The sequence below is a fragment of the Ralstonia sp. UNC404CL21Col genome (assembly GCF_000620465.1).
Classification (GTDB): Bacteria; Pseudomonadota; Gammaproteobacteria; order Burkholderiales; family Burkholderiaceae; genus Ralstonia; species Ralstonia flatus.
In genome coordinates this window covers 229076-286746 of sequence record NZ_JIBE01000003.1, presented here as the reverse complement: position 1 = coordinate 286746, position 57671 = coordinate 229076, and the positions used below count along the sequence as shown (strand labels likewise).

50 protein-coding genes, 1 tRNA gene and 1 other RNA gene (1 of these 52 cut by a window edge) are annotated in these 57671 nt (G+C 63.8%); 40 read left to right on the top strand and 12 right to left on the bottom strand.

Features of this window, described 5'->3' with window-relative positions; translation table 11 throughout:
• The first annotated feature begins 362 nt into the window (after window positions 1-362).
• The gene (locus tag N511_RS24655) at window positions 363-1040 is read left to right on the top strand and encodes a hypothetical protein (RefSeq protein WP_197032022.1); all 678 of its coding nucleotides are present in this window, start codon (window positions 363-365) and stop codon (window positions 1038-1040) included.
• An 86-nt stretch (window positions 1041-1126) separates the two neighbouring features.
• On the opposite strand, the gene N511_RS0101345 is transcribed toward N511_RS24655, so the two are convergent.
• From N511_RS0101345 to trxA, 3 genes are all read right to left on the bottom strand, one after another.
• Complete coding sequence (locus N511_RS0101345) at window positions 1127-2500, bottom strand: sigma-54 dependent transcriptional regulator (RefSeq protein WP_027677656.1); 1374 nt, start codon at window positions 2498-2500, stop codon at window positions 1127-1129.
• A gap of 267 nt (window positions 2501-2767) precedes the next feature.
• Window positions 2768-4030 (bottom strand): transcription termination factor Rho, encoded by a 1263-nt coding sequence (gene rho / locus N511_RS0101340; protein WP_027677655.1) that lies wholly within the window; start codon window positions 4028-4030, stop codon window positions 2768-2770.
• Between the two features lie 188 nt (window positions 4031-4218).
• Window positions 4219-4545: a thioredoxin TrxA gene (gene trxA, locus N511_RS0101335; RefSeq protein WP_004626253.1), complete on the bottom strand. Its 327-nt coding sequence runs from the start codon at window positions 4543-4545 to the stop codon at window positions 4219-4221.
• Window positions 4546-4761: 216 nt separating this feature from the next.
• On the opposite strand from trxA, the gene N511_RS0101330 reads away from it, so the two are divergent.
• Both N511_RS0101330 and N511_RS0101325 read left to right on the top strand, forming a co-directional pair.
• Window positions 4762-7605 (top strand): PD-(D/E)XK nuclease family protein, encoded by a 2844-nt coding sequence (locus tag N511_RS0101330; RefSeq protein ID WP_027677654.1) that lies wholly within the window; start codon window positions 4762-4764, stop codon window positions 7603-7605.
• A complete protein-coding gene (locus tag N511_RS0101325) occupies window positions 7602-11123 on the top strand; it encodes a UvrD-helicase domain-containing protein (protein WP_027677653.1) in 3522 nt (1173 codons plus the stop codon). The genes N511_RS0101330 and N511_RS0101325 overlap by 4 nt, the downstream gene beginning before the upstream one ends.
• Window positions 11124-11176: 53 nt before the next feature.
• On the opposite strand, the gene ffs is transcribed toward N511_RS0101325, so the two are convergent.
• Window positions 11177-11275, bottom strand: an RNA gene (gene ffs, locus N511_RS24650) — signal recognition particle sRNA small type.
• Window positions 11276-11401: 126 nt separating this feature from the next.
• On the opposite strand from ffs, the gene N511_RS0101320 reads away from it, so the two are divergent.
• From N511_RS0101320 to recR, 4 genes are all read left to right on the top strand, one after another.
• Window positions 11402-13606, top strand: a complete 2205-nt coding sequence (locus tag N511_RS0101320; protein WP_027677652.1) for a DNA polymerase III subunit gamma/tau — start codon at window positions 11402-11404, stop codon at window positions 13604-13606.
• Window positions 13607-13691: 85 nt separating this feature from the next.
• A complete protein-coding gene (locus N511_RS0101315) occupies window positions 13692-14039 on the top strand; it encodes a YbaB/EbfC family nucleoid-associated protein (protein WP_027677651.1) in 348 nt (115 codons plus the stop codon).
• A gap of 23 nt (window positions 14040-14062) precedes the next feature.
• Window positions 14063-14362 (top strand): antibiotic biosynthesis monooxygenase family protein, encoded by a 300-nt coding sequence (locus tag N511_RS0101310; protein ID WP_027677650.1) that lies wholly within the window; start codon window positions 14063-14065, stop codon window positions 14360-14362.
• Window positions 14362-14982 (top strand): recombination mediator RecR, encoded by a 621-nt coding sequence (gene recR, locus N511_RS0101305; RefSeq protein WP_012435307.1) that lies wholly within the window; start codon window positions 14362-14364, stop codon window positions 14980-14982. The genes N511_RS0101310 and recR overlap by 1 nt, the downstream gene beginning before the upstream one ends.
• A 17-nt stretch (window positions 14983-14999) precedes the next feature.
• Here the strand turns inward: recR and N511_RS23640 are convergent, their stop codons facing one another.
• Entirely contained in the window at window positions 15000-16289 is a 1290-nt protein-coding gene (locus N511_RS23640) for a carbohydrate porin (RefSeq protein WP_231479560.1), read from the bottom strand.
• Window positions 16290-16521: 232 nt separating this feature from the next.
• On the opposite strand from N511_RS23640, the gene N511_RS0101295 reads away from it, so the two are divergent.
• The 7 genes from N511_RS0101295 (at window position 16522) to N511_RS0101265 (ending at window position 23421) form a co-directional block, all read left to right on the top strand.
• Window positions 16522-17436, top strand: a complete 915-nt coding sequence (locus N511_RS0101295; RefSeq protein ID WP_027677648.1) for a LysR substrate-binding domain-containing protein — start codon at window positions 16522-16524, stop codon at window positions 17434-17436.
• A 22-nt stretch (window positions 17437-17458) separates the two neighbouring features.
• On the top strand, window positions 17459-18667 hold the full coding sequence (locus N511_RS0101290; protein WP_027677647.1) for a CaiB/BaiF CoA transferase family protein: 1209 nt from the start codon (window positions 17459-17461) through the stop codon (window positions 18665-18667).
• 89 nt (window positions 18668-18756) lie between these two features.
• Entirely contained in the window at window positions 18757-19806 is a 1050-nt protein-coding gene (locus tag N511_RS0101285; RefSeq protein ID WP_027677646.1) for an ABC transporter substrate-binding protein, read from the top strand.
• 64 nt (window positions 19807-19870) lie between these two features.
• Window positions 19871-20683: an ABC transporter ATP-binding protein gene (locus tag N511_RS0101280; protein WP_027677645.1), complete on the top strand. Its 813-nt coding sequence runs from the start codon at window positions 19871-19873 to the stop codon at window positions 20681-20683.
• 23 nt (window positions 20684-20706) lie between these two features.
• Entirely contained in the window at window positions 20707-21498 is a 792-nt protein-coding gene (locus tag N511_RS0101275; protein WP_027677644.1) for an ABC transporter permease, read from the top strand.
• Between the two features lie 88 nt (window positions 21499-21586).
• Complete coding sequence (locus N511_RS0101270; RefSeq protein ID WP_027677643.1) at window positions 21587-22216, top strand: TetR/AcrR family transcriptional regulator; 630 nt, start codon at window positions 21587-21589, stop codon at window positions 22214-22216.
• 98 nt (window positions 22217-22314) lie between these two features.
• The gene (locus N511_RS0101265) at window positions 22315-23421 is read left to right on the top strand and encodes an alkene reductase (protein WP_027677642.1); all 1107 of its coding nucleotides are present in this window, start codon (window positions 22315-22317) and stop codon (window positions 23419-23421) included.
• A gap of 75 nt (window positions 23422-23496) precedes the next feature.
• On the opposite strand, the gene N511_RS0101260 is transcribed toward N511_RS0101265, so the two are convergent.
• A complete protein-coding gene (locus N511_RS0101260; protein ID WP_027677641.1) occupies window positions 23497-24471 on the bottom strand; it encodes an NADPH:quinone oxidoreductase family protein in 975 nt (324 codons plus the stop codon).
• A gap of 211 nt (window positions 24472-24682) precedes the next feature.
• Here N511_RS0101260 and surE point away from each other — a divergent pair, with 211 nt between their 5' ends.
• Genes surE through rpoS form a run of 4 tightly spaced genes read left to right on the top strand, consistent with a single transcriptional unit; the run spans window position 24683 to window position 28372 of the window.
• Complete coding sequence (surE, locus tag N511_RS0101255) at window positions 24683-25438, top strand: 5'/3'-nucleotidase SurE (protein ID WP_027677640.1); 756 nt, start codon at window positions 24683-24685, stop codon at window positions 25436-25438.
• Between the two features lie 15 nt (window positions 25439-25453).
• Complete coding sequence (locus tag N511_RS0101250; RefSeq protein ID WP_027677639.1) at window positions 25454-26398, top strand: protein-L-isoaspartate(D-aspartate) O-methyltransferase; 945 nt, start codon at window positions 25454-25456, stop codon at window positions 26396-26398.
• Between the two features lies 1 nt (window position 26399).
• On the top strand, window positions 26400-27227 hold the full coding sequence (locus N511_RS0101245) for a peptidoglycan DD-metalloendopeptidase family protein (RefSeq protein ID WP_051530807.1): 828 nt from the start codon (window positions 26400-26402) through the stop codon (window positions 27225-27227).
• A gap of 8 nt (window positions 27228-27235) precedes the next feature.
• The gene (gene rpoS / locus N511_RS0101240) at window positions 27236-28372 is read left to right on the top strand and encodes an RNA polymerase sigma factor RpoS (protein ID WP_027677637.1); all 1137 of its coding nucleotides are present in this window, start codon (window positions 27236-27238) and stop codon (window positions 28370-28372) included.
• A 37-nt stretch (window positions 28373-28409) separates the two neighbouring features.
• Here the strand turns inward: rpoS and N511_RS0101235 are convergent, their stop codons facing one another.
• Window positions 28410-29273: an endonuclease/exonuclease/phosphatase family protein gene (locus N511_RS0101235; protein WP_027677636.1), complete on the bottom strand. Its 864-nt coding sequence runs from the start codon at window positions 29271-29273 to the stop codon at window positions 28410-28412.
• 160 nt (window positions 29274-29433) lie between these two features.
• Here N511_RS0101235 and rlmD point away from each other — a divergent pair, with 160 nt between their 5' ends.
• Window positions 29434-30786, top strand: a complete 1353-nt coding sequence (gene rlmD / locus N511_RS0101230) for a 23S rRNA (uracil(1939)-C(5))-methyltransferase RlmD (protein ID WP_027677635.1) — start codon at window positions 29434-29436, stop codon at window positions 30784-30786.
• 96 nt (window positions 30787-30882) lie between these two features.
• Here rlmD and N511_RS0101225 read toward each other — a convergent pair whose 3' ends face one another.
• Window positions 30883-31584 carry a Bax inhibitor-1/YccA family protein gene (locus N511_RS0101225; RefSeq protein WP_027677634.1) on the bottom strand — a complete coding sequence of 234 codons (702 nt, stop codon included), beginning with the start codon at window positions 31582-31584 and terminating at the stop codon, window positions 30883-30885.
• Between the two features lie 367 nt (window positions 31585-31951).
• Between N511_RS0101225 and ndk the strand changes: the two genes are divergently transcribed.
• The 17 genes from ndk (at window position 31952) to N511_RS0101140 (ending at window position 49522) form a co-directional block, all read left to right on the top strand.
• The gene (gene ndk / locus N511_RS0101220; RefSeq protein ID WP_004626298.1) at window positions 31952-32377 is read left to right on the top strand and encodes a nucleoside-diphosphate kinase; all 426 of its coding nucleotides are present in this window, start codon (window positions 31952-31954) and stop codon (window positions 32375-32377) included.
• Window positions 32378-32419: 42 nt separating this feature from the next.
• Window positions 32420-33571 (top strand): 23S rRNA (adenine(2503)-C(2))-methyltransferase RlmN, encoded by a 1152-nt coding sequence (gene rlmN / locus N511_RS0101215; RefSeq protein ID WP_027677633.1) that lies wholly within the window; start codon window positions 32420-32422, stop codon window positions 33569-33571.
• Window positions 33568-34365 (top strand): type IV pilus biogenesis/stability protein PilW, encoded by a 798-nt coding sequence (pilW, locus tag N511_RS0101210; protein WP_027677632.1) that lies wholly within the window; start codon window positions 33568-33570, stop codon window positions 34363-34365. Before rlmN ends, pilW begins: the two co-directional genes overlap by 4 nt.
• The gene (locus tag N511_RS0101205) at window positions 34358-35449 is read left to right on the top strand and encodes a RodZ domain-containing protein (protein WP_027677631.1); all 1092 of its coding nucleotides are present in this window, start codon (window positions 34358-34360) and stop codon (window positions 35447-35449) included. Before pilW ends, N511_RS0101205 begins: the two co-directional genes overlap by 8 nt.
• Before the next feature lie 49 nt (window positions 35450-35498).
• Window positions 35499-36785, top strand: coding sequence for a flavodoxin-dependent (E)-4-hydroxy-3-methylbut-2-enyl-diphosphate synthase (gene ispG / locus N511_RS0101200; protein ID WP_027677630.1), 1287 nt, complete (start codon window positions 35499-35501; stop codon window positions 36783-36785).
• Window positions 36786-36883: 98 nt separating this feature from the next.
• Window positions 36884-38206, top strand: a complete 1323-nt coding sequence (gene hisS, locus N511_RS0101195; protein ID WP_027677629.1) for a histidine--tRNA ligase — start codon at window positions 36884-36886, stop codon at window positions 38204-38206.
• Between the two features lie 65 nt (window positions 38207-38271).
• Window positions 38272-38907 carry a YfgM family protein gene (locus N511_RS0101190; RefSeq protein WP_027677628.1) on the top strand — a complete coding sequence of 212 codons (636 nt, stop codon included), beginning with the start codon at window positions 38272-38274 and terminating at the stop codon, window positions 38905-38907.
• A 48-nt stretch (window positions 38908-38955) separates the two neighbouring features.
• Window positions 38956-40134, top strand: a complete 1179-nt coding sequence (gene bamB, locus N511_RS0101185) for an outer membrane protein assembly factor BamB (protein ID WP_027677627.1) — start codon at window positions 38956-38958, stop codon at window positions 40132-40134.
• A 195-nt stretch (window positions 40135-40329) separates the two neighbouring features.
• Window positions 40330-41673, top strand: a complete 1344-nt coding sequence (gene der / locus N511_RS0101180; protein WP_027677626.1) for a ribosome biogenesis GTPase Der — start codon at window positions 40330-40332, stop codon at window positions 41671-41673.
• 299 nt (window positions 41674-41972) lie between these two features.
• Window positions 41973-42212 carry an RNA chaperone Hfq gene (hfq, locus tag N511_RS0101175; RefSeq protein WP_027677625.1) on the top strand — a complete coding sequence of 80 codons (240 nt, stop codon included), beginning with the start codon at window positions 41973-41975 and terminating at the stop codon, window positions 42210-42212.
• Between the two features lie 73 nt (window positions 42213-42285).
• Window positions 42286-43539 carry a GTPase HflX gene (gene hflX, locus N511_RS0101170; protein WP_027677624.1) on the top strand — a complete coding sequence of 418 codons (1254 nt, stop codon included), beginning with the start codon at window positions 42286-42288 and terminating at the stop codon, window positions 43537-43539.
• 55 nt (window positions 43540-43594) lie between these two features.
• Complete coding sequence (hflK, locus tag N511_RS0101165) at window positions 43595-44971, top strand: FtsH protease activity modulator HflK (protein ID WP_027677623.1); 1377 nt, start codon at window positions 43595-43597, stop codon at window positions 44969-44971.
• Window positions 44972-44983: 12 nt separating this feature from the next.
• Entirely contained in the window at window positions 44984-45898 is a 915-nt protein-coding gene (gene hflC, locus N511_RS0101160) for a protease modulator HflC (protein ID WP_027677622.1), read from the top strand.
• A gap of 76 nt (window positions 45899-45974) precedes the next feature.
• The gene (locus N511_RS0101155; protein ID WP_027677621.1) at window positions 45975-46175 is read left to right on the top strand and encodes a DUF2065 domain-containing protein; all 201 of its coding nucleotides are present in this window, start codon (window positions 45975-45977) and stop codon (window positions 46173-46175) included.
• Window positions 46176-46233: 58 nt separating this feature from the next.
• A complete protein-coding gene (locus tag N511_RS0101150; RefSeq protein WP_027677620.1) occupies window positions 46234-47397 on the top strand; it encodes an ATP phosphoribosyltransferase regulatory subunit in 1164 nt (387 codons plus the stop codon).
• A gap of 95 nt (window positions 47398-47492) precedes the next feature.
• On the top strand, window positions 47493-48833 hold the full coding sequence (locus N511_RS0101145) for an adenylosuccinate synthase (RefSeq protein WP_027677619.1): 1341 nt from the start codon (window positions 47493-47495) through the stop codon (window positions 48831-48833).
• A gap of 116 nt (window positions 48834-48949) precedes the next feature.
• A complete protein-coding gene (locus N511_RS0101140) occupies window positions 48950-49522 on the top strand; it encodes a phosphoribosyltransferase (protein WP_027677618.1) in 573 nt (190 codons plus the stop codon).
• A 370-nt stretch (window positions 49523-49892) separates the two neighbouring features.
• Here N511_RS0101140 and N511_RS0101135 read toward each other — a convergent pair.
• Window positions 49893-49977: transfer RNA gene (locus N511_RS0101135), tRNA-Leu, on the bottom strand.
• Window positions 49978-50047: 70 nt separating this feature from the next.
• Here N511_RS0101135 and rnr point away from each other — a divergent pair.
• Genes rnr through N511_RS0101120 form a run of 3 tightly spaced genes read left to right on the top strand, consistent with a single transcriptional unit; the run spans window position 50048 to window position 54200 of the window.
• A complete protein-coding gene (gene rnr / locus N511_RS0101130) occupies window positions 50048-52642 on the top strand; it encodes a ribonuclease R (RefSeq protein ID WP_027677617.1) in 2595 nt (864 codons plus the stop codon).
• 56 nt (window positions 52643-52698) lie between these two features.
• Window positions 52699-53451, top strand: coding sequence for a 23S rRNA (guanosine(2251)-2'-O)-methyltransferase RlmB (gene rlmB, locus N511_RS0101125; protein ID WP_012761781.1), 753 nt, complete (start codon window positions 52699-52701; stop codon window positions 53449-53451).
• Window positions 53451-54200 carry an SIR2 family NAD-dependent protein deacylase gene (locus tag N511_RS0101120; protein WP_027677616.1) on the top strand — a complete coding sequence of 250 codons (750 nt, stop codon included), beginning with the start codon at window positions 53451-53453 and terminating at the stop codon, window positions 54198-54200. The genes rlmB and N511_RS0101120 overlap by 1 nt, the downstream gene beginning before the upstream one ends.
• Before the next feature lie 15 nt (window positions 54201-54215).
• On the opposite strand, the gene tal is transcribed toward N511_RS0101120, so the two are convergent.
• Complete coding sequence (tal, locus tag N511_RS0101115; RefSeq protein WP_027677615.1) at window positions 54216-55175, bottom strand: transaldolase; 960 nt, start codon at window positions 55173-55175, stop codon at window positions 54216-54218.
• Window positions 55176-55324: 149 nt separating this feature from the next.
• Between tal and rpiA the strand changes: the two genes are divergently transcribed.
• Window positions 55325-56011, top strand: coding sequence for a ribose-5-phosphate isomerase RpiA (gene rpiA, locus N511_RS0101110; RefSeq protein ID WP_027677614.1), 687 nt, complete (start codon window positions 55325-55327; stop codon window positions 56009-56011).
• Window positions 56012-56156: 145 nt separating this feature from the next.
• Here the strand turns inward: rpiA and N511_RS0101105 are convergent, their stop codons facing one another.
• Window positions 56157-56432, bottom strand: coding sequence for an oxidative damage protection protein (locus tag N511_RS0101105; RefSeq protein ID WP_004626344.1), 276 nt, complete (start codon window positions 56430-56432; stop codon window positions 56157-56159).
• 107 nt (window positions 56433-56539) lie between these two features.
• A protein-coding gene (argA, locus tag N511_RS0101100) for an amino-acid N-acetyltransferase (protein WP_027677613.1) crosses the window boundary here: on the bottom strand, window positions 56540-57671 show its 3' portion. Its footprint extends 266 nt past the window's final position; only the last 1132 of its 1398 coding nucleotides appear in the window; its start codon lies off the right edge, out of view; its stop codon occupies window positions 56540-56542.

Genomic DNA, 57671 nt, shown 5'->3' with positions numbered 1-57671 from the left:
TTACCGATCTTGCGAACATCCTTGTCGCCCAGGCGAGATACAGGCCGGAGCAGACCCCCGTTCCGAATCATTTTAGTGGCGGAAGTCAAAAATGACAGCCGCCACGGCCATGCCTCGGGACCTTCGTTGCCGAGTCCTGGCTACTGTAGCCCAGCGTTTGCCAGGGTGCGCAATTCGACCACCTGAGAGCCTGCACCCGTCAACAGCGGCATTTTTATCGCGCCAGCTGTTTCAATCGCGACACAAAAATCGCGTGCAATGCCGGGTTGCTTGGTTCTCTGTGTGGAAAATATCCCGTTAAAACAAGGCGTTAGCCGTCATGGCATGGATGTCGCTCTATACCCGTCGGGGAGGAGCGAGCCATGCCGACATTCGCGCAGCGCTGTGCTCGACGTTTGCCGTTTGGGTGGACGGTCGAGAAGACCGGAGTGGTCGCGAATCGCGCGGCCATGGTCGTCATGAGGCCGGCGTTCGGAGTAGACGGCGATTTCATCATGCGGCATGCAATCACGCTGCTGATCGCCCTTCGAAGGGTTCGCGCCGATACGTTGCCGGCGCGACTCGCCTTCGGTGTCATTCCCACCCGCGCATTCGATCCATCCACTGATTCTGTCGTGTCCGCTCTCACGGAGGGCGAACCGAGTACGTCGCATGCGTGGCCTAACAATCCAACGGCGACGGGGGTTGCGCAATCCCCCCGGAAGTGGGGTGTGTCGATATATGCCCGCTGCCATGCCGGATTCCAGACGCAGCGACCGTCTTTGGCCGGTCTCGTTACGCTTTGCGCGGCGCCGCACGCACCAAATGTGGCGCTTTCGCAACGTACCGCGAACGGACTGTCGCTGCAGCTGTTCAATGGTTTCGTGCTCCGTCCCCCGGCGGGCACTCTTTTCTCTGCCGCTATCCTCGAGTGGGGTCCCGATGCAAGCCAACCTCACGGCGTTCGCCGCGCTGGCGCCGCCGCATTATTCAGCATTCGCAGTGCAATTCACTGCATTGAACCAGGTCATGGATGGATCGGCCGAGGGAAGGCGTCCTGATTGAGCGTTCCTGCCGCATCCAAGTACGCCAGGGGGCGCAGCTTCAAGCTGCGCCCCTCCCTGGAATATCCCTGATGCGACGACGCCTAAGCCGGATGCAGCGGATGCTCCGCCCGAATGCCGTGCTTCTGCATTAACCGATACAGCGTGACGCGAGACACCGCCAGTTCGCGTGCCGTCATGCCCATATGAAAGCCGTTGCGGGCGATGGCCGTGCGGATGGCATCCGACTCCGCACCTTCGCGTGCTTCTTCCAGCGTCTGGCCCGACACGGATGCGTAGCCTTCGAGGTGCAGATCGGCGGCGGAAATCTTGCGGTTGTCGGTCATCACCAGTGCGCGGCGCACGCGGTTGATGAGTTCGCGTACGTTGCCCGGCCACGGGTAATGCATCATCGCGTGCAACGCGCAGGGCGTGAAGCCGCGGATGCGGTGCGAGGCTTCGCTCGCGTGCTGCGCCAGGATGTGTTCGGCCAGCAGCACGATGTCGCTGCCGCGCTCGCGAAGCGGCGGCACGGACAAGGTCAGCACGCACAGTCGATGAAACAGATCGGTGCGAAATCCCCCGTGGTGCTGGGCCGCTTCCAGATCCACGTGCGTTGCCGAAATGATGCGGATGTCCAGCGGAATCGCCTGGTGTCCGCCAAGCCGCGTAATCGTGCCTTGTTGCAGGAAGCGCAGCAGGCTGACTTGGCTCTCGAGCGGCAGATCGCCGATTTCATCGAGGAACAGCGTGCCGCCGTTGGCGTGCTCTACCCAACCGATATGACGCTGGTGCGCGCCGGTAAAGGCACCTTTTTCGTAGCCGAACAATTCTGACTGGATCAGGTGCGGCGGAATCGCCCCGCAATTGATGGCGATGAACGGGCCGCCTGCGCGCGAGGACGCCTCATGAATGGCCTGCGCGGTCAGTTCCTTGCCGGTGCCCGACTCGCCCGCGATAAACGCGGGTGCGCTGTTTTGGGCGACCTTGCGGATGGCGCGAAACAGGCCGTGCATGGCGGGGCAGTCGCCCAGCATGCGCGCATGATTGGCCTTCGGCGCTGGTGTGACTTCCTGCGCGAGCGACGCCATACCCCAGGCGTGACGCAGCGAATACGCAGCCTCGTCCGTGCGCAGCGGCATTTGCACGTAGTCCACGCAGTAATCGCGCACGAGCTGCCGTACGCGTTCGTGATTCAGCATGGCCGGCGGCAGCGCGGCCACCCAGCCCACATGTGGCACCTGCATGCAGCGCTCGAGCAAATCCAGCTCCGCAGCCGAGAACGCGCTGCCGAAATCGACCAACCCTGCCGTGGGAACGCCGTCACGAATGGCACAGCCCAGCTCACGCATCGACGTCACACGTCGCACGTGCCAGTCCGCGCCCAGAATCGTCTCGTCGATCTCCCCCATCCCCGCACGTGACGCCACTACGACGGTTCGGCACGCAGCAGTACATTCCAGCGACTCTTCGCGCATGGTTTCCCCCGTTCGATTTTTGGTGTGGTTCCTTCTTTGCCGAGGCGGCTCAGCCAGGGCAGGCTTGCAGTATGGTTGCCGGGTTTCTGTTTTGCGATGACGTTTAAGGACGATGGTGGCAAACGCTTGCGCCCGGCACCTGTAATGCAAATGAACTAGCGAATTTCACAACTTTGACGAGAAAATCCGCTGGGAAAACGGGCGGTTGACCGGGCAATAAAAAAGCGCACCACAACGGGTGCGCTTTTCGCTATGCAGGCAGGAGACTTAGCCGCCGCGTCGCATCATGTCGAAGAACTCGGCGTTGTTCTTCGTCGTCTTGAGTTTGTCGAGCAGGAATTCCATCGCCTCGACTTCATCCATGTCGTGGATGAACTTACGCAGAATCCACACCTTCTGCAGGATGTCCGGCTTGATCAGCAGCTCTTCGCGGCGCGTGCCCGACTTGTTCAGGTTGATGGCCGGGTAGACGCGCTTCTCGGCAAGGCGGCGTTCCAGGTGCACTTCCATGTTGCCGGTGCCCTTGAATTCTTCGTAGATCACGTCGTCCATGCGGCTGCCGGTTTCGATCAGCGCCGTGCCGATGATGGTGAGGGAGCCGCCTTCTTCCAGGTTACGTGCGGCACCGAAGAAACGCTTCGGGCGCTGCAGCGCGTTGGCGTCGACACCGCCGGTCAGCACCTTGCCCGAGGTCGGCACCACGGTGTTGTAGGCGCGGGCCAGACGCGTGATCGAGTCCAGCACGATCACCACGTCTTTCTTCAGCTCGACCAGGCGCTTGGCTTTTTCGATGACCATTTCAGCCACTTGCACGTGACGCACGGCAGGCTCATCGAACGTCGATGCCACCACTTCGCCGCGCACGGTCCGCTGCATTTCGGTCACTTCTTCCGGGCGCTCGTCGATCAGCAGCACGAACAGCTCGGCTTCCGGATGGTTCGTCGCGATGGCGTGCGCAATGTGCTGCAGCATCACGGTCTTGCCCGACTTCGGGCTTGCCACCAGCAGCGCGCGCTGGCCGCGGCCGATCGGGGCAATCATGTCGATGATGCGACCGGTGATGTTCTCTTCGGCCTTGATGTCGCGTTCGAGCGTGAGCGGCTTGTTCGGGTGCAGCGGCGTCAGGTTCTCGAACATGATGCGGTTCTTGACCGCCTCAGGAGGCTGCGCGTTGACCTTGTCGACCTTCACCAGCGCGAAGTAGCGTTCGCCGTCCTTGGGCGTGCGGACTTCGCCTTCGATCGTGTCACCGGTGTGCAGATTGAATCGGCGGATTTGCGACGGGCTGATGTAGATATCGTCGGTGCTGGCCAGATACGAAGTCTCGGGCGAGCGCAGAAAACCGAAGCCGTCCGGCAGCACTTCAAGCGTGCCATCACCGAAAATCGTTTCGCCCTGTTTCGCCTTCTTTTTCAGGATGGCAAACATCAATTCCTGTTTGCGCATGCGCTGCGCGTTATCGATCTCCAGCTGCCCCGCCATTTCCAGCAATTGGGACACGTGCAAGGATTTCAGTTCTGTCAGATGCATAGACGAAAGATGAGGGAAGGGCCCGAACGGGCGGCGAAACGAGAAACGGGGGAGGGGGGAAAGGTCGAGCGAACGCTCGGGGAAACAGATTGGCTGCCATCTTAGCACAACGCTGGCGAGCTTCCAGGCGGAAGTGCGCCAGCGTGTGTGGGGGGCAACGCGAAGGGTTGCCCGCAGCCGAAAACGGCTTACAGGTGGCTGTCCAGGAATGCGGTCAGTTGCGACTTGGACAGCGCGCCGACCTTCTGGGCGGCCACAGCGCCATTCTTGAACAGAATCAGCGTCGGGATGCCGCGAATGCCAAACTTGGCCGGCACGCCCTGGTTCTCATCGACGTTGATCTTGGCGATCTGCACTTTCTCGCCGTAGTCCTTGGAAACTTCGTCCAGGATCGGGGCGATCATCTTGCAGGGACCGCACCATTCGGCCCAGAAATCGACCAGCACGGGTTTGTCGGACTTGAGCACGTCTGCCTCGAAGGACGCGTCGCTCACATACTTGATCTGTTCGCTCATGGCGGGAACCTCTGTTATTTCGTAAAAGCTGGCGACGTGCGCCGAACCCATACATTACACGATTACACGAACCGGCGTGTATTGGGACCACTGTCGGCGCGGGTGCTGCTGATATAGTACCGAGGCCCCCGTTTTCAACCGATTTGACCGTTGATTGTGGCTATCGCACCGATAGCTGCAGGTCTTCGCTTCCCGGTATATCGCCATATTCCACGCATGCAGACGCTTGCCTTCGCGCCTGGCCCAGCATTCCTTTCCCGTGCCGCCGACGCTGCATGGCGCTTTCTGGATGCGCATGCGCAAGCCGCCGGCAGCGCTACGATCGTCGTGCCGACCGCCGCGCAGATACCGGGCGTGCGCAGTGCCCTGCATGCCAGCGCGCAGGCGACCGGCACGCCGCGTTTGCTGCCGCGCATTCTGACCCTGGGGCACTGGCTGCTCGATTTGCCGCCGGAAGCAGGTTTGCCCGCCGCGCGCACGCCGCTGTCCCGATTGCTTGCGGTGCAGCAGGCCCTCAAGACGCAGGCTTGGCTGCGTGAAGCGCTCGGCGCGCAGGACGATGCCGCACTCTGGGGCGTCGCGCAGGTGCTCGTGACGGTGTCGGATGAACTGTCGCAGCGCTGGCTGACGCTGGATGCGGCGCATAGCGGCGCAGATGGGCGGCCCGACGAGCTGGAGTCGGCGTTGGCCGAAGCGTTGGAGCGCACCTACGCACAATTGTCTGAACGCTTTCTTGGTACCGAATCGCGCATTGTGCTGACGTTCTGGCGCTTGCTGTCAGGCGCGACGGACCCGATTCCAATGCGCCTGCGCGCCATGCGGCGTCTGCTTGACGAACTGCACGGCCCTGTCGTCTGGATGAGTCCGACGGACGCCGAGGCGGTCGACCTCGATTTCCTGCAGCGCGCCGCCGAGCGCGTGCCGGTGCTGAGCATCGGCTACGACTGGAATGCGCCCGAGACCGGCACATCCGCGGCGCCTTCCACGCATGCGGATTTCCGCGACTTGCTGCTGCACGCCTGGCCCGAATGTGCGACGGCCGCACAGGCTGAGGACGATGGCGCCGATGCGCAGATGCCGGCGCCAATCCTGCGCATAGCCGGCGCCGCGCGCTTTGAGGACGAAGCGGCCTTTGCCGCGCATACGCTGGTCGATTGGCTGAACACCGGGCGCCGCTCGTTGGCGTTGGTGGCGCAGGATCGCATCGTGGCGCGGCGCGTTCGCGCGTTGCTGGCGCGCGTGAACGTGCCGGTGCGGGATGAGACCGGCTGGAAGCTTTCGACGACGCGCGCCGCCGCAGCGCTCATGCGCTGGGTCGACGTGGTGCAGGGCGACGGCGATACCGCGGCGCTGCTGGATCTCGTCAAAAGCCCTTTCTGTTTGCGTGACGCCGATGCCGGCACTGCCACGCCCGCATGGGTCGCAGAGCTGGAGCGCCGGGTGCGCCGGCACAACGTTTCGGGCGGTTGGGGACGGTTGCGCCGACTGGTGGCCGACCGCTCCGCCAATAAAGCCGATGGCGAAGCAAAGGTCAGCCGCCTGGCCGATCGCGTCGGCGTGTTGGCCGACGAAGCGGCGTTGTGGCGCCGGGCAGGCAGCGCGACGCTTGACGCGTGGGTAACGCTGCTGGCAGGGACGCTCGATCGCCTGCATATGCGCACCGGCTTGCAGAACGACGATGCAGGTCGTCAGTTGCTGGATTGGATTGACCGTCTGCGCACATCGATACACGGCAGCACCGATGCGGGCGCGCGGTTCTCGCTCACCGAGTGGCGGGCGTTGCTGTCGATGCTGCTCGAATCTGCGGTCTTCAGTGAGCCTTCACCGCCCGCGGACCGGCGCGTTGTCATCCTGCCGCTGAATGGCGCGCGCATGCGGCGCTTTGATGGCGTGGTGGTGGTCGGCTGCGATGATGCGCAGCTGCCGTCCGCACAGCCGGAATGGCTGTTTTTCTCCAACGACGTGCGCCGTGAATTGGGTTTGCCCGACCGCGCCCAGCGCTTTGCGCAGCAGGCGCGGGACTTGGCGGAAGTGCTGCTCAATCAGCCCGAGGTGGTGTTGTCCTGGCAACGCCACGGCGGACGCGGCGAGCCGCATCGCCTTTCCGGCTGGCTCGAACGTCTGCAACGCCGGTTGGCGGTGAGCGGCGTGCGTATCGATACGTCCGTCACGTTGCCCAGCCTGCAGACCACCAGCCAGCCGACCGACATGCCGGCGCCCGCCGCTCCGACGCTGGTGCCGTCCACGCTGAGTGCGGCTGCTTACAACAGCCTGCGCCGCTGTCCTTACCAGTTTTTCGTCGGCCGCATGCTGCGCCTGGGCGAGTTGGAAGAGGTGTCCGACGAGCTGGAGAAACGCGACATCGGCGAGATTTTGCACGCGATCCTGCATCGCTTTCACCGGCAGTTGCTGGAAGCGCCGATGCACGATCCGGCGGATCGCCAGGCACTGCTGCAGGCCATCAGCGACGAGCAGTTCAGCCCGCTCCTGGCCGAGGATGGCAACGCGCTGCGCTTCTATCGGCGCTGGCTTGGCGTGATGCCGTCGTACCTGGCGTGGCAGGCCGCGCGCGAGGCCGATGGCTGGCGCTTTGAAGCCGGTGAGGTCGATGTCGATACGTCCATCACGTTGCCGGACGAACGCCCGCTGCGCCTGCGCGGCCGTATCGACCGCATCGACGTGCACGACGAACACGGCGTGGCGGTGCTCGATTACAAGACGCAATCGCAAATGGTGCTCGTGCGTCGCGCCAAGACGCCGTTTGAGGATTGCCAGCTGCCGTTTTACGGCGTGCTCGACGCGCGTGCGGACTCCGGCGGCTGGGTTTCGCTGGACGGCGAGGCGCGCGGGGACAAGCGCGATGTTGCATTGCCCGACTTCACGCAAGTCGTCGAGTGGTTGATCGAACAGATGCAAAAGGACATGACGGCCCTCGCCGCCGGTGCGCCGCTGCCGGCTTTCGGCGATGAATCGGCGTGCCGCTATTGCGCGGCGCGTGGCCTGTGCCGCAAGGGGTATTGGACCGACGGCGCGCCCCGCGAACCGGAGGACGCGGCATGAGCGATCACGCTTACGAACGCGACGGCGCGGCCGTCTCGCCCGAGGTTTTTTCGCGCGCGGCGTGCGATCCGCAGCGCTCCGTGGTCGTGGAAGCGTGCGCGGGCAGCGGCAAGACGTGGCTGCTGGTCACGCGCATGTTGCGTTTGCTGCTGGCAGGCGCTGCTCCGGCGGACATTCTCGCCATCACGTTCACGCGCAAGGCGGCCGAAGAAATGCGGCAGCGTTTGCTCGACATCCTCGCGCAGCTGGCCAGCGCCGACGATGAAGGCGTCGTGCGAGAACTCATCGCCCGCACGGTGGATGAACGCGATGCGCCGGCGCTGATCGAAACCGCGCGCGGGCTGTATGCGCGCGTGCTGGAATCGCCGTCGCGCATGGCGATTGATACGTTTCACGGCTGGTTTGGTTCGCTGCTGCGCGGGGCGCCGTTGTCGTCCGGCGTGCAGCAGGGCGCGTCGTTGCGTGAAGACGCCGGGCGGCTGCGGCGTGAAGCGTGGGCGCCTTTCTGGCGCGGCTTGCTCGCCGAAGATCACGCTGAATTGCGCGCCGCGTATGAAACGCTTGCCGATCTGGTCGGCGATTTCCAGGCCGGTCGCCTGCTCGACGCCATGTTCCATCAGCGCAGCGATTGGTGGGCGTACAAGACCCAGGCGGGCGGTCGTCCGCTGGATGCGTTGGATGAGCTGCTCGGCGACGATGCGACGGTCGATCCGCTGATCGAAGCGCTGCAGGATGCAGCGTTGCTCGCCGACATGCTGCGCGTCTCCGGCTGGCTCGGGCAAGGCGGTGCGGCCGAGGGCAAGCGCGCGGTGGCCATTGAATCTGCGGTTACCGCCGCGCGCGGAATGGACCTCTCGGATGAGGCGGCCCGCGCGCAAGCCTTCGAGACGTTGTTTGCCGCATTCCACACGCAGGCCGGCAAGGCGCGCGCGTGCAAGCCGACCAAGGCGCTCATCAAAGCCGTCGGCGATGAGCACGCGCAAACGCTGGTGACCTTGCACACCACGCTCTGCGAGACGCTGACCGCCATCCAGGCCCGCCGTCAGGAAGCCCGCGTGCGCGCCGTCAACGCAGCGTTGTTTGCGCTGGGCGACGCGCTCATCGATCGCTATCAGGCGTACAAGCGCCAGGCGCGGGCGATGGACTTCACCGATCTCGAATGGGAAGCGGCGCGCCTGATGCAGCAAGACGATACCGCCGCCTACCTTCAGGTGCGGCTCGACGCGCGCTACAAGCATCTGCTGCTCGACGAGTTTCAGGATACGAACCCGATGCAGTGGCGCATCCTGCAAGGCTGGCTGGCCGGCTATGCGGGCACCGGCACGCAGCCCAGCGTGTTTCTGGTGGGCGATCCGAAGCAATCGATCTACCGTTTCCGCCGCGCGGATGCGCGATTGTTCGATGCTGCGCGGGAAATGCTGGTCGCTGAATTCAACGCGACCGTGCTGCGCACCAACCGCACGCGTCGCAATGCGCCGGCCGTGCTGGAGTGGGTCAACGCCGTATTCCTGCAGGCGCGGGCGCGCGGCGACTATCCCATCTACGCAGAGCAAAGCACCGCCGTGGATGCGCCTGTGGGCCAAGCGCTGCTGTTGCCGCTGGTGCCCGTGCCTGAAGTCGAGCAGGCCGACGAAGCTGCACCCCGCGACACGCTCACCGAACCGCGTGAAGAGGCCGGCGATTCGCAGCGATATGCAGAAGGCCGCCAGGTGGCCGCGTGCCTGCATGCGTTGCACGCGAATGAGCGCATTCGCGAAGGCGGTGTCGAGCGCCCTGTGCGCTGGAGCGATTTCCAGCTGCTCGTCCGCCGCAAGCGCTATCTCGCCGATTACGAACGCGCGCTGCGCGACGCGGGTGTGCCTTATCTGAGTCCGCGCCGCGGCGGTCTGCTCGCAACGCTCGAAGCGCTCGATTTGTGCGCGCTGCTCGATTTCCTCATGACGCCGCAAGCCGATTTGTCGCTTGCACATGTGCTGCGCAGTCCGGTCTTTGCCGCCTCGGACGACGACCTCATCGCGCTGGCGCAGTTTGGCGAAGGCGCGGTCGCACTGACGTGGTGGGAGCGGCTGACCGCGTTGGCGGGCCAGGCTGACGCATCGGCTACTTTCCGTTACGCGCATCGCATGCTGTCGCGTTGGCTGGCGGTGGCGCCCACGCTGCCGGTGCACGATCTGCTGGATCACATCGTCTACACCGGCGAACTCAAGCGCCGCTACGCAGAACGCGCGCCCGCCGCCAATCGCGACCAGGTACTCGCCAACCTGGATGCGTTTTTGAAGCTCGCGCTCGACCTGGACGGCGGTCGGTATCCGAGCCTGCCGAAATTCATGGCGGAGCTGCGCGCCATCCGCCAGGGCGACGAGGACGAAAGCCCCGACGAAGGCATGCAGGGCGACACGGAAGCGCCGGATGCCATCGACGCCGAAGTCGCCAGCGAAGGACTCGACGCTGTACAGATATTGACCGTACATGCGTCGAAGGGGCTCGAAGCGCCGTTCGTCGTGCTGCTCGACAGCCACCACAGCGACGCGCGCGTCGACACCGCCGGGATCTTGATCGATTGGCCGCCCGGCGCGCCGGCACCCGCGCATTTCTCGGCGTTTGGCAAGACATCCGAGCGGGGTTTGGCGCGCGAGCCCCTCTTCAAGCAGGAAAACGAGCTTGCGGAGCGCGAGAACTGGAATCTGCTCTACGTGGCGATGACGCGCGCGCGGCAAGCGCTGATCGTTTCCGGCGTCGCCAACAAGCGTGATGCCACGGCGGCCCAATCTGTCGATGAGGGCGATGCGCCTGACGTGGATGGCACGGCCAGTTGGTACACGTTGCTCGCCACCGCGGGCGTCGCATCACCCGCGCCAATGCTTGATGGCGCAACCGATTCGGCCGTCAACGCGGCCGCGGCGGAGGCTGTTTCTTACCACGACTTCCGCGCGCCGCTGACGGTGACGGTGCGTGTCGGTGCGGCTGGCGCATCCGCCGAGGGGCCCGCCGATATCGTCTTCGACCAAGGCGCCGTGGCGCAGGGCGAACTGCTGCATGCGGTGCTCGAGCGCCTGACGCGCCGGGGCTTGCCCGAACAGGCGCCCGACGCCGAGACGATCACGCGCTGGTTCGGCGCGACCGGCGTTACGCAAGCCGATGCCACACGCGCCGCCGATGCCGTGCGCCGGATGCTTTCCGCCCAAGCGCTGGCGCATGTCTTCGACCCCGCGCACTTCGACGCCGCGCATAACGAGGTGGAACTGTTCGGCCCCGACGGCGCGCTGTTGCGCATCGATCGCCTGATCGAACGTGGCAACGACATCCTCGTGGTCGACTACAAGCTACGCCTGCTGCCCGTCGAACGCGCCGCCTATGCGGACCAGCTGCGCGGCTATGTGGCCGCCGTCGCGCCGATGTATCCGGGGCGCAGCGTGCACGCGGGCGTGGCGACTGCGCAGGGGGAGTGGATCGGCCTGGATGCGCTGCCCAAGCCGGTACAGGCGTCACACGACGACAGCCAAGGCGCGTTGTTCTGACGCGGGCAGGACAGACGAAAAGGGGAAGGGTGATGCGGAAGGGAAAAGAGAAGGGGGACGAGCCTGACCCTCGGCACTGGCGGAAAACGGCTGTGGCTGCTTCGTTCCCGACCTGACCAGGTTGACCGCGCCACCATGCGAGGAGGCCCGTCCGACCGCCATTGTAACCGACTCGCACGTCCCCACTTGAATATCCTTGCAATTCGCTCGGCGCGCATGGCGGTTGACCCCTCCAAAACCGCGTCGGAAATCCACCTCGCTTTGCTACAATCCGCCGCATGAGTTATCAAGTGCTCGCCCGCAAGTGGCGCCCTCGCGATTTCACCACGCTGGTCGGTCAGGAACACGTGGTGAAAGCGCTCACGCATGCGCTCGAACAGCAGCGCCTGCACCACGCATACCTGTTCACGGGTACGCGCGGTGTCGGCAAGACGACGCTGTCGCGCATCCTTGCCAAATCGCTCAATTGCGTCGGCGCGGACGGGCAGGGCGGCATCACTGCGCAGCCGTGCGGCGTGTGCCGCGCCTGTACCGAGATCGATGCCGGGCGCTTTGTCGATTACATCGAGATGGACGCCGCCTCCAACCGCGGCGTCGACGAGATGGCGCAGTTGCTGGACCGCGCCGTCTACGCGCCCACAAGCGGCCGCTTCAAGGTCTACATGATCGACGAAGTGCACATGCTGACCAACCACGCCTTCAACGCGATGTTGAAGACGCTGGAAGAGCCGCCCGAGCACGTCAAGTTCATCCTCGCGACCACCGATCCGCAGAAGATTCCGGTGACGGTGCTGTCGCGCTGCCTGCAGTTCAACCTCAAGCAGATGCCGCCGGGACACATCGTGTCTCACCTTGACCGCATCCTCGGGGAAGAGGGCATCGCCCACGAGCCGAACGCGCTGCGTCTGCTCGCGGCGGCCGCACAAGGTTCGATGCGCGACGCGCTTTCGCTCACCGACCAGGCCATCGCGTACAGCGCGGGCGAGGTCAGCGAAGCCGCCGTGCGCGGCATGCTCGGCGCGATTGATCAAAGCTACCTCGTGCGCCTGCTCGACGCGCTGGCCGATGAGAACGGCGCCGCGCTTGTCGAGATTGCCGATGAAATGGCCGGGCGCAGCCTGAGTTTTTCGGGCGCGCTGCAGGATCTTGCATCGCTGCTGCAGAAGATTGCACTGGCGCAGGTTGTGCCCGCCGCTGTGCAAGACGACTGGCCCGAGGCCGACGATGTGCGCCGGCTTGCCGAGCGGTTCGATGCGCAGTCGGTGCAACTGTTCTACCAGTTTGCCAATCTTGGCCGCAACGAATTGGCGCTGGCGCCGGACGAGTACGCCGGCTTTACGATGACGCTGCTGCGCATGCTGGCGTTCCAGCCCGGGCAGTCGGGTGGGGACGCAGCGCCGCCTTCGGGCGGCGGCGGCGGGAAGCGCGCGATGCCGCTGGCGGCAACACCGGCCACATCGACGCGTCCTGCCGTCACAGCGACTGCGCCGATAACCGCACCGGTCACCCAGGCCGCGCCAGTGGCGACGCGTGCGGAGCCGATGGTTGAGGCGCCGCGTGCGACTTATCAGGCGACCCCGACGGCGCCCGCGCCGGTACCCGTTGCAGCCGCTGTGCAGGCGCCGGCTGCGGCGCCAGCGCGTCGCTCGCCGGCCATGGAGGCATTGGCCGCTGCGCGCCAAGCGTCGAGTCGTGGTCGGGGCGGAGCTTCTGCACCTGCCGCCACGCCGGTAGCGGCGCCGGCACCTGTCGCACGTCCTGCTCCCGTGGCAGGCCCGCGCCCGAATCCTGCTGTGCCGGCATCAACGTCATCGCCGCAGCGGCGTGAACCGCCGGTTGCCGCTGCTGCACCTTCCGACGACGGCCCGCCGCCTTGGGATGAAATGCCAGGCGAATTGGCTTCGCCGTCGCTTGAAGAGATGGATGCGGCGTTTGCCGGCTGGGATTCCGCTTCGAGCGTGCGCCCTGGAGCGCCTGAGCCGGCAGCACGTCCGGCACAGATCGAGGCGCCGGTAGCCGCATCGGCACCGGCACCGACCAAGGCAGTCCCCCCAGAGCCGGTAGCCGCAGCTACGCCGCCTGACCTGAGCGCCAGCGGCCTCACCACCTTCGATGGCAATTGGCCGGCGTTGGCCGCTAGCCTGCCGATACGCGGTCTGGCCCAGCAACTGGCTTACCAGAGTGAGTTGGCAGCCGTGGAGGGCGCCACGATGCGCCTGCGTGTGCCGTTGCCTCCGCTGACCGACGCCAACGTCGTCGAGCGCCTGGAAGCGGCATTGACGGAACACTTCGGCACGCCCGTTCGCGTGGCGTGCGATATCGGACCGGCACGCGCCACCGCCGCAGCCGTCGACGCTGAGCAGCGTGCCGAGCGCCAACGCAATGCCGAAGAAGCCATCGCCGCCAACCCGTTTGTGCAGGCGCTGGTGCGGGACTTTGCCGCACAGGTTGTCCCCGGTTCAATCCAACCGCACGCGCACTGAACCGACTTCCAAGACTGAACATTGAACATCGGCGCGCCCATGAGAGCGGCGCGCCTTGCATGACCCATTTCAAGGAGCAACGACCATGATGAAAGGCCAGATCGCCGGGCTGATGAAGCAGGCCCAGCAGATGCAGGAAAACATGAAAAAGGCGCAGGAGCAGCTCGCCCTGATCGAGGTGGAAGGCGTGTCCGGCGCGGGCCTCGTGAAGGTGGTGATGACCTGCAAGAACGACGTGAAGCGTGTGTCGATCGACCCGAGCCTGCTGGCCGAAGGCGAAGACAAGGATCTGCTGGAAGACCTGATCGCCGCCGCGTTCAACGACGCCGTGCGTAAGGCCGAGACCACTACGCAAGAGAAGATGGGCTCGCTCACTTCCGGCCTGGGTGGTATGGCTAGCATGCTCCCGCCCGGCTTCAAGCTGCCGTTCTAAACAAAGCCCGCCAGGATCGCGCCATGGTGCTGGAATCCGCGCTGCTGCACGTCAGGCCCGGCCAGGAGGCCGCCTTCGAGGCGGCCTTCGGTGAGGCGCGTCACCTCATCGGTGCGATGCGGGGGTTCGTTTCGCTGTCGTTGTCGCGCTGCACGGAGCGGGCGAGCGACTATCTGCTGCTCGTGCAGTGGCAGACGCTGGAAGATCACACCATCGGCTTCCGGCAGTCGCCCGAGTACCAGCGCTGGCGTGCGCTGCTGCACCACTTCTATGATCCGATGCCGGAAGTGCTGCACCACACGACTGTTCTGGAGCACGCGTGATGCGTAACGCTCCAGGTACGCCGTCGGCGCTGCAGATGCTGGTCGAGGCCTTGCGCGTGCTGCCGGGGGTCGGCCCCAAGTCTGCCCAGCGGATGGCCTATCACCTGATGCAGCATGATCGCGAGGGCGCGGCGCAACTGGCCCAGGCGCTGTCTGAAGCGACGGAATCCATCCAGCATTGCAGCCGATGCAATACCTTTACCGAGCAGGAAGTTTGCGAGACTTGCCTGGACACGCGCCGCGATGCATCGGTCCTGTGCGTGGTGGAAACGCCCGCTGATCAGATGATGATCGAGCAGACGCTGACCTATCGCGGTCAATACTTCGTGCTGATGGGGCGGCTCTCGCCGCTGGACAACATCGGCCCGAAAGAGATCCACCTCGAACGCTTGCTGGCCCGTGCGACCGATCCTGCGCTGGGCGGGCCGTGCACCGAGGTCATCCTCGCCACCAACTTCACCAGCGAAGGCGAGGCGACGGCGCACTACATCGGCGAGATGTTGAAGGCCCGCGGCATCAAGGCGACGCGTCTGGCGCGTGGCGTGCCGGTGGGCGGTGAGCTGGAATACGTGGACGCGGGCACCATCGCCCGCGCGGTGCTGGATCGGCGTCAGCTCTGAGCCGGCGCCGCTGAACGTCAGAACTCGGTATGCAGGCGCGTACCGAAAAACACGGCGGGGCCGCGATCCGCGTTGTAGCCGGGGTTGCGGATCCATTGCACGTCGGCGCTGATCCACAGGTGCTTGGCCGCCTGGAAGCTATAGAAGGCCTCGACGATCTGCTCGGGCGCGTAGTTCAGCTTGCCGTCTCCCAGGAATACGCCCACGCCGCCTTGCTGCAGGTAGCGGCGGTGATCCGGCGACAGCATGTTGATGGCCGCCGCCAGGCCCACCGTGTCTTCCGAACGTCCCCATTTGCTGCCCTTGACGATCGTGCCGAACGACACCGAACGGTCGATTTCCGTGAAGGCGTACGTTTCCGTCTTGCCGTCCGCCCACGACGCACGAGCGAAGACGCCAATGTCGTCGTTGATCTGCTGTTCGCCACCGATGCCGACACCGACCTTGGTGTTGTCGCGTCGCGTGAGGCTGACGTCCGGCGCGCCGCCTGTCGATTGACCCAGGGCGAGGGCATCGTTGTAGCGCGCCATGTTGGTTCGGTTGCGGAACAGCATGACGCGCAGCTTGCCCGGCTGGCCGGAAAGCGTGTGGCTGCGCTCGACTTCAAAGACATCGCCGTAGTGGCGGCCGATGCGTGTGTCCAGCGGCAAGCCGTTGGACTCTTCGGGCTGGATGAAGCGGCCGATGCGGTACGCCCAGTCGCCGTCGTAATACTCCAGGGCGGCGCCCCAGGTGTAGCCGCGGGCATCGGCGGCGTAGTCGAACGCGCCGTGCGTGAGGAATGACCAGTTCAGGAATTGCGTGCGCGGGTCATGTGCGTATGTCACGCTGTCGAACACGTCCAGCACCGAAAAATTACCTGCCGTAAAGACCAGGCGACGCTTGTCGACCGGGCCGGCAAACTGGTTCATCTCGGCTTCCTGGTCTTCGGTGCCGCCGCCCAGGCCAACGGTCTGGCGGAAGAAGGCGCGTGCGCGGTAGAGCGTCGGGTCCGGGCCGGCCGTCTTGGCCAGCTCACCGTTGGTGAATCCGGCTAGGCCATGCAGGCCCGAGAACGGCTGACCGAGCGCCATTTCGGGGTTGATATGGACTTCGGCGCCTTGCCAGAGGCGCATGCCCAGATCAAGCGTCGTCGTGACCGAATAGCTCGTTGTCGACTTGCCCGACAGGCTGTTCGGCCCGCTGTACGGTGAGTGGAACGACAGGTCGTGCTGCCAGACGTAGGTCGCCTGGCCGTGGACGGCAAAGCGGTCTGGATCGTTGATCGCCCACTTGCCGCTGTCACCTGATGTGCTTTCAGCTGCCAAGGCATGGCCGGCGCTCAGGGAGAGGGCGCACAAGGCAGTCAGGCGGGCAAGACGGAACGGAAGCAACATGGCAGCAAGCAGGGAGAACGCCGTTAGAATCCCTTCTCGGATCGGGGAACGGCCAAAAGCCCGCCATGTTAACCGTGAGCGGATGACGGCCGGATGAAACACGCAGGAAACATGCCCCGATATTGCATCGATGTTGTGTATTCCCCACCTCCAGCTCTCCGCGATGAATCTCGCCCGCTTCGATCTCGTCACCCTTGGCCTGTTTGTGGCGGTGGCCCGGCTGGGCAGCATCTCGGCTGGGGCCCGCCAATCGCACTTGGCCGTTGCCGCGGCGAGCAAGCGGATTTCCGATCTCGAAGCGGCCGTAGGCGCGCCGCTGCTGTATCGCCATGCCGCAGGCGTGGAACTGACCGAGGCCGGCCAGGCGTGCTTCCGCCATGCTGTCGGCATCCTGCAGGACGTCGAGCGCATGGCGGGCGCGCTGTCGGACTTTGCCGCCGGCACGCGGGGGCTGGTGCGCGTGTGGGCCAACACCTCGTCGATTACGCAATTCCTGGCCGATGACCTGGCCGCGTTCATGCTGGCCAATCCGGCCATTCGCATCGCGCTGGAGGAGCAGGACAGCGGCGATATCGTTGCCGCGCTGCGCGAGAACCGGGCCGACCTCGGCATCTTCGCAGCCGGTACGCCGTGCGACGGGCTGCAATCGTTCGACTACCGCGAAGACGATCTCGCCTTGGTCACGCCGCGCGGGCATCCGTTGGCCGGGCGCAAGCAGGTCCATTTCGCCGACGCCGTGGATTTCGATTTCGTCAGCCTGCCGCCGGGCACGTCGCTGGCGGCCCAACTCGTCGACGAAAGCCTTCGGCTGGGCAAGCCGCTGCGCCTGCGCATCCAGGTGCGCAGCTTCGAAGCCGTCTGCCGGATGGTGGCCTCTGGCCTGGGCGTGGGCGTGTTGCCGCGCATCGCCGCACAAGGGCATGTATCGAGCCTGCCGGGCGCGGGTCTGGCGCTCGTGGCGCTCCAGGACGAATGGGCGCATCGCCGCCTGCTGGTGGGCGTGCGCGACCCCGATGCGCTGACCAGCTCGGCGCGTCTGCTGATGACGCATCTGCTCGGCAACCCCACCGCACTCTGAATTCAACGCTTTCCATACGACCATGCCGACACAGGTTTTGCAGGACATCCGTGTGCTCGAACTCGGGCAACTGATTGCCGGGCCGTTTGCTGCCAAGACGCTCGCCGACTTTGGCGCCCAGGTCATCAAGATCGAGCCGCCCGGGCAGGGCGATCCGCTGCGCAAATGGCGGATGCTGCATGAGGGCACGTCAGTCTGGTGGGAGGCGCAATCGCGCAACAAGCAATCGGTCTGCGTCGACTTGCGTGTCCCGGAAGGGCAGGAGGTTGTTCGCAAGCTGGCTGCTGAAGCCGATGTGCTGATCGAGAACTTCCGCCCGGGGACGATGGAAAAGTGGGGGCTGTCGTACGAAGCGCTTTCCGCCATCAACCCGAAACTGATCATGCTCCGCGTGTCAGGCTACGGCCAGACGGGCCCCAAACGGGATGAGCCGGGCTTTGCGGCCATTGCCGAAGCCATGGCCGGCCTGCGCTATTTGACCGGTGAGCCGGGGCGCCCGCCTGCCCGGGCGGGGCTGTCGCTCGGCGACACCATCGCCGGTTTGCATGGCGCGTTGGGCGTGCTGCTGGCGCTGTATGAACGCGATGCGCGCGGCGGCAAGGGGCAGGTGATCGACGTGGCGCTGTATGAATCCGTGTTCAACCTGACCGAGAGCCTGCTGCCGGAGTATTCGGTGTTTGGCGCGATCCGCCAGCCGGCGGGCGGGGCGTTGCCGGGCATCGCACCGTCGAACGCCTATCGCTGCGCCGGTGGCGAATACGTTCTGATTGCCGCCAACGGCGACAACATCTTCCGCCGCCTGATGCAACACATGGGCCGGCAAGATCTGGCTGACGATCCCGGCCTAGCCCGCAACGACGGCCGCGCCGCGCGTGCCGAGGAAATCGACGCAGCCATCAACGCGTGGACGAGCACCTTGCCCATCGCAGAGGTTCTGGCCGCGCTGCATGCGGCCGAAGTGCCCAGCGGCCCGATCTACACCATCGCCGACATTGCCGCCGACCCGCACTACCGCGCACGCGGCGTGATCGAAACCGTGCGCGCGCAGTCGGGCATCGAGGTCGAGATGCCGGGCGTGGTGCCGAAGCTTTCCGCCACGCCGGGCGCTGTGCAGGCGAGCGCGCCGCGCCTGGGCCAGCACACGCGCGATGTCCTGCGCAGCCACGGCCTGACGGATGCGCAGATCGACGCGCTCGTTTCGCAAGGCATCGTTGCCGAAGCCAAAAGCTAAGCAGCTAGGACGATCCCGCATGTTGTGTTGCAAATCGTTGCGGTAATATCGCCGCCAAGGCAGTGAACGCCGCAGAACAGGAGACAGGCATGGGGACACGAGTCATTGGGCGCTGGGCAAAGTGGATGGGCGCAGCACTGTGCGCAACGAGCCTGCTGGCTGCCAGCCCCGCCGTTCTGGCACAGGGCAAACCTGAAAAAAGCAAGGTCACCATCGCGGTGGGCGGCAAGGCGCTGTTCTACTACCTGCCGCTGACGATTGCCGAGCGTCTGGGTTATTTCAAGGACGAAGGCCTGGACGTTGAAATCGTCGACTTTGCCGGCGGTGCAAAAGCGCTGCAGGCTGTGGTGGGCGGTAGCGCCGACGTCGTGAGCGGTGCCTACGAGCACACGCTGGTGCTGCAGGCCAAGGGCCAGATGTATCAGGAGTTCGTGTTGCAAGGGCGCGCACCGCAGATCGTGTTGGCGGTCAACAATAAGACGATGCCCAACTTCAAGTCGATTGCCGATTTGAAGGGCAAGAAGATCGGCGTGACGGCGCCGGGTTCGTCGACCAACATCATGGTCAACTACGTGCTGGCGCGCGCCGGCATCAAGCCGAACGAAGTGTCGATCATCGGCGTGGGCCCGAGCAGCGGGGCGATTGCGGCCGTACGTGCGGGCCAGATCGACGCCCTGGCCAACCTGGACCCGGTGATGTCGATGCTCACGCAGAAGAATGAAGTCCGCGTGGTTTCGGATACCCGCACGCTGGCCGATACCAAGGCGGTGTTTGGCGGCAACATGCCGGCCGGCTGCCTGTACGCGTCCACCGCGTTCATCCAGAAGAATCCGAACACGACGCAGGCGATGACCAACGCCATGGTGCGCGCGCTCAAGTGGCTGCAGAAGGCAGGCCCCTCGGACATCGTCAAGACGGTGCCCGAAGCCTATCTGCTCGGCGACCGTGCGCTGTATTTGGCGGCGTGGGAGAAGGTGCGTGAGGCGATCTCGCCGGACGGCACGATGCCCGCCGACGGCCCGACCACGGCGCTGCGCACGCTGTCGGAGTTTGATGCGGAAGTGAAGGGCAAGCAGATCAAGCTCGACCAGACCTTCACTAATACCTTCGTGCAGAAGGCCAACGCGAAATACAAGTAAGTTCCACAGGCTTTCAGCAACGCGCCCGGTTTCGCCCGGGCGCATTGCTTTTGGATCGCAGACCATGCCCCATCCCGCGCTTTCGTTTGATCAGATCACCTGCACGTTCATCTCGCCCGATACGCCGGGCCAGCGTTACACCGCCGTGCAAAACACCTCGCTGGAGGTGCAGGCCGGCGAGTTCGTCTCGGTGGTCGGCCCCACCGGCTGCGGCAAATCCACATTGCTGAATCTGGCGGCGGGCCTGTTGCAGCCGTCTTCCGGGCAGGTCCGGGTGTTTGGCGAACCGCTTGTCGGCATCAATCGTCGTGCCGGTTACATGTTCCAGGCAGAGGCGCTGATGCCGTGGCGCAGCGCGCTCGACAACGTGATGGCCGGGCTGGAGTTTCGCGGCATGCCCGACAAGGAGGCGCGTGACCTCGCCATGTCGTGGCTCGCGCGCGTCGGGCTGGCTGGCTTTGAAGACCGTTACCCGCATCAGCTTTCGGGCGGCATGCGCAAACGCGTGAGCCTGGCGCAAACGCTGGTGCTCGATCCCGACATCATCCTCATGGACGAGCCGTTTTCCGCGCTCGACATCCAGACGCGCCAGCTGATGGAAAACGAGGTGCTCGACCTCTGGGCCGCCAAGCGCAAGGCGGTGCTGTTCATCACGCACGATCTGGACGAAGCGATTGCCATGAGCGACCGCGTGGTCGTTCTGGCCGCCGGCCCCGGCACGCACCCGATCGGTGAATTCACCATCGACCTGCCGCGCCCGCGCGATGTGGCCGAGATTCGTGACCAGGCTGGCTTTGTCGACCTGCATTCGCGCATCTGGGACGTCCTGCGCGAGGAAGTCCTCAAGGGCTATGCGCAGCACCGCCGCGTGGCTTGACCTGAATCTGATCGATTGCATCCATGGCTAACCGTCCGCTTTCTCCATTCGCGCTGCGCACCTGGCAGCTTGGCCTGCTGGTCGTCACGTTGGGCGTGTGGCACTTCGCCACGCGCTCGCAGGAAGTTGCGTTCTTCTTCGGAGAACCGCTCATCGTTGCCCAGCGCATCTGGGCGTGGTTCGTTTCTGAAGGCGATATCTATCAACACCTTGGCGTGACGTTGGCCGAGACAGTGCTGGCCTTTGCCATCGGCACCGCCACTGGCCTGGGCGCCGGCTTGTGGCTGGCGCTGAGCCCGGCGGCTTCGGCAGTGCTGGATCCGTACATCAAGGCGGCCAATTCGATGCCGCGCGTGATCCTGGCGCCGATCTTCGGCGTGTGGTTCGGGCTGGGGATCTGGTCAAAGGTCGCGCTGGCGGTGACGCTCGTGTTCTTCATCGTCTTCTTCAACGTCTACCAGGGCGTCAAGGAAGTCAGCCCGGTCGTGCTGGCCAATGCGCGCATGCTAGGCGCATCGCAGCGGCAACTGCTGCGCTTCGTCTATCTGCCGAGCGCGACGAGCTGGGTGTTCTCGTCGCTGCATACGTCGGTGGGCCTCGCCTTCGTCGGGGCGGTGGTGGGGGAGTATCTCGGCTCCGCACGCGGTGTCGGTTACCTGATCCTCCAGGCAGAGGGCACGTTCGACATCAACACCGTGTTTGCGGGCATCGTCGTGCTGACGGTCTTTGCGCTGGTCCTGGATTGGCTCGTCGGCTTGATGGAAAAACGCCTGATGCGCTGGCAGCCGAAGAGCGGCGAGACGGAAAAGCTCTGAGCGCTGCGGAAGACGCAAACGTCATATCGACCCTGTCGCGAGCAGGGTCATGCAACTAGACGGTCGGTCTACTACAATGCGACCCATCATGAACAAGCACCCCGAACCCGTCACCGCTGAAGGCGCCGAAGCCCGGCACGACACCCGCGATCGCATCCTGGACGCCGGTGCAGAGCTGATCCTCGGGCGAGGTTTTTCTGCCGTCGGGTTGGCGGAAATCCTGGGCCGTGCGCAGGTGCCGAAGGGTTCGTTCTATTACTACTTCGGGTCCAAGGAAGACTTTGGCGTTGCCATGCTGGAGCGCTATTTCCAGGACTACGACGCGGGCGTTGTCAGCCTCTTCAACGACACACGCATCACCGCCCGTGAACGGCTGCTGCGCTATTTCATGGCCTGGATCGATCTGCATGAGCGCAGCGCATGCGAAGTCACGTGCCTCGCGGTCAAGCTGTCGGGAGAGGTGTCGGATTTGTCGGAGCCGATGCGCAAGGTGTTGTCGGCAGGGATGACGCGCATGGTCGAGCGCATCGCCACCGCAATCGAGGCCGGTGTCGCCGACGGTTCGTTGGCGCCTGTGCATGACGCGCACGAACTGGCCGAAGGCCTGTACGCCATGTGGATGGGCGGCGCACTGCTGGCCAAGGCGCACCGCACGGTCGACGCGTTCAAGAGCTGTGTCGCGCAAACCGAAATGCTGCTAGCCAAGCCCAAACACTGATTCCAATCTGAAACCCATTGCCGGCGAGGCACGTTCCTCGCTTTTTCTTTGATTCCGGTTCTAGATGACCGGTCGAATAGTGCCTTTCAGGAGCTGATATGACTCAACAACTGCTGTCCCCGGTTCAGACCGGCCGTACGACCCTCGCCAATCGTGTCGTCATGGCGCCGCTTACGCGCTCGCGCGCCGGCCAGCCGGGTGACGTGCCGACCGAACTGAACGTGATCTACTACGCCCAGCGTGCAACCGCTGGCCTCATCGTCACTGAAGCGACGCAAATTTCCCGCCAGGGCCAGGGCTACGCCTGGACGCCGGGCATGTACACCGACGCACAGGAAGCCGGCTGGAAGGCGGTGGTGGATGCCGTGCACGCCAAGGGCGGCCGCATCTCGCAACAACTGTGGCACGTGGGCCGTATTTCGAACACGCTGCTGCAGGAAAACGGCCAGGCTCCCGTCGCGCCGTCAGCCATCGTCGCCAAGGGTGCGCAGAGCTTTGTCGTGCAGCCCGACGGCACGCCCGCCAATGTGCCGACCAGCGAGCCGCGCGCCCTGGCCACGGAAGAAATCCCCGGTGTGATTGCGCAATACCGCCAGGCCGTGCTGCGTGCACGCCGCGCTGGTTTCGATTTCGTTGAAATCCACGCCGCCAACGGTTACCTGCTGCACCAATTCCTGTCGACCAACAGCAACCAGCGCACCGACCAGTACGGCGGCTCCCTGGAAAACCGCGCCCGACTGATCCTCGAAGTCGTCGACACCGCCATCGCCGAGATTGGCGCAGACCGCGTCGGCATCCGCCTCTCGCCGCACTTCGTCGCGCACGACATTGCCGACGAACAAGCTGAAGAAAGCGCGCTGTACCTTGCGCGCGAGCTGACCAAGCGCGGCATCGCCTACCTGCACATCGCCGAACCGGATTGGGCCGGCGGTCCCGAGCTGAGCAACGATTTCCGTCGCCAACTGCGCGACGCCTTCAAGGGCACGCTCATCGTGTGCGGCCAATACACGGCGGAAGAGGGCGAGCAGATGATCGCCTCCGGTCTGGCGGATGCCGTTGCGTTCGGTCGTCCGTTCATCGCCAATCCCGATCTGGTGGCGCGCTTCCGTGCCGGCGCATCGCTCAACAAGCCGGATCGCGCAACGTTCTACGGCGGCCAGGAAAAGGGCTACACCGACTACCCGACGCTGGAAGAAGCGGCCTGATAGACCGTTGCATTAAAGAGAAAAGCCGCGCAGGCGATCAACCTGCGCGGCTTTTTTCGTTCAGCGCTGACGTTTTTAAGGCTGAATCACGACCTTGCCCGTCACCTTGCGCGCCGCCATGTCCAGCAGCGCCTGCGTCGTCTGCTCCAGCGGATAGCGTGCAGAGATATGCGGCCGGATCTTGCCTTCCTGCATCCAGCCGAGCATCTGCATCATGTTCGCCAGATTCGCCTTCGGCTCGCGGCGCGCGAATTCGCCCCAGAACACGCCCACCAGCGACGCGCCTTTCAGCAACGCCAAATTCAGCGGCATCTTGGGGATCTCTCCGTTGGCAAATCCGACCACGAGGTAGCGGCCCCGCCAGGCGATCGAGCGGAACGCCGGCTCCGCATAGATGCCGCCGACCGGGTCATAGATCACGTCCGGGCCTTTGCCGTCGGTCAGTTCCTTGATGCGCTCGCGCAGGTGTTCGGTCGAATAGTTGATGAGGGCGTCGGCGCCGTGGTCCTTGCAGACTGCGAGTTTCTCGTCGCTCGATGCCGCAGCGATGACGCGCGCACCGATCGCCTTGCCGATCTCGATGGCCGCCAGCCCGACACCGCCCGCCGCGCCGAGCACGAGCATCGTTTCGCCGGCCTTCAGTTGCCCGCGATCGACCACCGCGTGGTGCGATGTGCCGTATGTCAGCGTGAACGCCGCAGCGGTGTCGAACGCCATGCCTGGCGGCATCGGCATGACCACCTTGGCCGAAGCCTTGACCTGTGAAGCAAACGCGCCCTGGCCAAGAAACGCGATCACGTGGTCGCCGGCCTTCAGATGCGACACGCCTTCGCCGACGGCATTGACCACGCCCGCGACTTCCGAGCCCGGCGTAAACGGCAGCTCCGGCTTGAACTGGTACTTGTTCTGGATGATCAGCACGTCAGGAAAATTCACCCCCGCGGCCTTTACGTCGATCACGACTTCGCCGGCGCCGGGCGAGAGGTCCGGCAGCGTTTCGATCACCAGCGATTCGGGCGGACCCCAGGTTTTGCAGACGACGGCTTTCATCATGTGTCTCCTCAACAGTCTTGCGTTGGATTGTTCGCCATCTCGCATGCATTGCACGCGATCTCGTCCGGCAGTGTAACCGAATAAAAGCACGGTCGTTCGATTTGGCTGGACGCGATGAATCCCGCGGCTTGTCGATGCATTTTTTGTAAGCGCGTAGAACGTGTGCAGGAGCACGATTCGCGAACGTTGCTCGGTTACAATCCGCGCCATGCATATTCTCATTGCCAACGACGACGGATACCTCGCCCCTGGGCTCGCGGCGCTGCATCGCGCGCTGAGCCCGCTGGGCCGCGTGACGGTGGTCGCGCCGGAGCAGAACCACAGCGGCGCTTCCAACTCGCTTACGCTGCAGCGTCCGCTTTCGGTGTTCGAGGCGACGGAAGGTGCCCAGAAGGGGTTTCGTTTCGTCAACGGCACACCGACGGACTGCGTGCACATCGCGCTGACCGGCATGATCGAAGAGAAGCCCGATCTGGTCGTCTCCGGTATCAACCAGGGCCAGAACATGGGCGAAGACGTGCTGTATTCCGGCACCGTCGCCGCCGCCATCGAAGGCCATCTGTTCGGTATTCCGTCGATTGCGTTTTCGCAAGTTGACAAGGGCTGGACGCACCTCGACGCCGCCGAGCGCGTGGCCCGCGAGGTGGTCGAGCGCTATCTGTCCGATCCGCTCGATGGGCCGGTCCTGCTGAACGTCAATATCCCGAATCTGCCGTACGCCGAGCTGGCGGGTTGGCGTGCGACGCGTCTGGGCAAGCGGCACCAGTCGCAGCCGGTGATCCGTCAGGCCAATCCGCGCGGCGAGCCGATCTTCTGGGTCGGTGCCGCCGGCGATGCTAAAGACGCCAGCGAGGGCACCGATTTCCACGCCGTTGCGCACGGCTTCGTCTCGCTGACGCCGCTGCAGCTTGATCTGACCGATACGGCCCAACTGCGCAGCGTGCGCCGCTGGCAGACGCCATGATCGGCATGGTGGCTCATGTCTGAACGTCCGCGCGACCGGCGTTTTCCGTTGACGCTCGATGCAGTCGTCGAGCGCAAGCCCGTGGAGCGCCAGCGTGAAACGCGCATCTCGTCCGGGGTGAGCGCGGTGTCACGCCCTACGCCGGCGCGTGCGGCATCGGTCGAGCGCGCGTCGCCGGCTTCTGCCCCGGCACCTGCGCCGCAGCGCGTGGCGGGGGTCGACGCTGCGGTCGGCGCCGTTGCTGCGAGCGCGGTGCAGGCCCGCACGGCGGCAGCACATGCGGCGGCTGGCGGTATGGCCTCGGACCGTGCGCGTCAGGCATTGGTCGGTCGGGTGCAAGCCGGGGGCGTGAGCGACAAGCGCGTGCTGGCAGCCATCGGCACCGTGTCCCGCCATTTGTTCGTCGACGCCGGCCTAGCCTCGCAGGCCTACGAAGATTCCGCGTTGCCCATCGGCCATCAGCAAACGATCTCGAAGCCGTCGGTGGTCGGACGGATGATTGAGTTGTTATTGAGTGGGCGGCCCAGTCGCACCGGCCTGCCGCTCGCGCGCGTGCTGGAAATCGGTACCGGCTGCGGCTATCAGGCTGCCGTTCTGGCACAGCTCGCCGACGAGGTGTATTCGATCGAGCGCGTTCGGCCGCTGCATGAAAAAGCCAAAGCGAACTTGCGGCCACTCCGCGTGCCAAACATCCGTCTGCACTATGGCGACGGCATGCTCGGGCTGCCGAAGGCCGCGCCGTTTGACGCCATCATCCTGGCGGCGGCGGGGCTGGAGGTGCCGCAGGCGCTGCTCGACCAGCTCACCGTTGGCGGCCGGCTGATTGCCCCTGTGGCCACCGACCGCAGCAGCGGCCCGGCGCAGCAGCTCGTTCTCATCGAGCGCCGCAGCCGCTTCCAGTTTCACAGTACCGCGCTTGAAGGCGTTTTCTTTGTCCCGTTAAAATCAGGAACTGTTTAGCATGTTCATTTCCCGGAGCTCCATGAACCGTCCAAGCCCCGCACGCGCAGGCCGGCTCGCCGTGGCGATGGTGTCGGCCGCACTATTGGCGGCTTGCGCATCCTCCGGCAATCAGGCCCCCGTTCTCGACCGCACCTCGCGCGCCGGCAGCACCGGGGCCACCTCGCAAGAGCCGCCGCCCCCCGGCTACTATCGGGTCAAGCGTGGCGATACCTTGTACAGCATCGCCCTGCGCAACGGCCAAGCGCCGCGAGACCTGGTGGCGTGGAACAACATCGCCAACCCGAACCAGATCGAAGTCGATCAGCTGTTACGCGTTGTTCCGCCAAACGCCGATGTCAGCGGCACCGGGGCCGTCGTCACACCGGTTCGCCCGCCTAACACGACTACGCAACCGGTCGATTCGACGCCCCCCACGCCGCCGTCCGCAGCGTCGTCCAGCGCTCCTGCCGGGGCAAGCGACAGCGCAATCTCGCTGGCCTGGCCGGCACGCGGCTCGCTCATCAACCGTTTCGATGACAAGAGCAACAAGGGCATCGACATTGGTGGCAAACGTGGTGATGCCGTGGTCGCCGCCGACGACGGAAAAGTGATCCACGTTGGACCCTTGCGTGGGTACGGGAATCTTGTCATCATCAAACACAACGACACGTTCCTGACCGCCTACGGCAACAACGACAAGGTTCTGGTCACCGAGCAATCCACGGTCAAGAAAGGGCAGAAGATCGCCGAAATGGGCAGTACTGATGCGGATCGCGTGAAGCTTCATTTTGAAGTGCGCCGCAACGGTAAGCCGGTCGATCCGATGCGCTACTTGCCGCCTCAATAGAGGAATGCATGCCGCGCCAGAAAGCTGCCACGCCCGTCACCCCCGCCGATGACAACATCGACGCTGCTGTAGAGGGCCAGCGCACCCCAAATGGGCGCGCGGGGCGGCGTGCGCGCGGCGCGGCACAGCCTCCTGCTAAAGAGATCGAAGTCGTCGACGCGCTGGTCGACGATCTACCCGCCTCCGATTCTGCTGATCTCAACGACACGTCCGACAGTGCCGACGAGCCGGATGAAGAAGAGGAAGACGGTGAAGAGGCCGAGGAGCCCGCACCCGAGGAAGATTTCCGCAAGGTGCTGCAGGCCGAACTGGCCGCCGACACGGTTCAGCACTATCTCAATCGCATCAGCATCAAGCCGCTCCTGACGCCAGCGGAAGAACTGCATTTCTCGACGCTGGCCAAGGCGGGCGAATTTGCCGCGCGCCAGGTCATGATCGAGCGCAACCTCCGTTTGGTCGTGAGCATCGCAAAAGGCTATCTGAACCGCGGTGTCCCGCTGCTCGATCTGATCGAGGAAGGCAACCTGGGGCTGATGCACGCGATCGAGAAGTTTGATCCCGAACGCGGGTTTCGCTTCTCGACGTATGCAACGTGGTGGATCCGCCAGAGCATCGAGCGCGCGATCATGAATCAGGCGCGTACGGTTCGTCTGCCGGTGCACGTGATTCGCGAACTCAACCAGGTGCTGCGTGCCAAGCGTCATCTGGAAAAGAGCGGTGTGGACGGCCGGGACGCGAGCCTTGAAGACATCGCTCACTTGCTCGGCAAGACCACGGAGGAAGTGCAGGACGTGCTCTCGCTCAACGAGCACACGACTTCGCTCGATACACCGTTCGATCTTGATCCGGGCACGAGCCTGCTCGATTTCCTCTCGGACGAGCATGGCGCCTCGCCGGACCAGGAGGTGGCACATCGCGAGCTTTCACTGCTGATGAAGTCGTGGCTTGCGCGCTTGTCCGACAAGCACCGCTATGTAGTGGAGCGCCGCTTCGGCCTCAACTACATCGAGCCTGCGACGCTGGAAGAGCTGGCCGCCGAGATGGGCCTGACGCGCGAACGCGTTCGTCAGATTCAGCAGGAAGCGCTGGTCAAGCTCAAGCGCCATTTCGCTTCGCAGGGCGTGCGTAAGGACGCGGTGCTGTAAGGCGCCGCAGCCTCTCTTCTTTCTCCTCCAGTTTCATTCAGTCGTTCCGCAGCTCCAGCAGCATCGGTTGGTGATCCGATGCTTGCGTGGTGCTGTTGACTTCCATCCGCAGCACGCGCGGTCTCAATGGATCGCTGATCAGCATGAAATCGCACGCGTAGGCCGGTTCGGTCCAGCCGGTGCGGTCGTGCACGCCGAAAGTCGGCGGTTGCGGCGTTGTGCCGTGGGCAATCTCCCACGCGTCATGTAAAGCGGGTTCCCAAGTGAGCGGCACGGTCGCCAGGCGTTTGGGCGTGGAGTCCGGCTTGCAGTTGAAATCGCCGCAGACAATGGTTGACGTCGTCTGTGCAAGCGGGCGGAAGGGGCCCGCCTCGCACTCTGTGCCAAGCACCGATGCTTGATTTGCACGCGCACACCCTTCCGCGTGGATGGCGCGCAATGCGTTGATTTGCGCCAGCCGTTGAAGCTCTGAGTAGTACTCCAGATGCGTTGTGATGATGCGCAACAAGCCGAACGGCGTCTGCACGATCGCCTCGATGGCCATGCGGGGCATATACGGTGTGGCATCCGCTGGACAAGGTAAAGCGTGGCGCCGGATGTGATGCACGGGTAAGCGTGTGGCAATCGCGTTGCCGAAGCGCTGCACATGCGTGCCGTTGTGGCGCTCCAGCGCGAAGCCGGCAATCACGGTGTAGTCAGGGCCAAGCGCGTCGGCGAGTTCGCTCCATTGATCGATGCCTGGTTGGCCCGGCAGATCGCTGAAACCGGACGTGACTTCCTGGAGGCACAGCACATCGAACTCGCCCATCTCATGTGCTTGCGTCAGCTGGCGCGTCAGGCTGACGTGCCCGTCGGCGCCACGACCCCACTGGATATTCCACGTCAGGATGACGGTGCCCATGCTGGTCCTCCGGTGTCTTACAATGCCGCCCTTGTCCTCATTTTGCCCAGGCTCGCTCGTGTCTCAAGCTGCACCTAACGTCACGCCTTCCTCTCCTGATTCAGCAATCGCCGCCCCGGACGCGCCCCCCGCTAAGCCCCGTGGACGTCGTAAGCCCGAGATGCCCGTGGCTGGCCCCCTGGAAATCGTTTCGCTCGACGGTGAAGCACGCGGTATCGGTCGCCTGACCAACGAGGATGGCTCGCCGGGCAAGGTGGTCTTCGTGGAGGGCGCATTGCCTGGTGAGCGCGTGATGTATCGCAGTCACCGCGTGAAGCCGTCGTACGAGCAGGCGAGTGTGGTGGATATTCTGCGCCAGTCCGCTTCGCGCGTGACGCCGCAGTGCAAGTTCTTTGGGGTGTGCGGTGGCTGCTCGATGCAGCATCTGGATTCGCGTGCACAGGTTGCGATCAAGCAGCGCGTGCTGGAAGACGACCTGTGGCATCTGGCCAAGCTGCGTCCGGACGTCGTGTTCCGACCGATCGCCGGCCCCGACTGGGGCTACCGCTATCGCGCCCGTTTGACCGTGCGCCATGTTGCGGCCAAAGGTGGTGTGCTGGTGGGTTTCCACGAGCGCAAGAGCAGCTACGTGGCCGACATGACGTCGTGCGAGGTGCTGCCGCCGCACGTATCCGCGCTGCTGGTGCCGTTGCGCGAGTTGGTGGGGCGCCTGTCGATCGTGCAACGTATGCCGCAGATCGAACTCGCGGTCGGGCAGGACGTGACCGCGCTGGTATTGCGCAATCTGGAGCCCATCACCGCCGAGGATGAGGCCGAGCTGCGCGACTTTGCCGATCAGCACAACGTCCAGTTCTGGTTGCAGCCCAAGGGGCCGGACACCGTTTATCCGTTCCATCCCCTCGACCGCACGCTGACGTACACGCTGCCGGAGTTCGGCATCACGATGCCGTTCAAACCGACGGATTTCACGCAGGTCAATCATCAGATCAACCGGGTGCTGATGTCGCGGGCGCTGAAGCTGCTCGACGCCCAGCCCAGCGATCGGCTCCTTGACCTGTTCTGCGGTATCGGCAACTTCACGCTGCCAATGGCCACACGGGCACGCGAAGTCATGGGCATCGAAGGGAGCGAGGCGCTGACAACCCGGGCGCTCGCCAACGCTCAGCACAACGGTTTGGATGCGAAAACGACATTCGCGTGTCGTAATCTCTTTGAAGTGTCGGCCGATGATATTGCCGCACTGGGCAAGTTCGATCGCTGGTTGATCGATCCGCCGCGCGAAGGGGCGTTGGCCGTGTCCAAGGCGCTCGCCGAGTTGTCTCAGCGAGGCGGCGAGGCGGCTGATCTGCTGCCGAAGCGCATCGTCTATGTGTCATGCAATCCGGCGACGCTGGCCCGCGATGCGGGTTTGCTCGTGCATGAAGCGGGTTATCGATTGGCCGGAGCGGGCGTGGTCAACATGTTCCCGCACACGTCGCACGTGGAGTCGATGGCGGTATTCGAGCGCGACTGACCGTTCGTGGGGCGTCTCGCAGACAAAGAAAAACCGGCGCCTGGTGCGCCGGTTTTTTTTCGCGCCATCGCTGACGCTTGTGAGGCTGAATTTCGCTTAGTTGCGATTTCCGCCAAAGATTCCCAGGATCGCCAGCAGGTTCGTGAAGATGTTGTAGACGTCCAGGTAGATGGCCAGGGTAGCCGTCACGTAGTTGGTCTCGCCGCCGTTCACGATGCGCTGCACGTCGAACAGGATGTATGCCGAGAAGATCGCGATGGCCAGCACCGAGATCGTCAGCATCATCGCGGGCAGTTGCAGCCAGATGTTGGCCACCGAGCCCACGATCAGCACCAGCACGCCCATGAACAGCCACTTGCCCAGGCCCGAGAAATCGCGCTTGCTGACCGTGGCCACCGTCGCCATCACGCCGAAGATGACGGCTGTGCCGCCGAACGCCGTCATGATGAGTGACGCACCATTCGAGAAGCCCAGAATCATGCCGATCAGCCGCGACAGCATCAGCCCCATGAAGAACGTGAAGCCGAGCAGCAATGCCACGCCGACGCCGCTGTTCTTGAAGCGCTCAATGGCGTAGAAGAAGCCAAAAGCCACTGCCATGAAGATGACGAAACCCATCAACGGGTTGCGCCCCATCAGGTTGAAGCCGGTGGCGACCCCGATCCAGGCACCGAGGATGGTGGGGATCATGGAAAGCGCGAGCAGCCAATAGGTATTGCGCAGCACTCGGTTGCGGACGGCCAACGCGCCGGCGGTGCCGGAAGCGCCAAAACCGTACGTGTTGAGTTGGTTGTCCATGCGAACTCCTTGGGTAAATGACATTGCAGACAATGCGACGACACAGCGAATGTGGCATCCGAGGCGGCCTTTTGCAAGCCACATCGTCCTTACTTGGAGAGTCAGGATGCCACGCGGTTCCGGCTCCTGGTCGGTGCTTGCGACGGAAAATGCCCTTCGTGAGTGACTTTTTGTGCTCCCCATAAGGGGATGCTAAGGCGCGTTCGTACAGCCGACGAGACCTGCAAAGGCGTGTGACGATATCGCCTCCTGACGCGCCCGCCGTACGCGGCATCCGGTTGCACCGCTTGACATCCATCCCGTTGCCGCCCGTGTTAGAATCTAACGTTTATCTTTCACGTAACACCTTCATTTTTTGGAGTTTTTGATGGCGCTCGAACGCACTTTGTCGATTATCAAACCGGATGCCGTGGCCAAGAATGTCATCGGCCAGATCTACGCCCGCTTCGAAGGCGCCGGCCTGAAGATCGTCGCAGCCAAGATGATCCACCTGTCGCGCGCAGAAGCCGAGCAGTTCTACGCCGTGCACAAGGAGCGCCCGTTCTTCAAGGATCTGGTGGACTTCATGATCTCGGGCCCGGTGATGGTGCAGGCGCTGGAAGGCGAAAACGCAATCGCCAAGAACCGTGACCTGATGGGTGCAACCGACCCGAAGAAGGCGGAGAAGGGCACGATCCGCGCCGACTTCGCTGACAGCATCGACGCCAATGCCGTGCACGGCTCGGACGCTGCTGAAACGGCTGCCGTGGAAGTCGCATTCTTCTTCCCGGGCCTGAACATTTACAGCCGCTAAGCGTCAACACTAGACTGGGATTGTGGTTTCGGGTTGCAAGTCATGAGCGATGTGGTGAATCTCCTCGATTTCGACGCACCGGGCCTTCTCGCGTACTGCGAGAGCCTGGGTGAGAAGTCGTTTCGCGCCAAGCAGTTGCAGCGCTGGATTCACCAGTCGGGGGCGTCCGATTTTGGCGAGATGACCGATCTCGCCAAGTCGCTGCGCGAAAAGCTTGCGACCCGCGCCAACATCCAGGCGCCGGCGGTCATTACCGATCACCTTTCGTCGGACGGCACGCGCAAGTGGCTGGTCGACGTAGGGCAGGGGAATGCCGTCGAGACGGTCTACATCCCCGAAGAGACGCGCGGCACGTTGTGTGTGTCGTCTCAGGCGGGATGTGCCGTCAACTGCCGGTTCTGCTCGACCGGCAAGCAGGGTTTCTCGCGCAACCTCACTGCTGGCGAGATCATCGGCCAACTGTGGATGGCGGAATTCGCTATGCGCAAGCAGCTCGGTCGCGGCCCCAAAGACGATCGCGTCATCACCAACGTTGTGATGATGGGCATGGGCGAACCGCTCCTGAATTACGACGCCGTGGTGCCCGCTCTGTCGCTGATGCTGGACGACAACGCGTATGGCCTTTCGCGGCGCCGCGTAACGGTATCCACCTCGGGCGTTGTGCCGATGATGGACCGCCTCGCGCGCGATGTGCCCGTGGCGCTTGCTGTGTCGCTGCACGCGTCCAACGACGCGCTGCGCGACGTGCTCGTGCCGCTCAACAAGAAGTATCCCTTGGCCGAATTGATGGCTGCCTGTCGCCGCTATCTGGAGTTCGCGCCGCGCGATTTCATCACCTTTGAATACTGCATGCTGGATGGTGTCAACGATACCGTCGAGCATGCCCGTGAACTGCTGCGCGTCGTGGCCGACGTGCCGTGTAAGTTCAACCTGATCCCGTTCAACCCGTTCCCGGAATCGGGGTTGAAGCGCTCGAACAATGAGCAGATCCGCCGCTTCTCGCAAGTGCTGTTGGATGCCGGCATTGTCACCACCATCCGCAAGACGCGAGGCGACGACATCGATGCGGCGTGCGGGCAGCTCGCTGGCGAGGTCAAGGACCGCACGCGCCTGGCCGAGCGCGGCAAGTTTGGCAAGATCGTCGAGATCCCCGTGGTCGGGGCAGACTCCACTCACCGCATGGGTACCGCATGAAGCGTTGGTCGACTGCTGTCAGTCTGGTCTTCACGCTGGCAGCCGCCGGGTGCGCATTGTCGCCGCCGGTCCAGACACAGACACGAGAAGTCACGACCGTCCCCGATCAAAAGGCTGACGCCGGTCGTCGGGCTGCAATCCGATTACAACTCGCGACGCAATACTTGGAAGCCGGCCAGAATGCGACAGCGCTTGAGGAAATCAAGAACGCCATCGCAATCGATCCGAACGTGCCGAACGCGTATCACATCCGCGCGCTGGCTTACATGAACCTCGGCCAGCGCGAGCAGGCTGATGAGAGCTTCCGCAGCGCTCTGGCTGCGACGCCCCAAGATGGCGACCTGCTGAACAACTACGGCTGGTTCCTGTGCTCGCAAGGTGGCAAGCCCGATCAAGGCATGGCGATGCTGCGCCAGGCCATCGAGGCGCCGGCCGCCGGCAGCCCCGCGAAACCATGGACGAATCTGGGCGTCTGCCAGATGCGTCAGGGTGATCTGGACGGCGCGGAGAAGAGCCTCACCCGCGCAACTTACATCGACGCAAACAATCCGCTGACCAACTTGACGTTGGCGCAGCTGTACTACAAACGACGCGAATATTCACGTGCCATGCCGTTTATCGAACGTGTGAATGGCCGCGGCAATCCGACGGCGGAAAGCTTGTGGCTTGGCGCTCGTGTCGCGCGGCGTCTGGGCGACACTTCGCAGCAGAACGCATGGAGCGCGCAATTGCAGCGTCGCTTCCCCAATGCGCCCGAAGAGGCGGCATTCGAACGAGGAGCCTGGGATGACTGACCGCGACGTGGTAAGCGCAGCCGACTTCTCTCACGGCGCGGCGCCTGCCTCGAATCCGCCTGCCGCTGTTTCGCCGGACCGCGACGATGCGCTGCGAGAGATCGCCGAACGCCTGCGTGCCGGCCGAGAACGGCAGCGGCTGACGGTCGACGATCTGGCGGGGCGCCTGAAGGTGGCTCCAGGCAAGTTGTCGGCGGTGGAATCGGCAGATGTCAGTGCATTGCCTGACATGACCTTTACCAAAGGGCTCATCCGCGCCTACGCACGTGCTTTGCAAGTGGATGTCGATGACCAGCTTGCGCGTTTGAATGCCCGTGCGCCGGTCACCAACATCGGCTTGCGCCCCGAAGGCGGGTTGGGTGAATCGTTCTCCGACAAACCTAGCTTTGCGAAGCGTCGCGGTGGCAGCGGCCGCTGGCTGATTGGTGTGCTCGTTGCGGTGGTTGTGGCAGGCGGTGCGTTGGCTGGTATGGACCGTCTGAAGCAGTGGTTTGCCTCGCAAACGGCAGCCACGCAAAACACCGAGTCCACGACGAAGGAAGCGCCGGCGGCCGAGCAAACGGCGCCCGCGCAAGCGGCTCCGACAGCTGAGCAGGCTCCGGCTGAAACACCAGCCGCTTCCATGCCGACACCGTTGACGCCGGTTGCCCCGGCGGCCCCGGCCTCGGGCGTGGTAACTGCGCCGCTGGCTCCACCGGCAACGCTGCCGCGTTCAGGCAACGGTGCTGCTGTTCCGGCGGCCGCTGTAGCCGGTGCAGGTGTCAAGGCCGCTGTGGTCAACGTCGATGCTCCAGTTGCCGTTCGGCCGGCGGAAACTGCCAAACCGGCTGAATCGGCAGGTGGCAGCGGCACGGTCTCGGTGCGCTTCTCCGGTTCCTCCTGGTATGAAATCAAGGACAAAACCGGCAAGACGCTCGCCAGCGGCCTCTCAAAGGAAGGCGACGCACGCGATCTGACCGGCACGCCGCCGTTCAAGGTCGTTTTCGGCAATGCAGAAGCGGTTGAATCGCTGGCTGTGGGCGGTGCGTCCGTCGATCTTCAGAAGTACGCCCGCAATCGCGTGGCACGGGCCACGTTGCCCTGAACCGTTTTGTAAATGGCGCGGTGCCCGTGGCGGCGCGCCTTGTCTGATCATGGAAATCTCCACGCCTCTCGATTGCGCTCCAGCCTTGGTGGGTCCGCTGCCGCGCCGTAACTCGCGTGCCGCGCAAATCCGCTGGGGCGACCGTGTCGTGCACGTTGGCGGCGACGCGCCAGTCTGTGTGCAGTCGATGACGAATACCGACACGTCGGACGCCATCGGCACCGCAATCCAGGTGAAGGAATTGGCGCGGGCGGGCTCGGAGTTGGTGCGTATCACAGTGGACACGCCCGCCGCTGCGGCCGCGGTGCCCGCCATCCGCGAGCAGCTCGACCGAATGGGCGTGGATGTACCGCTGGTCGGCGATTTTCATTACAACGGCCACAAGCTGCTGCAGGACTATCCGGAGTGCGCGCAGGCGCTGTCCAAGTACCGTATCAATCCGGGCAATGTCGGACAGGGTGCCAAGCGGGACACGCAGTTCGCGCAGATGATCGAGATCGCTTGCCGCTACAACAAGCCGGTGCGTATCGGCGTGAACTGGGGCAGCCTCGATCAGGATCTGCTTGCGCGGATCATGGATGAGAACGCGCAACGCGCGACGCCGTGGGACGCCCGCGCGGTGATGGTCGAGGCGCTGATCACCTCGGCGATCCAGTCGGCGCAAAAGGCGGAAGAACTTGGCTTGCCGGGCAGCCAGATCATCCTGTCGTGCAAAGTCTCGGCGGTGCAGGATCTGATTGCTGTGTATCGCGAACTGGCGCGTCGCTGTAACTATGCGCTGCACCTCGGCCTGACCGAGGCCGGCATGGGCAGCAAAGGCATCGTGGCTTCCACGGCGGCGTTGTCGGTGCTTCTGCAAGAAGGTATCGGCGACACGATCCGCATTTCTCTCACGCCCGAGCCCGGCGCGCCGCGCGAGAAGGAAGTCATCGTCGCGCAGGAGATTCTGCAGACCATGGGTCTGCGCAATTTCACGCCGATGGTCATTGCATGCCCTGGTTGCGGACGCACGACGAGCACGGTGTTTCAGGAACTGGCCGCGCGCATCCAGTCGTACTTGCGCGAGCAGATGCCGAAGTGGAAAACGCAGTACCCCGGTGTCGAAGAGATGAATGTGGCCGTGATGGGCTGCATCGTCAACGGGCCCGGGGAGAGCAAGCACGCCAACATCGGCATCTCGCTCCCGGGCACGGGTGAGTCGCCGGCGGCGCCGGTATTTGTTGACGGCGTGAAGGTTAAAACGCTGCGCGGCGAACGCATTACAGAAGAATTCCAGACGATCGTCGACGAATACGTGCGGACGCATTACGGCGCACAGGCCTCGGCGACAGTCTAAAAACGGCATCAGGCTTCGGGACTCGAAGTCGAAGCAGGAAACGACCGGCCGGCCCCGCATGGAGCCAAATGCGAGAGGCCGGTTTTTAACGTGACATCATGAGCGATACACAAAAACAACGCGTGCAGAAGATCGCCGGCGTCAAAGGCATGAACGACTTGTTGCCCAGCGACGCCCCGCTGTGGGAGCACTTTGACAACGCCGTGCGCAGCATGCTGCGCGCCTATGGCTACCAGCAGATCCGCACGCCGATCGTTGAGCAGACGCAATTATTTGTGCGTGGCATCGGCGAGGTGACGGACATCGTCGAGAAGGAGATGTACACCTTCACCGATGCGTTGAACGGCGAACAACTCACCATGCGCCCGGAGGGCACCGCTGCCGCTGTGCGCGCCGTGATCGAGCACAACCTGCTGTACGACGGCCCGAAGCGCCTGTGGTACACCGGCCCGATGTTTCGCCACGAGCGTCCGCAGCGTGGTCGCTATCGCCAGTTCCATCAGGTGGGCGTGGAAGCGCTCGGCTTTGCTGGCCCCGACATCGACGCAGAAGTCATCCTGATGTGCCAGCGACTGTGGGATGACCTCGGCCTTGTCGGCCTGAAGCTCGAGTTGAACTCGCTCGGTCAGGCGGAAGAGCGCGCTGCGCACCGTGCCGATCTCATCAAATATCTGGAAGGTTTCCAGGACATTCTGGATGAGGACGGCAAGCGCCGCCTGTACACCAACCCTCTGCGCGTGCTCGACACCAAGAACCCGGCGCTGCAGGACATGGCCGCCGGCGCGCCGAAGCTCATCGACTACCTGGGCGACGAATCGCGCGCGCACTTTGAGGGTGTGCAGAAGCTGCTCAAGGCGAACAATATTCCGTTCACGATCAACCCGCGCCTGGTGCGCGGCCTGGATTACTACAACCTCACCGTCTTTGAGTGGACGACCGACAAGCTGGGCGCCCAAGGCACCGTGGCCGGCGGCGGCCGTTACGACCCGCTCATCGAACAGATCGGCGGCAAGCCGGCCCCCGCATGCGGCTGGGCGATGGGTGTCGAGCGCATCATCGAACTGCTGCGCGAAGAAAAGCTTGAGCCCGAAGCGCAGGGCTGCGACGTCTACATCGTCCATCAGGGCGATGAGGCGCAGGTGCAGGCGCTGATCGCCGCAGAGCGACTGCGCGACGCCGGCCTCGACGTCATCCTTCACGCATCGCCGGAAGGGCGCAACGGTAGCTTCAAGTCGCAGTTCAAGCGCGCTGACGCAAGTGGCGCATCCTATGCGGTTATCATTGGCGACGATGAAGTCACCCAAGGTGTTGCGCAGATCAAGCCCCTGCGTGGTGATCCGACCGCGGATGCCCAGCAGACCGTGCCGTCGGACCAGCTGGTCGACCGCCTGATCGATGCCATGGTGGCCAACAACGACTAACCGCGGCAGTGCCGCCCGCCGGCGAACGACCGCGATTCACCTCCAATATTCAAGCTCTGCAAAGCATGGCCTACGATCTCGAAGAACAGGAACAGATAGAGAGTCTCAAGCACTGGTGGCGTGACAACGGCAACGTGATCACGTGGATTGCCATCGTGGTGCTGCTGGCCGTGGCCGGTTGGTTTGGCTGGAAGAACTGGCAGCGCAAGCAGGCGGGCGAAGCGTCCGTGCTGTACGAGCAGGTACAGAAGGCGGTTGATGGCAAGGACGCAGAAAAGATCAAGCGTGCCGCCACTGACATGGAAGACAAGTTCGGCGGCACGGCTTATGCGCAGATGACTGCTTTGGCCACGGCCAAGGCGCTGTACGAAGCCAACGATGCGGCGGGCGCCAAGGCGCAGCTGCAATGGGCGGTCGATCACGCGCGCGACGATGAGTACAAGGCGCTCGCCAAGCTGCGCCTGGCTGGGCTTCTGCTCGACGAGAAAGCCTACGATCAGGGCATCGCGCTAGTCTCCGGCGACGTTGCTCCGGCCTTTGCCGGCTTGTACGCCGATCGTCGCGGCGATCTGCTGGCCGCGCAGAACAAGAACGAAGACGCCCGCGCGGCTTACAAGCTGGCGTTGGAGAAGTTCGGTCCAGCTGATGTTTCGGCTCGCCAGATCGTGCAGTTCAAGCTGGATGCCCTGGGTGGTGCCTGATTGGCGTAACCCGAGCAATTCAACGCATAACAAAAGGATCCCGATTTCATGATTCACGCACTTGAGCAGGGTGGTGTCGCGCGCGGTGTTGCCAAGGCGGCACGCGTGGCAGTGCTGGCACTGGCAGCGACGGCTGTCCTTGGCGGTTGCTCGCTGTTCAGCAGCAAGAACAAGCATGAGCCGGCCAAGCTGAAGGAGGTTCAGCAAGTGCTGGCCGTGCGGCAGGTGTGGAGCGTGAGCGTCGGGAAGAGCGGTCGCTACGTGATGCAGCCGGCAGTGGCAGGCAACAACGTTTACGTGTCGGCCGCCGGCGGTACTGTGACCGCCCTGGATGGCGCTACCGGCCGCACCCTCTGGCAAGGCAAGGCGGATGTGGACCTGACGTCCGGCCCCGGCAGCGATGGCACGCTGACGGCGGTGGCGGGTGAGAAGGGCGCGGTCGTCGCGTTCGACGAGAAGGGTGCACAGAAGTGGAAGGTCGCCGTCAACGGTGAAGTCCTGACAGCGCCGCTGGTGGGTCAGGGGCTGGTGATCGTTCGCACGACGGACGGCCGCGTCCTGGGTCTGGACCCCGCCAACGGCGAACGCAAGTGGATCTATCAGCGTTCTCCGTCGGCGCTGAACCTCCGCAGCAGCCTGCCGATGGTTTTTGCCGGCGATAACGTCATCCTCGGTTTTGCGGGTGGCAAGCTGGGTGCGCTTTCGGCCAGCAACGGCGCGCTGCGCTGGGAAGCTGCCGTGTCGTATCCGCGCGGCGTGTCGGAGATCGAGCGTCTGAACGATGTGACCGGAGCACCGTCGATCAGCGGTTCGCAAGTCTGCGCAGCCAGCTTCCAGGGGCGCGTGGCGTGTTTCGATACGAGCACCGGCGCACCGCGCTGGGGACGAGATTTCTCGTCGCCGAGCGGTGTGACGCAAGATGATGACGGGCTGTTCGCTGCTGACGAAAAGTCGGTCGTCTACGGCTTTAACGCACAGAATGGCGCCGACTTGTGGAAGAACGACGCCCTGCTGTGGCGCGACCTCGGCACGCCGCTGGCCTTCGGCCGCGCGGTCATCGTCGGCGATTCCGAAGGCTGGCTGCATTTCCTGTCGCGTGACGACGGCAAGTTCGTGGCCCGCGTGAAGACCGACAGCAGCGCCATTGGCGCAGCGCCGGTGGTGGTCGGCCAGACGCTGGTCGTTCAGACCCGCGGTGGTGGCGTCTACGGCTATCTGCCAAAGTAACATTGCCCGCTTTGGCCCGAGGGGGCTGGGGCGGCAAACGCATCACCTCAGGGTGGCAGCGCCGCCTTGAACTTGCGCCCGCGTACTCCGCGGGCGTCTTGCATCTGTGTCATCAGGCATTCAGCCGTGCAGATGCCAACCGCAGTTGCAATAATCAGAATTTGCCGTGGCGCCATTCGCGTGCGGCACACAAGCATGAAACCAGTCATTGCCCTCGTGGGGCGGCCGAATGTCGGCAAATCGACCCTCTTCAACCGTCTGACGCGCTCGCGTGACGCGTTGGTGGCGGATATTCCGGGCCTGACGCGCGATCGCCACTACGGTGAAGGCCGCGTGGGCGATCGTCCATTCATCGCCATCGATACCGGCGGCTTCGAACCCGTCGCCAAGGAAGGCATCGTTGCGGAGATGGCCAAGCAGACGCGCCAGGCCGTGGTCGAAGCCGACGTCGTCATCTTCATCGTCGACGGCCGGCTGGGGCTGGCGCCGCAGGATCGCGTGATCGCTGACTACTTGCGCAAAACCGGACGCCGCATCCTCCTGGCCGTCAACAAGGCCGAAGGCATGCGCTACACCGCCGTCGCCAGCGATTTCTATGAGCTTGGTCTGGGCGACCCGGCCGCCATCTCGGCTGCGCACGGCGATGGCGTCAATGACCTTGTGGCCGAGGCGCTCGATCTGGCCTTTGCCGAGCGCCCCGAGCTTGCCGAGGCAGCCGATGCGCATGACCACGGCACCCGCATTGCCATCGTCGGCCGTCCGAACGTAGGCAAGTCGACGCTCGTGAATGCGCTGATCGGTGAAGAGCGTGTGATCGCCTTCGATATGCCGGGCACCACACGCGATGCCATCTACGTGGATTTCGAGCGCAACGGCAAGCCGTACACGCTGATCGATACGGCCGGCCTGCGCAAGCGGGGCAAGGTGTTCGAGGCGATCGAGAAGTTCTCGGTCGTGAAGACGCTGCAGTCGATTGCCGACGCCAACGTGGTCGTGCTGATTCTCGACGCGCAGCAGGACATTTCCGACCAGGACGCGCATATCGCCGGCTTCATCGTCGAATCCGGCCGTGCGCTCGTGATCGGCGTGAACAAATGGGACGGCCTCACCGGACATGCTCGCGATCGCATCAAGCACGATATGGAGCGCAAGCTGCAGTTCCTGTCCTTCGCCAACGTGCATTACATCTCCGCCAAGGAGCGCACTGGTATTGGCGCGCTGATGAAGTCCGTGGACGCCGCCTATGCTGCCGCCATGGTGAAGCTGCCGACGCCGAAGCTCACGCGCGTGCTGATGGAGGCGGTCGAGTACCAGCAGCCCCGACGCGCAGGCGTCTCGCGCCCGAAGCTGCGCTACGCGCACCAGGGCGGTTCCAACCCGCCGATCGTGGTGATTCACGGCAACGCGCTGTCGAATATTCCCGAGACCTATCGCCGCTACTTGGAGGGGCGCTTCCGCGAAGCCTTCCAACTGAAGGGTACACCGCTGCGGATCGAATTTCGTACGAACAAAAATCCGTACGCCCAATCCAACGAGTGAGCGCCGCGCGGGTGGCGCTCGACGGCGGGAGCGTGTGATGCGGGGCATTCGAACGGAGGATGACCAAAAAGGCCGAGCCATTTCATATGGCGGGGTCTTCGGTTTTCCGTTTGCTTTCCCTGATTTCTAAGGCTAAATTCTCGAGACATGGCGCTTGGTGTCTACAAATCCAGGCGCCATTGGCGTCATTTGGACGCGTCTGGCCGACTCTTTTGACGAACTTTTTTTGCGTCGCCTGCTTGAACCCGGGCTTCCTAGCCCCATAACCCACCACTAAACCTATAAATCTGGAGTGTGCCATGAGCAACAAAGGGCAATTGCTACAAGACCCGTTTCTGAATGCGCTGCGTAAGGAGCATGTGCCGGTGTCGATCTACCTCGTCAACGGTATCAAGCTGCAAGGCAACATCGAGTCGTTCGACCAATACGTCGTGCTCCTGCGTAACACCGTGACGCAGATGGTGTACAAGCACGCAATCTCCACCGTGGTGCCGGCCCGTGCCGTGAATTTCCGCGTGGACGACGCGCCTGACGCCTGATTCTGCCTCGCTCCCGCCGCCCTCCGCGCGGCGGGACGCACCCACCCCGTTTCTCCCTTCTCTATTCCCCCGTTTGGCATCCCATCCCACCTCCAGCTCGGAGCCGACGCGCGCCATTTTGGTCGCCGTCGATTTCGGCAAACACGATTTTCAGGAAAGTTTGAGCGAACTGGCGCTCCTGGCCTCGACGGCCGGTTCTGAGCCGGTGCGCGCCGTCACGGGCAAGCGCTCGAGGCCCGACGCCGCGCTGTTCATCGGCGCCGGCAAGGCGGAAGAGGTGAGGATCGCTGCCGACGAGGAAGACGCAGAGATCGTCATCTTCAACCACGCGCTGAGCCCCGCTCAGCAGCGTAACCTCGAGCGCTTTTTCGGTCGCCACGTGGTAGACCGGACCGGCCTTATCCTCGACATCTTCAGCCAGCGCGCGCAAAGCCACGTGGGCAAGGTGCAGGTCGAACTGGCGCGCGTGCGTTACCAGGCAGCCCGGTTGGTCCGGGCGTGGAGTCACTTGGAGCGTCAGAAGGGCGGCGTCGGCCTGCGCGGCGGCCCGGGTGAACGTCAGCTCGAGCTGGATCGCCGGATGCTCGATGAGCGCGCCAAGCGTCTGTCGTCCGAGTTGGACAAACTCCAACGTCAGCATGACACGCAGCGCCGTTCGCGCAGCCGCAACGACGCTTTTTCTGTCTCGTTGGTCGGTTATACCAACGCCGGCAAATCGACACTGTTCAATGCGCTGACCAAGGCGCGCGCGTACGCTGCCAACCAGCTGTTTGCCACGCTGGACACCACCTCCCGCCGGCTGTACCTCGAGGGGCTGGGCAATGTGGTGCTGTCGGATACGGTGGGTTTTATCCGCGATTTGCCGACGCAGTTGGTGGCCGCCTTCCGCGCCACGTTGGAAGAAACGGTGCACGCCGACGTGCTGCTGCACGTGGTGGACGCCGCCAGCACCGTCAAGCACGAGCAGATGGAGCAGGTCGATCGCGTGCTGGATGAAATCAACGCCAGCGGCATCCCCCAGATTCTGGTGATGAACAAGATCGACGCGGCGGAGGAGCTGCGCGTCGCTGGCCCGCGTATCGAGCGCGACGAGACCGGCGCCGTGCGGCGCGTGTTCGTTTCCGCCATCGAAGGAATCGGGCTTGATCTGTTGCGCGAAGCGCTGGTCGAGACCGCGATCCGCCTGCGTGAGCACCCCGCGTCGCATGGCGGCGATTTCGATCCGCGCTTCGACACGCGCCGCGATTTGCTGCCGGAGCACCGTGACGAACTGTCGCAAAGCTTGCCGAGCAGCGGTTCTTCCGTCAAAGGTGACGAAGAGGGCTGATAGAATGCCCCGTTACTTCTTCGCAGTCAGACAATCAGGACAAGCCCGACCGCTCATGCCCGAGATTTCGACCCAGTCTTCTTCCATGGCCTCGCCGCGTTCGGCGCGAGGTTTGTGGCACCGCTTGCGCGTGCTGCTTTCGCTGAATGATCCCCGGTGGGGTCGCGGCGATGACAACAACGCCGAGCGCGAAGACAAAGATGAGCCGAAGCGCCAAAGCAAGCCGCCCCAGGATGGCCCCCCCGACCTTGACGAGCTGTGGCGCGACTTCAATCGCCGTCTGAACAACCTGTTCGGCCGCAAGGATAGCGGTAACGGTAACGACGGTCCCACGCCGCTGCGTCCCGGTAGCAGCCGAGGTGGCTCGGGGCTGGGCGTCGGCGTGCTGCTGGCGGTGCTGGTTGGCCTGTGGCTGGCCAGCGGTTTCTTTATCGTGCAGGAAGGCCAGACAGGCGTGATCCTGCAGTTCGGTCGCTTCAAGTATCTGGCAACGCCGGGTATCAATTGGCGTCTGCCGTACCCGATCGAGTCGCACGAAATCGTAAACCTGTCGGGCGTGCGCACGCTTGAAATCGGTCGGACGACCCAGATCAAGGACACGAACCTGAAAGACTCCTCGATGCTCACGCAGGACGAGAACATCGTCGACGTGCGCTTCTCGGTTCAGTACAACATTGCCAACCCGGTCGATTACCTGTTCTACAACCGTACGGACCGCGGCGGCGATGAAGAATTGGTGACACAGGCGGCCGAGACGTCGGTGCGCGAGATCGTCGGCCGCAACAAGATGGACGCGGTGCTGTACGAAGGTCGCGATGCGGTTGGTCGCAATCTCGCGGAATCGATTCAACGCATCCTGTCGGCTTACAAGACAGGCATCCGCATCCTCAGCGTCAACGTGCAGAGCGTGCAGCCGCCGGAGCAGGTGCAGGCCGCATTCGATGATGTGACCAAGGCGGGCCAGGATCGCGAGCGTGCCATCTCCGAAGGTCAGGCTTACGCCAATGACGTGGTGCCGCGTGCCAAGGGTACGGCCGCCCGTCTGGGTGAAGAGGCGCAAGGCTACAAGGCACGTGTTATCGCACGGGCGGAGGGTGATGCGGCCCGCTTTGCCTCGGTGCAACGCGAATATGCGAAGGCGCCGCAGGTTACGCGCGATCGCATTTATCTGGAAACCATGCAGGACATTTACTCCAACTCGACCAAGGTCATGGTCGACCAGAGCAATGGCAGCCTGTTGTATTTGCCGCTGGACAAGCTGATCGCGCAAACGCAGGGCGACAGCTCCCGTCCGGCAGCGGCGCCTGGCGCCTCAGCGCAGGACAGCGGTTCTGCGCAGGGCGTACCGACCCCCTCCAATCCGTCACCGGCCAATGACGCAGACTCGCGCTCGCGCGAAGCACTGCGCAACCGTGACCGTGATTCGCGCTAACAGGAGGGCACTATGAATCGTCTGATTTCTGCCTTCGTGGCGCTGGTCATTGCCCTGGCGGTGTTTTCGTCGGTGGTATTCGTGGTGGATCAACGGCAGTACGCCGTGGTGTTCGCCTTTGGTGAGATCAAGCAGGTCATCAAGGAGCCGGGGCTGCATTTCAAGCTCCCGCCGCCGCTGCAGAACGTTGTGTTCATGGATAAGCGCCTGCAGACCATCGATGTCGCCGGCGCCGATCGTTTCATCACGGCGGAGAAGAAGAACCTGCTGGTCGACTGGTTTGTGAAGTGGCGCGTGTCTGATCCGCGTCTGTTCTACGTCAGCTTCAAAGGCGATAACCGCCTCGCGCAAGACAGCATGACGCAGAAGATCAACTCCATTGCCCGCGATGAGTTTGCGCGCCGCACAGTGTCCGATGTGGTCTCGACCGATCGTGAAGCCGTGATGCAGAGCATCCTCAAAGGCGTGCAGGAGTATGGCAAGTCCGTCGGCGTAGACATCATCGATGTGCGCCTGAAGCGTGTCGATCTGCTGGCCAGCGTGACAGAGTCCGTCTATCGCCGCATGGAGGCCGAGCGTAAGCGTGTGGCCAATGAGCTGCGATCAACGGGTGCCGCCGAGGGCGAAAAGATTCGCGCCGATGCCGATCGTCAGCGCGAAGTCGTCCTCGCCGATGCCTACCGTGATGCGCAGAAGATCAAGGGTGAGGGCGACGCCCGCGCGGCAGATATTTATGCCGATGCATTTGGCCGCGATCCGCAGTTCGCCGCATTCTGGCGCTCCATGGAAGCGTATCGCGCGTCGTTCCGCGATCGGAAGGACGTGATGGTGCTGCAGCCGAACAACGATTTCTTCAAATACATGCGCAGCCCGAACGGCGGCAACTCGGCGGCGGCACCGGCTGCCCAGACGGGGCGCCATCGCTAGTACAATGCGTCGCTGATCATTTGAGGCGGACAGACCCCGGCTTGCCGGGGTTTTGTTCGTTCGCCAACCGCATCCCATGGAAGAGTCACTACCCAACGTTTTGCTGGCAGCGTGCGCGCTGGTGCTCGTTTTCGAGGGCATTCTGCCGTTCGTGGCGCCACAAGCCTGGCGACGCGCGTTCCAGACGCTGACCGATCTGCCCGACGAAAAGCTTCGCGTGATCGGCCTGGTGTCGATGGCGATTGGGCTGATCCTCCTGCGGTTGCTGCATCGCTAGCGCACTTCCTGCGTTTTTACCGAATTTCTGCCGTACCAGACTCCCGAGCGAGACCGTCATGCCGACCAATTGGCTGCTGCCTGAATCCATTGCTGATGTGCTGCCTTCCGAGGCGCGCAAGATCGAAGAGTTGCGCCGCTGCATGCTCGACCTGTTCCGCACTTACGGCTACGAACTCGTCATGCCGCCGATGCTGGAATACATCGAGTCGCTGCTCTCCGGCACTGGGCATGACCTCGATTTGAAGACATTCAAGCTGGTCGACCAACTTTCCGGCCGCACCATTGGCCTGCGTGCCGACATCACACCGCAAGTGGCGCGCATCGATGCGCATTTGCTGAACCGCGCCGGCGTCACGCGCTTGTGCTACGCCGGGTCGGTATTGCATACGCGTCCGAGTGGATTTCACGTCACCCGTGAGCCGCTGCAGATCGGTGCGGAAATCTATGGCCACGCTGGGCTGGAAGCCGATCTGGAAATCCAGGAGCTGATGCTCGCCGCGCTGTCGGCCGCGGGTCTGGCCGATGTGCGTCTGGATCTCTGTCACGTCGGCGTGGTGGCCGCGTTGCTGGAGCAATCGCCGATTGCCGCACGCATTCAGGACGATCTCTTCACGGCGCTGGCCGCCAAGGACGTGCCCGCTTTGCGTGCCATCACGGCCGATCTTCCGGCGGCCCAGCGCGACGCCATCAATCTGCTGCCGGCGCTGTACGGCGGCGTCGACGTGCTTGCGCTTGCTCGCAAGCAGTTGCCGGCGTTGCCCGCCATCGGCCGCGCGCTGGACGACTTGGCTACGCTGGCCGAGCGTGCAGGCGGGGCGACCGTCAACATCGATCTGGCCGATCTGCGCGGCTACCACTACCACAGCGGTGTGATGTTTGCTGCCTATGTGGCCGGTGTGCCGAATGCCGTGGCGCGCGGTGGCCGGTATGACAAGGTCGGCGAGGCGTTCGGCCGCGCCCGCCCGGCGACTGGTTTTTCACTGGACCTGCGCGAAGTGGCGGGTATCTCGCCGGTGGAGGCACGCGCCGCTGCCATCCATGCGCCTTGGTCGGGTGATGCCAAGCTGCGCGAGGCGATTGCCGCGTTGCGCGCTGCGGGCGAAATCGTGATCCAGTCGCTGCCGGGCCACCCGGAAGACCTGGAGGAATTCGCCTACGACCGGCAGCTCGTCGAAGAGGGCGGTCGCTGGATCGTCAAGCCCCGCAACGCTTCGATCTGAGGCTGTTGCATAACGTTGTGTAAATACCCCGTAATTTCAGGGAAGCCCCTGGCAACAAGGGTAGAATACGTTTTTAACCCATCTGCAAATTCAACATGTCCGCACCAGCAGTGAGCCAAGGACGCAATGTCGTCGTCATCGGCACCCAATGGGGTGACGAAGGTAAAGGGAAAATCGTCGATTGGCTGACCGATCATGCGCAAGGCGTGGTTCGTTTCCAGGGCGGACATAACGCAGGCCATACCCTCATCATCGGCGGCAAGAAGACGATCCTGCGTCTGATCCCGTCGGGCATCATGCGTGACGGCGTCGCGTGCTACATCGGCAACGGTGTCGTGCTGTCGCCCGAGGCATTGTTCAAGGAAATCGACGAACTGGAATCGGCTGGCGTGCAGGTGCAGAACCGACTGCGCATTTCGGAAGCGACCAACCTGATCCTGCCGTACCACGTCGCCATCGACAAGGCGCGCGAAGCCAAGCGCGGCGCCGCCAAGATCGGCACCACCGGCCGCGGTATCGGCCCGGCGTACGAAGACAAGGTGGCCCGCCGCGCGCTGCGCGTGCAAGACCTCTTCGACCCGGCTTACTTTGCCGAGCGTCTGCGCGAAAACCTGGATTTCCACAATTTCGTTCTGACGCAGTACCTGAATCACCCGGCGCTGGATTTCCAGCAGACGCTCGACGAGATGCTGTCGTACGCAGATCGCCTCGCCCCGATGGTGACGGACGTATCGGCCGAGCTGTTTGCCGCCAACGCTGCCGGCAAGAACCTGATGTTCGAAGGCGCGCAAGGCGCGCTGCTCGATATCGACCACGGCACGTATCCGTTCGTCACGTCGAGCAACTGCGTCGCGGGTAATGCCGCCGCCGGTGCAGGCGTCGGCCCGGGCCAACTGCATTACATCCTCGGTATTACCAAGGCGTATTGCACGCGCGTGGGCTCTGGCCCGTTCCCGAGCGAGCTGTACGATGCGGATAACCCGGCGCGCCAGGATCCGATCGGCGTGCGTCTGGCCAATGTCGGCAAGGAATTCGGTTCGGTCACGGGCCGCCCGCGCCGCACGGGGTGGCTGGATGCCGCTGCGCTGCGTCGCGCGATCCAGATCAACGGTGTCTCGGGCCTGTGCATGACCAAGCTCGATGTGCTGGATGGCCTGGAAACGCTCAAGCTGTGCGTGGGCTACACGCTCGACGGCAAGGAAATCGACATCCTCCCGCGCGGCTCCGATGCCGTGGCGCGTTGCCAGCCGATCTACGAAGAATTCCCGGGCTGGAACACTTCCACCTTCGGCCTGAAGGAATGGGATGCGCTGCCCGAAACCGCTCAGGCTTACCTGAAGCGTGTCGAAGAAGTGGCCGGTATTCCGATCGCCATGATCTCGACTGGCCCCGACCGCGACGAAACCATCCTGCTGCGTCATCCCTACAAGGACTGACGCGTTGCTCCCAGATTCGCCCGGTGATTCGCCGGGCGAATTTGCATGGGGCGCCGTTTTTCATAGAACACGATAGCGGCAACTCACGCCGCATTTACGATACGAAGAGGTACACCATGAACCAGCCGATCAACGACGACTCGCACCTGTGGGTGTCTTGGGATGACTACCATGGCCTGATCGAGCGTCTGGCGCTCATCGTGCACGAGTCGGGCTGGAAGTTCGACAAGATCCTGTGCCTGGCGCGTGGCGGCCTGCGTGTTGGCGATCAGCTTTCGCGCATCTACGACCTGCCGTTGGCCATCCTGGCAACTAGCAGCTATCGCGAAGCCGCCGGCACGCAGCAGGGCGATCTCGACATCGCACAGTACATCACGATGACCCGTGGCGAGCTGTCGGGCCGCGTCTTGCTGGTGGACGATCTGGTGGATTCGGGCGTCACGCTTGAGCGTGTCGGGCGTCACCTGAAGGAGCGCTATCCGGCCGTGACCGACGTGCGCACCGCTGTGCTGTGGCACAAGGCATGCTCGAAGATCAAACCGGATTACGCCGTGCAGTTTCTTGCGACCAATCCGTGGATCCATCAGCCGTTCGAGGAGTACGACACGCTGCGTCCTCACAACCTGGCGGCGTGGATCAAGCGCGGCAAGTCGCGTTCGGCCGGTAACGGCGAAGCATCGGCGGCTTGAGCGTTGGTCGATTGCGTCGAGTGTGAATGGAGTGGCGTGTGCGGCTTGCGTCGTGCGTGCCACTTCGGTAACCTGACGTCACGGGCCGCAACATTGGCCCGAAACCCGCGTACGGATTGGCTTTGCAGGACATGCCAATACGAGCAGCGCGGTTGATCGAAGCGTGGTGCATCGATGTCGATGTGCCAGGCTTTGAACCCACCCAGCGTCTAGGGCAGGTGAGGCCGGTGATCCTGGCTCGGCCCTGGCGTGATAGCCAAGACACAATGCACGTCGTCCTTCGCGGAATGTCGCGTCAGCTACTGAATAACGATAATCCGGTCGCGGAAAAGAAAAACGGCGCAACTTGCGTTGCGCCGTTCCTAAACTCTGGTGCCCAGGAGAGGACTCGAACCTCCACGGAGTTACCCGCTAGTACCTGAAACTAGTGCGTCTACCAATTCCGCCACCTGGGCAGGTGTGCGTGTACCGAAGCTGTAATTATTACGGGATCCAGCGATCCTGTCAACACTCTAGAAGAAAAAATTGAATCAACCGACTTATCCGATCCCGAGCCGCGAGGAAATCCTCGGTGTGCTGCGCACGTCGGGGTCTCCGCTGTCTGCCACCGACATTGCCAAGGCGCTGTCGGTCACGCGCAAGGAGCATGACGGCTTTATCAAGCGTCTGACCGCCATGGAGCGGGATGGTCAGATCGAACTCAACCGCAAGGGGCGCTACGAACTGGCGCACCAGCCCAATTTCATCGAAGGCCGCGTCATTGGCCATCGCGATGGCTTCGGCTTTTTCGTCCGCGATGACGGCGAGCCCGACATCTTCCTGCCAGAACGAGAGATGCAGAAGGCCATGCACGGCGACCGCGCCCTGGTGCGCGCCGTCGGCTACGATCGCCGCGGGCGTTCGGAAGGGCAGATCGTCGAGATCCTGCAGCGCGCCAACAAGCGCGTTATCGGCCGGTTGCTCTCGGAAAGCGGCACGCTGGTCGTGGCGCCCGAAGACAAGCGTCTGGGCCGCGACATCCTGATCGCGCCGAAGGGGCAGGGCAAGGCCAAGGTCGGCCAGGTGGTGAGCGTGGAGATCCTGGAATATCCGGACCGCTACGTGCAGCCGATCGGCCGCGTGGTCGAGGTGCTGGGTGAGATCGACGACCCGGGCATGGAGATCGAAATCGCGGTGCGAAAGTACGGCGTGCCGCACGAGTTTTCGGAGCCGACACAACGCGAGGCAGAGGCGCTGCCGGACGTGGTGCGCGACGCCGATCTGGCCGGCCGCATCGACTTGCGCGATGTGCCGCTGGTCACCATCGATGGTGAAGATGCACGCGACTTTGACGACGCCGTCTACGCGGAGCCCGTCAAGATTGGCCGCAGCAAGGGCTGGCGTCTGATTGTGGCGATTGCCGACGTGTCGCATTACGTGCGGCCCGGGCATCCGCTGGATGCAGACGCCATTGATCGTGCGACTTCGGTCTACTTCCCGCGCCGCGTGATTCCGATGCTGCCCGAGAAGCTTTCCAACGGTTTGTGCTCTCTGAACCCCGAAGTGGACCGCCTGTGCATGGTCTGCGACGCGGTGATCACGGCCAAGGGCGAGATCAAGGCTTATCAGTTCTATCCGGCGGTGATGCACTCTAAGGCGCGCCTGACCTACAACGAGGTCTGGGCGATCCTGTCGAACGTGAAGGGTCCGGAAGCGGCCAAGCGGGCGCCGCTGGTGCCGCATCTGCAGGAGCTGTACGAGCTGTATCAGACGCTGCTCAAGGCGCGCCGTGAGCGTGGCGCGATTGACTTCGACACCACCGAGACGTACATCGTCTGCAACGCGCAGGGCAAGATCGAGCAGATCCTGCCGCGCACCCGCAACGACGCGCACCGGCTGATCGAGGAGTGCATGTTGACGGCCAACGTCTGTGCGGCCGAGATGCTCGAGAAATACAAGCACCCGGCGCTGTACCGCGTTCACGCAGGCCCGACCGAAGAAAAGCTGCAGGCGCTGCGCGCGTTCCTGAAAACCAGCGGCTTGACGCTGGGCGGCGGTGACAAGCCGCAGGCCGCCGATTACGCCGAACTGATGGAAAAGGTGGCCGCCCGCCCCGACGCACCGATGCTGCAGACCATGCTGCTGCGCTCGATGCAGCAGGCGGTCTACAGCCCGGACAACATCGGCCACTTTGGCCTGGCGTATCCGGCGTATGCGCACTTCACCAGCCCGATCCGCCGCTACCCTGACTTGCTGGTGCATCGCTCCATCAAGGCGATCCTGAATCGCACGCGTTATGTGCCGGCGTTGGCGCCGGGCGTGCAGTTGAACAGCGCGCTATCGCCCAAGGCGCGGCGTTTGCAGGCCGAAGCCGAGAAAGGCGTGCCGGCTGCGGTCGTCAACAAGGCCAAGGTCGAAGCGATCTGGCATGAGCTTGGGGTGCATTGCTCCGCCAACGAACGCCGCGCCGACGAAGCCTCGCGCGACGTCGAGGCTTGGCTCAAGTGCTACTTCATGCGCGACAAGCTCGGCAACGAGTTCTCGGGCACCGTCAGCGCCGTCACTTCATTCGGCATCTTCGTGCAGCTTGACGAGCTGTATGTGGAAGGCCTTGTGCACGTGACCGAGCTGGGCAGCGATTACTTCCAATACGACGAAGCACGCAACGAGCTGCGCGGGGAGCGCACGGGCATCCGTTATCGGTTGACCGACCGCGTGCGCGTGCAGTTGCTGCGCGTCGATCTGGATGCCCGGAAGATGGATTTCCGCCTGATCCAGGAGCCCTCGACCAAGGCGCTGCGCCCGGCCAAGGTGACCGGCGCACCGGAAGCCGCGGCCGCGCGGCAAGCTGCAGTGGCGACGCCGGCACCGCCAGTTGGCCGCAAGAAACCGCGCCAGCTGGCAGCATTGCTGGGCGGTACGGCCAAGCCGGAGGAGTCGTTCGACGAGACGTTGGATCGCGTCATCGAAGAGCAGCCGGTCTTCGAGCCGGGCGGCCGGGCACTGCCCCCGGGCCATCCCCACGCCAAACCTGCGCGTAAGAAGCAGGCGGCGCGTGGCACGAAGCCCAAGGGTGGCGCCAAGACTGCAGCGCCACGCAAGGTGGCAGGCAAGGCCCCGCGCAAGACCAAGGGGCGTTAAAGCGGTTAAGCGGTTAAAGCGGCCGAGGAGCGAGGGCAGACGGGTACAATCGCGCCATGTCTAAATCCAAGCTCCTCATCGGCTTTCATGCCGTGACCGCCCGACTGCGCCACGGCGCCAAGTCGATCGACGAAATCTACTTCGAGGCCAACCGCCGCGACCGCCGCATGCAGGATTTCCTGAAAGCGGCGGAAGCAGCGGGCGTGCGCCTCATTCCTGCTGACGCCGACCGTCTGCGTGGCATTGCCGGGACCGACCGCCATCAGGGCGTGGTTGCCAAGGCAGAGTCGCTGTCGCTGGCGCTCAATCTTGATGAACTGCTCGACGGCATCGAAGGCACGCCGTTGCTGCTGGTGCTCGACGGTGTGACCGATCCCCATAACCTCGGTGCTTGCCTGCGCGTGGCGGATGCTGCCGGCGCGCATGCCGTGATCGCGCCAAAGGACCGCAGCGTTGGGATCAACACGACGGTCGCCAAGGTCGCGAGCGGTGCGGCCGAAACCGTTCCGTACATCACCGTAACCAACCTGGCGCGCACGCTGCGCGAGTTGCAGGAGCGCGGCGTATGGGTGATCGGCACGGCTGATGAGGCCGAACAGGATCTCTACCAGGCAGACTTCAAAGGCCCCATCGCCATCGTGATGGGCGCCGAAGGCGAGGGCATGCGCCGCCTCACGCGTGAGACGTGCGATGCGCTGGTCAGCATTCCGATGGCGGGAAGCGTGGAAAGCCTGAATGTGTCGGTGGCGAGCGGCGTATGCCTGTTCGAAGCGGTACGCCAACGCGCGGCGGCACCTGCCAAGAAGTAATGGGCATCGAACCCACAGCCGTATCCGATGCGGCTGCATTGGCCCAGGCCCACGCCTGGGTCGAGGCCGCCCAGCGCATCATGGTGCTGACCGGTGCGGGCGTCTCGGCTGAATCCGGTGTGCCGACGTTCCGTGATGCGCTGACCGGCCTGTGGTCGCGATTCAACCCGGAAGACATGGCCACCGAAGCCGCCTACCGTAAGCATCCGCGCATGGTGTGGGACTGGTATCAGGAGCGCCGCGAGCGCGTGCTGCAGGCGCAGCCGAATCCCGCTCATCTTGCGATTGCCGCGCTCGCCAAGCGCAAGACGGTGACGCTGGTCACGCAGAACGTCGATGGTTTGCATCAGCGCGCCGGCAGCGAAGGGGTCATCGAGCTGCACGGCAACCTGTTTGCGGACAAGTGGCTGGGTGGCTGCGGCAAATGCGATATCGCCACCGCCGAGCCGGGACGCCCACCGCGTTGTGCGACGTGTGGCGCGATGCTGCGCCCGGGCGTGGTGTGGTTTGGCGAGCAACTGCCGCTGGTAGCGAACTACCGCGCAGAAGAGGCGGCCAATACCTGCGACCTTTGTCTGGTGGTCGGCACATCGGGCATGGTATATCCGGCCGCCGGGTTGCCGGGGTTGGCGAAGGACCACGGTGCCAAGGTGATCGTCGTGAATCCGGAACCGAGCGCCCTAGATGCAACGGCCGACTTGGTGATCCACCAGCCGGCGGGCGTGTGCCTGCCCGCCATGCTGGGATAAGGCCCGGCTTTGTTCTTACGCCGCTGCGCGCAGCGGCTCAATCAGCGCTTCCAACTTGATCGCGTCCGCTGCAAACAGGCGGATGCCTTCGGCCAGTTTTTCGGTGGCCATGGCGTCCGCATTCATGTGCCAGCGGAACGATTTCTCGTCGGCGGGCAGGCGCACGATATTGGCCGCGTTGGCGTTGTCCGGAGACAGCTTGCGCTCGACCGGCGCATCGGATTGCTGCAGCTGGGCGAGCAGATCGGGGCTGATGGTCAGGAGGTCGCAGCCAGCCAGTTCGACGATCTGCGAGACATTGCGGAAGCTCGCGCCCATGACCTCGGTGGGATAGTCGAACTTCTTGTAGTAGTTGTAGATGCGCAGGACGGACTGCACGCCGGGGTCGTTCGCGCCGCCTTGGGCGACCGGATCCCAGTTGGCGCCGGCATCCTTTTTGTACCAATCGTAGATGCGGCCGACGAACGGCGAGATGAGTTGCACGCCCGCTTCCGCGCACGCCACGGCCTGAGCCAGCGAGAACAGCAGTGTCATGTTGCAGCGGATGCCTTCGGCGCGGAGTTGATCCGCCGCGCGGATGCCTTCCCACGTCGACGCAATCTTGATCAGCACGCGCTCGCGCGCCACGCCTCGCGCTTCGTACAGCGCAATCAAATGCTTGGCCTTGGCGACCGTCGCTTCGGTATCGAACGACAGGCGCGCATCGACTTCGGTCGACACGCGGCCCGGGATGATCGACAGGATCTCGCAGCCGAACGCCACCAGGACGGCATCGATGATGTCCTCGACGCTGTCGCTGCGGGCGTCACGCACGGCTTGCTCCAGCAGCGGGCGGTATTCGGCTTTCTGCACGGCCTTGAGAATCAGCGACGGGTTGGTCGTCGCATCGTGCGGTGCGTAGGCACGCATGGCCTGGAAGTCGCCCGTGTCGGCGACGACGGTGGTGAACTGCTTGAGTTGATCGAGCTGAGTCATGAAGCAAGTCCGTAGTGCGTTCCAGCGTTGCGCTGGAGGTGAAAGGATGAATCGATTGTACTCCGCAGGTTTGGCTCAGCGAGCCGGCCGGAGGCGATCGTATTGATCCGGTACACTACCGGGTTTTCCGATCCGACCGAGTTTTTGCGATGACGCAGGATGAACTGAAGGCGCTGGTGGCACAGGCCGCCGCAGACTACGTATTGGCCAATGTGCCCGAGGGCGCCGTGCTGGGTGTCGGCACCGGCTCGACGGCCAACCTGTTCATCGACGCGATGGCGCCGCACAAGGCACGCTTCGCCGGCGCGGTGTCCAGCTCCGAAGCGTCGACGCGCCGCCTGCAGGGCCACGGCTTTACGGTGCTCGATCTGAATGAGGTCGACGCCATCCCCGTCTACGTGGATGGTGCCGACGAGATCGACGCCTCGGGCGCCATGATCAAGGGCGGCGGCGGTGCGCTCACGCGCGAGAAGATCGTCGCCTCGGTTGCCAGCGTGTTTGTCTGCATCGCCGACGGCAGCAAGCTCGTTGAAACGATGGGCGCCTTCCCGTTGCCGGTGGAAGTGGTGCCCATGGCACGTGCAGCCGTGGCGCGTCAACTGGCTGCGCTGGGCGGTCAGCCGCGCCTGCGCATGACCAAGGAAGGCCAGATCTACAAGACCGATAACGGCAACGTGATTCTCGACGTGACGGGCCTGCGCATTGCCGATCCGAAGGGGTTGGAATCGGTGGTCAACGATATTCCGGGCGTGGTGACGGTCGGCCTGTTTGCCAAGCGCGGCGCCAATGTGCTGCTGCTCGGGACGGAAGCGGGGGTGCAGCGTCGCGATTTCTGATCGCTGTGCGTGCCTCATCGAAAAGCTGCTCATGCAAATGAGCAGCTTTTTTTATGCCCGTTGCGGCGCGTTGAATTGGCGTTGCCCAAACAAACAAAAAGCCGTTCAGTTTGCGCTGAACGGCTTTTTTATGGGTATCGGCAGATCAGGCCGAGGGCGGCGGCACGTAGCCGGCAGCCTCGTCTGCGCCATCGCCAAAGAAGTACTTCTCGGTCTGCTTGAGCAGGTACTGGCGTGCGCGCGAATCGGCCATGTTCAGGCGGTTTTCGTTGATCAGCATGGTCTGGTGCTTGAGCCAGCCGGCCCACGCTTCCTTCGAGACGCTTTGCCAGAGTTTCTTGCCCAGTTCGCCGGGCAGGGGCGGGAAGTCGAGACCTTCGGCTTCCTTGTTGAGCTTGACGCAGTGGACCATGCGGGCCATGGGGATTCCTCTTGTGTGGCGGGAGCGCCGCTCAAGCGCGACGCAGGTGCCGCTATTGTAAAGGCCGCGCGCCGCCGGGCTTGGATTCCACGACGCGCGCCAAGGGTTTAGAGCTTCTTCATCAGCACCATCGAGCGCCGCTGCCAGTTGTACAGCTTGCGGCGGTCTTCCGGCAGATCGTCCACGCTGGCGCGCACGAAGCCGCGCTTGAGAAACCAATGCTCCGTCCGCGTGGTGAGCACGAACAGGCGCTTGAGGCCCAGCGCACGGGCGCGCACTTCAGTGTGCTTGAGCAGGCGTTCGCCGTCGCCGGTGCCCTGGCTGTCCGGCGACACGATCAGGCACGCCATTTCGGCCATGCCGTCCTTCGGGTACGGATACAGCGCCACACAGCCAAAGATGATGCCGTCGTGCTCGATGACCGAGAAGTTGGCGATGTCGCGCTCCAGTAGCCGGCGTTCGCGCGGCACCAGCGTGCCGTCCGCCTCGAGCGGTTCGATGAGCGAGACGATGCCGCCCACGTCATCCAGCGTGGCGTCGCGCAGGTATTCCAGATCGGTGTGCGACACCATGGTGCCCACGCCGTCGTGCAGGAACAGTTCCAGCAGGATGCTGCCGTCCAGCGCGAACGGGATGACGTGTGCCCGGCGCACGCCGCCGCGCATCGCCTTGACGATGTGTTGCAGGTAATAGGCGGTGTCGTGCGACAGGCTGCCGTCGCGCAGGCGCTCGATGGCCGTTTCCATCGACAGATCCTGCTGCAGCTTGCCCACGCGGTCCATGATGCCGGGCAGCTCCGTGATGAAGATGAGCTTGTCGGCTTTCAGCGCCGTGGCGGTATTGGCGGCCACGTCTTCCATCGACAGGTTGAACGCCTGGCCCGTGGGTGAAAAGCCCAGCGGCGAGAGCAGCACGATCTTGCGGTTGGACAGCGAGTGCTGGATCGACTCCGCATCGATCTTGCGCACCAGCCCCGTGTGCTGGAAATCCACGCCGTTGACGATGCCCACCGGCCGCGCCGTCACGAAGTTGCCCGACACGACGGACATGCGTGCGCCGGCCATCGGCGTATTCGGCAGGCCCTGGCTGAAAGCGGCTTCGATGTCCAGGCGCAGTTCGCCCGACGCTTCCTTGGCGGATTCCAGCGCGGCGCCGTCCGTCACTCGCACGCCATCCACGAACTGTGTTTTCACGTTGCGCAGGGCGAGCTGTTCTTCCACCTGCGGACGCGACCCATGC

Coding starts and splice junctions, on each gene's coding strand:
- rlmD (WP_027677635.1), top strand. CDS start 29,434: ATGCCCGTGGCTGGCCCCCTGGAAATCGTTTCGCTCGACGGTGAAGCA.
- rho (WP_027677655.1), bottom strand. CDS start 4,030: ATGCATCTGACAGAACTGAAATCCTTGCACGTGTCCCAATTGCTGGAA.
- pilW (WP_027677632.1), top strand. CDS start 33,568: ATGAAGCGTTGGTCGACTGCTGTCAGTCTGGTCTTCACGCTGGCAGCC.
- N511_RS0101225 (WP_027677634.1), bottom strand. CDS start 31,584: ATGGACAACCAACTCAACACGTACGGTTTTGGCGCTTCCGGCACCGCC.
- trxA (WP_004626253.1), bottom strand. CDS start 4,545: ATGAGCGAACAGATCAAGTATGTGAGCGACGCGTCCTTCGAGGCAGAC.
- N511_RS0101290 (WP_027677647.1), top strand. CDS start 17,459: ATGCCGACACAGGTTTTGCAGGACATCCGTGTGCTCGAACTCGGGCAA.
- N511_RS0101320 (WP_027677652.1), top strand. CDS start 11,402: ATGAGTTATCAAGTGCTCGCCCGCAAGTGGCGCCCTCGCGATTTCACC.
- N511_RS0101190 (WP_027677628.1), top strand. CDS start 38,272: ATGGCCTACGATCTCGAAGAACAGGAACAGATAGAGAGTCTCAAGCAC.
- N511_RS0101245 (WP_051530807.1), top strand. CDS start 26,400: ATGTTCATTTCCCGGAGCTCCATGAACCGTCCAAGCCCCGCACGCGCA.
- N511_RS0101120 (WP_027677616.1), top strand. CDS start 53,451: ATGGGCATCGAACCCACAGCCGTATCCGATGCGGCTGCATTGGCCCAG.
- N511_RS0101105 (WP_004626344.1), bottom strand. CDS start 56,432: ATGGCCCGCATGGTCCACTGCGTCAAGCTCAACAAGGAAGCCGAAGGT.
- hisS (WP_027677629.1), top strand. CDS start 36,884: ATGAGCGATACACAAAAACAACGCGTGCAGAAGATCGCCGGCGTCAAA.
- N511_RS0101250 (WP_027677639.1), top strand. CDS start 25,454: ATGTCTGAACGTCCGCGCGACCGGCGTTTTCCGTTGACGCTCGATGCA.
- N511_RS0101285 (WP_027677646.1), top strand. CDS start 18,757: ATGGGGACACGAGTCATTGGGCGCTGGGCAAAGTGGATGGGCGCAGCA.
- N511_RS0101145 (WP_027677619.1), top strand. CDS start 47,493: ATGTCCGCACCAGCAGTGAGCCAAGGACGCAATGTCGTCGTCATCGGC.
- N511_RS0101325 (WP_027677653.1), top strand. CDS start 7,602: ATGAGCGATCACGCTTACGAACGCGACGGCGCGGCCGTCTCGCCCGAG.
- rlmB (WP_012761781.1), top strand. CDS start 52,699: ATGTCTAAATCCAAGCTCCTCATCGGCTTTCATGCCGTGACCGCCCGA.
- ndk (WP_004626298.1), top strand. CDS start 31,952: ATGGCGCTCGAACGCACTTTGTCGATTATCAAACCGGATGCCGTGGCC.
- N511_RS0101345 (WP_027677656.1), bottom strand. CDS start 2,500: ATGCGCGAAGAGTCGCTGGAATGTACTGCTGCGTGCCGAACCGTCGTA.
- N511_RS0101205 (WP_027677631.1), top strand. CDS start 34,358: ATGACTGACCGCGACGTGGTAAGCGCAGCCGACTTCTCTCACGGCGCG.
- N511_RS0101155 (WP_027677621.1), top strand. CDS start 45,975: ATGGAAGAGTCACTACCCAACGTTTTGCTGGCAGCGTGCGCGCTGGTG.
- N511_RS0101280 (WP_027677645.1), top strand. CDS start 19,871: ATGCCCCATCCCGCGCTTTCGTTTGATCAGATCACCTGCACGTTCATC.
- N511_RS0101270 (WP_027677643.1), top strand. CDS start 21,587: ATGAACAAGCACCCCGAACCCGTCACCGCTGAAGGCGCCGAAGCCCGG.
- hflC (WP_027677622.1), top strand. CDS start 44,984: ATGAATCGTCTGATTTCTGCCTTCGTGGCGCTGGTCATTGCCCTGGCG.
- N511_RS0101265 (WP_027677642.1), top strand. CDS start 22,315: ATGACTCAACAACTGCTGTCCCCGGTTCAGACCGGCCGTACGACCCTC.
- N511_RS0101140 (WP_027677618.1), top strand. CDS start 48,950: ATGAACCAGCCGATCAACGACGACTCGCACCTGTGGGTGTCTTGGGAT.
- der (WP_027677626.1), top strand. CDS start 40,330: ATGAAACCAGTCATTGCCCTCGTGGGGCGGCCGAATGTCGGCAAATCG.
- N511_RS0101330 (WP_027677654.1), top strand. CDS start 4,762: ATGCAGACGCTTGCCTTCGCGCCTGGCCCAGCATTCCTTTCCCGTGCC.
- N511_RS24655 (WP_197032022.1), top strand. CDS start 363: ATGCCGACATTCGCGCAGCGCTGTGCTCGACGTTTGCCGTTTGGGTGG.
- N511_RS0101310 (WP_027677650.1), top strand. CDS start 14,063: ATGGTGCTGGAATCCGCGCTGCTGCACGTCAGGCCCGGCCAGGAGGCC.
- N511_RS0101315 (WP_027677651.1), top strand. CDS start 13,692: ATGATGAAAGGCCAGATCGCCGGGCTGATGAAGCAGGCCCAGCAGATG.
- N511_RS0101295 (WP_027677648.1), top strand. CDS start 16,522: ATGAATCTCGCCCGCTTCGATCTCGTCACCCTTGGCCTGTTTGTGGCG.
- tal (WP_027677615.1), bottom strand. CDS start 55,175: ATGACTCAGCTCGATCAACTCAAGCAGTTCACCACCGTCGTCGCCGAC.
- recR (WP_012435307.1), top strand. CDS start 14,362: ATGCGTAACGCTCCAGGTACGCCGTCGGCGCTGCAGATGCTGGTCGAG.
- rpoS (WP_027677637.1), top strand. CDS start 27,236: ATGCCGCGCCAGAAAGCTGCCACGCCCGTCACCCCCGCCGATGACAAC.
- hfq (WP_027677625.1), top strand. CDS start 41,973: ATGAGCAACAAAGGGCAATTGCTACAAGACCCGTTTCTGAATGCGCTG.
- hflK (WP_027677623.1), top strand. CDS start 43,595: ATGCCCGAGATTTCGACCCAGTCTTCTTCCATGGCCTCGCCGCGTTCG.
- bamB (WP_027677627.1), top strand. CDS start 38,956: ATGATTCACGCACTTGAGCAGGGTGGTGTCGCGCGCGGTGTTGCCAAG.
- ispG (WP_027677630.1), top strand. CDS start 35,499: ATGGAAATCTCCACGCCTCTCGATTGCGCTCCAGCCTTGGTGGGTCCG.
- N511_RS0101275 (WP_027677644.1), top strand. CDS start 20,707: ATGGCTAACCGTCCGCTTTCTCCATTCGCGCTGCGCACCTGGCAGCTT.
- rpiA (WP_027677614.1), top strand. CDS start 55,325: ATGACGCAGGATGAACTGAAGGCGCTGGTGGCACAGGCCGCCGCAGAC.
- N511_RS0101235 (WP_027677636.1), bottom strand. CDS start 29,273: ATGGGCACCGTCATCCTGACGTGGAATATCCAGTGGGGTCGTGGCGCC.
- N511_RS0101150 (WP_027677620.1), top strand. CDS start 46,234: ATGCCGACCAATTGGCTGCTGCCTGAATCCATTGCTGATGTGCTGCCT.
- N511_RS0101260 (WP_027677641.1), bottom strand. CDS start 24,471: ATGAAAGCCGTCGTCTGCAAAACCTGGGGTCCGCCCGAATCGCTGGTG.
- surE (WP_027677640.1), top strand. CDS start 24,683: ATGCATATTCTCATTGCCAACGACGACGGATACCTCGCCCCTGGGCTC.
- rlmN (WP_027677633.1), top strand. CDS start 32,420: ATGAGCGATGTGGTGAATCTCCTCGATTTCGACGCACCGGGCCTTCTC.